The sequence below is a fragment of the Rhizobium sp. CFBP 8762 genome, assembly GCF_014841565.1.
Classification (GTDB): domain Bacteria; phylum Pseudomonadota; class Alphaproteobacteria; order Rhizobiales; family Rhizobiaceae; genus CFBP-8762.
Window position 1 is genome coordinate 172,000 of record NZ_JACYUD010000007.1, and the last position, 57,671, is coordinate 229,670.

49 protein-coding genes and 1 pseudogene (2 of these 50 only partly in view) are annotated in these 57,671 nt (G+C 57.6%); 29 read left to right on the top strand and 21 right to left on the bottom strand.

The genetic code is table 11. The features are described from left to right. From IFT84_RS16285 to IFT84_RS21635, 3 genes are all read left to right on the top strand, one after another. On the top strand, positions 1-77 hold the 3' end of the coding sequence (locus IFT84_RS16285; RefSeq protein WP_192121247.1) for an FAD binding domain-containing protein. Its footprint begins 874 nt before the window's first position; the window shows 77 of its 951 coding nt (coding positions 875-951); its start codon lies off the left edge, out of view; it ends in the stop codon at positions 75-77. Positions 78-81: 4 nt separating this feature from the next. After that, on the top strand, positions 82-2,280 hold the full coding sequence (gene paoC / locus IFT84_RS16290) for an aldehyde oxidoreductase molybdenum-binding subunit PaoC (RefSeq protein WP_192121249.1): 2,199 nt from the start codon (positions 82-84) through the stop codon (positions 2,278-2,280). A 204-nt stretch (positions 2,281-2,484) separates the two neighbouring features. Then, entirely contained in the window at positions 2,485-4,755 is a 2,271-nt protein-coding gene (locus tag IFT84_RS21635; protein WP_342212886.1) for a methyl-accepting chemotaxis protein, read from the top strand. A 127-nt stretch (positions 4,756-4,882) separates the two neighbouring features. On the opposite strand, the gene IFT84_RS16300 is transcribed toward IFT84_RS21635, so the two are convergent. Further along, positions 4,883-6,073, bottom strand: a complete 1,191-nt coding sequence (locus IFT84_RS16300) for an MFS transporter (protein ID WP_192121251.1) — start codon at positions 6,071-6,073, stop codon at positions 4,883-4,885. Positions 6,074-6,175: 102 nt separating this feature from the next. On the opposite strand from IFT84_RS16300, the pseudogene IFT84_RS16305 reads away from it, so the two are divergent. Continuing rightward, positions 6,176-7,081: pseudogene (locus IFT84_RS16305) on the top strand (LysR family transcriptional regulator). 255 nt (positions 7,082-7,336) lie between these two features. Continuing rightward, on the top strand, positions 7,337-9,526 hold the full coding sequence (locus IFT84_RS16310) for a TonB-dependent siderophore receptor (RefSeq protein ID WP_192121253.1): 2,190 nt from the start codon (positions 7,337-7,339) through the stop codon (positions 9,524-9,526). A 181-nt stretch (positions 9,527-9,707) separates the two neighbouring features. Here IFT84_RS16310 and IFT84_RS16315 read toward each other — a convergent pair whose 3' ends face one another. The 5 genes from IFT84_RS16315 to IFT84_RS16335 form a co-directional block, all read right to left on the bottom strand. After that, entirely contained in the window at positions 9,708-12,995 is a 3,288-nt protein-coding gene (locus IFT84_RS16315; RefSeq protein WP_244651246.1) for a molybdopterin-dependent oxidoreductase, read from the bottom strand. A gap of 104 nt (positions 12,996-13,099) precedes the next feature. Continuing rightward, positions 13,100-13,846, bottom strand: a complete 747-nt coding sequence (locus IFT84_RS16320) for an amino acid ABC transporter ATP-binding protein (protein ID WP_192121255.1) — start codon at positions 13,844-13,846, stop codon at positions 13,100-13,102. A gap of 11 nt (positions 13,847-13,857) precedes the next feature. Further along, entirely contained in the window at positions 13,858-14,940 is a 1,083-nt protein-coding gene (locus IFT84_RS16325; RefSeq protein ID WP_192121257.1) for an amino acid ABC transporter permease, read from the bottom strand. 2 nt (positions 14,941-14,942) lie between these two features. Next, positions 14,943-16,103: an ABC transporter permease subunit gene (locus IFT84_RS16330; RefSeq protein WP_192121259.1), complete on the bottom strand. Its 1,161-nt coding sequence runs from the start codon at positions 16,101-16,103 to the stop codon at positions 14,943-14,945. Positions 16,104-16,167: 64 nt separating this feature from the next. Then, entirely contained in the window at positions 16,168-17,211 is a 1,044-nt protein-coding gene (locus IFT84_RS16335; RefSeq protein ID WP_192121261.1) for a transporter substrate-binding domain-containing protein, read from the bottom strand. A gap of 135 nt (positions 17,212-17,346) precedes the next feature. On the opposite strand from IFT84_RS16335, the gene IFT84_RS16340 reads away from it, so the two are divergent. After that, the gene (locus tag IFT84_RS16340; protein ID WP_192121263.1) at positions 17,347-18,279 is read left to right on the top strand and encodes a LysR family transcriptional regulator; all 933 of its coding nucleotides are present in this window, start codon (positions 17,347-17,349) and stop codon (positions 18,277-18,279) included. An 8-nt stretch (positions 18,280-18,287) separates the two neighbouring features. On the opposite strand, the gene IFT84_RS16345 is transcribed toward IFT84_RS16340, so the two are convergent. Further along, positions 18,288-19,052: a GntR family transcriptional regulator gene (locus tag IFT84_RS16345; protein ID WP_192121265.1), complete on the bottom strand. Its 765-nt coding sequence runs from the start codon at positions 19,050-19,052 to the stop codon at positions 18,288-18,290. Between the two features lie 99 nt (positions 19,053-19,151). Here IFT84_RS16345 and IFT84_RS16350 point away from each other — a divergent pair, with 99 nt between their 5' ends. Then, positions 19,152-20,351 (top strand): mandelate racemase/muconate lactonizing enzyme family protein, encoded by a 1,200-nt coding sequence (locus IFT84_RS16350; protein WP_192121267.1) that lies wholly within the window; start codon positions 19,152-19,154, stop codon positions 20,349-20,351. Between the two features lie 12 nt (positions 20,352-20,363). On the opposite strand, the gene IFT84_RS16355 is transcribed toward IFT84_RS16350, so the two are convergent. Then, positions 20,364-21,140, bottom strand: a complete 777-nt coding sequence (locus IFT84_RS16355) for a FadR/GntR family transcriptional regulator (protein WP_192121269.1) — start codon at positions 21,138-21,140, stop codon at positions 20,364-20,366. Between the two features lie 245 nt (positions 21,141-21,385). On the opposite strand from IFT84_RS16355, the gene dgoD reads away from it, so the two are divergent. The 8 genes from dgoD (at position 21,386) to IFT84_RS16395 (ending at position 31,033) form a co-directional block, all read left to right on the top strand. Further along, positions 21,386-22,534, top strand: a complete 1,149-nt coding sequence (gene dgoD, locus IFT84_RS16360; RefSeq protein ID WP_192121271.1) for a galactonate dehydratase — start codon at positions 21,386-21,388, stop codon at positions 22,532-22,534. A 93-nt stretch (positions 22,535-22,627) separates the two neighbouring features. Next, positions 22,628-23,647 (top strand): TRAP transporter substrate-binding protein, encoded by a 1,020-nt coding sequence (locus tag IFT84_RS16365; RefSeq protein ID WP_192121273.1) that lies wholly within the window; start codon positions 22,628-22,630, stop codon positions 23,645-23,647. A gap of 72 nt (positions 23,648-23,719) precedes the next feature. Next, positions 23,720-24,226, top strand: coding sequence for a TRAP transporter small permease (locus IFT84_RS16370; protein WP_244651247.1), 507 nt, complete (start codon positions 23,720-23,722; stop codon positions 24,224-24,226). Between the two features lie 24 nt (positions 24,227-24,250). Next, on the top strand, positions 24,251-25,531 hold the full coding sequence (locus tag IFT84_RS16375) for a TRAP transporter large permease subunit (protein ID WP_192121275.1): 1,281 nt from the start codon (positions 24,251-24,253) through the stop codon (positions 25,529-25,531). Between the two features lie 53 nt (positions 25,532-25,584). After that, positions 25,585-26,358: an SDR family oxidoreductase gene (locus IFT84_RS16380; protein WP_197975583.1), complete on the top strand. Its 774-nt coding sequence runs from the start codon at positions 25,585-25,587 to the stop codon at positions 26,356-26,358. Between the two features lie 48 nt (positions 26,359-26,406). Then, positions 26,407-27,438 carry an L-idonate 5-dehydrogenase gene (locus tag IFT84_RS16385; RefSeq protein WP_192121279.1) on the top strand — a complete coding sequence of 344 codons (1,032 nt, stop codon included), beginning with the start codon at positions 26,407-26,409 and terminating at the stop codon, positions 27,436-27,438. A 340-nt stretch (positions 27,439-27,778) separates the two neighbouring features. Further along, entirely contained in the window at positions 27,779-28,813 is a 1,035-nt protein-coding gene (locus IFT84_RS16390) for a TRAP transporter substrate-binding protein (protein WP_192121281.1), read from the top strand. 3 nt (positions 28,814-28,816) lie between these two features. Continuing rightward, positions 28,817-31,033 carry a methyl-accepting chemotaxis protein gene (locus tag IFT84_RS16395; RefSeq protein WP_244651248.1) on the top strand — a complete coding sequence of 739 codons (2,217 nt, stop codon included), beginning with the start codon at positions 28,817-28,819 and terminating at the stop codon, positions 31,031-31,033. A gap of 49 nt (positions 31,034-31,082) precedes the next feature. On the opposite strand, the gene IFT84_RS16400 is transcribed toward IFT84_RS16395, so the two are convergent. Then, positions 31,083-32,078, bottom strand: coding sequence for a GlxA family transcriptional regulator (locus IFT84_RS16400; protein WP_446737612.1), 996 nt, complete (start codon positions 32,076-32,078; stop codon positions 31,083-31,085). A gap of 197 nt (positions 32,079-32,275) precedes the next feature. Between IFT84_RS16400 and IFT84_RS16405 the strand changes: the two genes are divergently transcribed. Continuing rightward, a complete protein-coding gene (locus IFT84_RS16405; protein ID WP_192121283.1) occupies positions 32,276-32,626 on the top strand; it encodes an MbcA/ParS/Xre antitoxin family protein in 351 nt (116 codons plus the stop codon). 3 nt (positions 32,627-32,629) lie between these two features. Then, complete coding sequence (locus IFT84_RS16410) at positions 32,630-33,139, top strand: RES family NAD+ phosphorylase (RefSeq protein WP_192121285.1); 510 nt, start codon at positions 32,630-32,632, stop codon at positions 33,137-33,139. 22 nt (positions 33,140-33,161) lie between these two features. Here the strand turns inward: IFT84_RS16410 and IFT84_RS16415 are convergent, their stop codons facing one another. Further along, entirely contained in the window at positions 33,162-33,575 is a 414-nt protein-coding gene (locus IFT84_RS16415) for an Lrp/AsnC family transcriptional regulator (protein WP_192121287.1), read from the bottom strand. Between the two features lie 255 nt (positions 33,576-33,830). Between IFT84_RS16415 and IFT84_RS16420 the strand changes: the two genes are divergently transcribed. From IFT84_RS16420 to IFT84_RS16445, 6 genes are all read left to right on the top strand, one after another. Then, entirely contained in the window at positions 33,831-34,598 is a 768-nt protein-coding gene (locus IFT84_RS16420) for a transporter substrate-binding domain-containing protein (RefSeq protein ID WP_192121491.1), read from the top strand. Between the two features lie 155 nt (positions 34,599-34,753). Continuing rightward, entirely contained in the window at positions 34,754-35,416 is a 663-nt protein-coding gene (locus IFT84_RS16425; protein WP_192121289.1) for an amino acid ABC transporter permease, read from the top strand. Beyond that, the gene (locus IFT84_RS16430; RefSeq protein WP_192121291.1) at positions 35,413-36,069 is read left to right on the top strand and encodes an amino acid ABC transporter permease; all 657 of its coding nucleotides are present in this window, start codon (positions 35,413-35,415) and stop codon (positions 36,067-36,069) included. The genes IFT84_RS16425 and IFT84_RS16430 overlap by 4 nt, the downstream gene beginning before the upstream one ends. Further along, positions 36,066-36,830, top strand: coding sequence for an amino acid ABC transporter ATP-binding protein (locus tag IFT84_RS16435; RefSeq protein WP_274603614.1), 765 nt, complete (start codon positions 36,066-36,068; stop codon positions 36,828-36,830). Before IFT84_RS16430 ends, IFT84_RS16435 begins: the two co-directional genes overlap by 4 nt. A gap of 17 nt (positions 36,831-36,847) precedes the next feature. Then, positions 36,848-38,551 (top strand): M20/M25/M40 family metallo-hydrolase, encoded by a 1,704-nt coding sequence (locus IFT84_RS16440; RefSeq protein WP_244651249.1) that lies wholly within the window; start codon positions 36,848-36,850, stop codon positions 38,549-38,551. Further along, the gene (locus IFT84_RS16445) at positions 38,548-39,609 is read left to right on the top strand and encodes an ornithine cyclodeaminase (protein ID WP_192121293.1); all 1,062 of its coding nucleotides are present in this window, start codon (positions 38,548-38,550) and stop codon (positions 39,607-39,609) included. Before IFT84_RS16440 ends, IFT84_RS16445 begins: the two co-directional genes overlap by 4 nt. 58 nt (positions 39,610-39,667) lie before the next feature. On the opposite strand, the gene IFT84_RS16450 is transcribed toward IFT84_RS16445, so the two are convergent. Both IFT84_RS16450 and IFT84_RS16455 read right to left on the bottom strand, forming a co-directional pair. Next, on the bottom strand, positions 39,668-39,982 hold the full coding sequence (locus IFT84_RS16450) for a plasmid stabilization protein (protein ID WP_192121295.1): 315 nt from the start codon (positions 39,980-39,982) through the stop codon (positions 39,668-39,670). A gap of 81 nt (positions 39,983-40,063) precedes the next feature. After that, on the bottom strand, positions 40,064-42,106 hold the full coding sequence (locus tag IFT84_RS16455; protein WP_192121297.1) for an NAD(+) synthase: 2,043 nt from the start codon (positions 42,104-42,106) through the stop codon (positions 40,064-40,066). Between the two features lie 184 nt (positions 42,107-42,290). Here IFT84_RS16455 and IFT84_RS16460 point away from each other — a divergent pair, with 184 nt between their 5' ends. Further along, a complete protein-coding gene (locus IFT84_RS16460; RefSeq protein ID WP_192121299.1) occupies positions 42,291-42,593 on the top strand; it encodes an alkylphosphonate utilization protein in 303 nt (100 codons plus the stop codon). Between the two features lie 21 nt (positions 42,594-42,614). Here IFT84_RS16460 and IFT84_RS16465 read toward each other — a convergent pair whose 3' ends face one another. From IFT84_RS16465 to IFT84_RS16505, 9 genes are all read right to left on the bottom strand, one after another. Then, positions 42,615-43,184: a L,D-transpeptidase family protein gene (locus IFT84_RS16465; protein WP_192121301.1), complete on the bottom strand. Its 570-nt coding sequence runs from the start codon at positions 43,182-43,184 to the stop codon at positions 42,615-42,617. A gap of 22 nt (positions 43,185-43,206) precedes the next feature. Continuing rightward, complete coding sequence (locus IFT84_RS16470; RefSeq protein ID WP_192121303.1) at positions 43,207-44,439, bottom strand: hypothetical protein; 1,233 nt, start codon at positions 44,437-44,439, stop codon at positions 43,207-43,209. A gap of 43 nt (positions 44,440-44,482) precedes the next feature. Beyond that, complete coding sequence (locus IFT84_RS16475) at positions 44,483-46,678, bottom strand: putative bifunctional diguanylate cyclase/phosphodiesterase (protein WP_192121305.1); 2,196 nt, start codon at positions 46,676-46,678, stop codon at positions 44,483-44,485. Between the two features lie 248 nt (positions 46,679-46,926). Beyond that, the gene (locus IFT84_RS16480; protein WP_192121307.1) at positions 46,927-47,676 is read right to left on the bottom strand and encodes an SDR family NAD(P)-dependent oxidoreductase; all 750 of its coding nucleotides are present in this window, start codon (positions 47,674-47,676) and stop codon (positions 46,927-46,929) included. A 61-nt stretch (positions 47,677-47,737) separates the two neighbouring features. Next, positions 47,738-48,511, bottom strand: a complete 774-nt coding sequence (locus IFT84_RS16485; protein ID WP_192121309.1) for an SDR family NAD(P)-dependent oxidoreductase — start codon at positions 48,509-48,511, stop codon at positions 47,738-47,740. A 42-nt stretch (positions 48,512-48,553) separates the two neighbouring features. After that, complete coding sequence (locus IFT84_RS16490; protein ID WP_192121311.1) at positions 48,554-50,059, bottom strand: xylulokinase; 1,506 nt, start codon at positions 50,057-50,059, stop codon at positions 48,554-48,556. A gap of 23 nt (positions 50,060-50,082) precedes the next feature. After that, complete coding sequence (locus tag IFT84_RS16495; RefSeq protein WP_192121313.1) at positions 50,083-51,072, bottom strand: ABC transporter permease; 990 nt, start codon at positions 51,070-51,072, stop codon at positions 50,083-50,085. Beyond that, positions 51,069-52,595 (bottom strand): sugar ABC transporter ATP-binding protein, encoded by a 1,527-nt coding sequence (locus IFT84_RS16500; RefSeq protein WP_192121315.1) that lies wholly within the window; start codon positions 52,593-52,595, stop codon positions 51,069-51,071. The genes IFT84_RS16495 and IFT84_RS16500 overlap by 4 nt, the downstream gene beginning before the upstream one ends. Before the next feature lie 111 nt (positions 52,596-52,706). Continuing rightward, complete coding sequence (locus IFT84_RS16505) at positions 52,707-53,687, bottom strand: sugar ABC transporter substrate-binding protein (protein ID WP_192121318.1); 981 nt, start codon at positions 53,685-53,687, stop codon at positions 52,707-52,709. A 214-nt stretch (positions 53,688-53,901) separates the two neighbouring features. Here IFT84_RS16505 and IFT84_RS16510 point away from each other — a divergent pair, with 214 nt between their 5' ends. From IFT84_RS16510 to IFT84_RS16530, 5 genes are all read left to right on the top strand, one after another. Next, a complete protein-coding gene (locus tag IFT84_RS16510) occupies positions 53,902-54,525 on the top strand; it encodes a glucose-6-phosphate isomerase (protein WP_192121320.1) in 624 nt (207 codons plus the stop codon). 18 nt (positions 54,526-54,543) lie between these two features. After that, positions 54,544-55,197: a bifunctional 4-hydroxy-2-oxoglutarate aldolase/2-dehydro-3-deoxy-phosphogluconate aldolase gene (gene eda, locus IFT84_RS16515; protein ID WP_192121322.1), complete on the top strand. Its 654-nt coding sequence runs from the start codon at positions 54,544-54,546 to the stop codon at positions 55,195-55,197. Continuing rightward, on the top strand, positions 55,194-56,147 hold the full coding sequence (locus IFT84_RS16520; RefSeq protein ID WP_192121324.1) for a shikimate dehydrogenase: 954 nt from the start codon (positions 55,194-55,196) through the stop codon (positions 56,145-56,147). The genes eda and IFT84_RS16520 overlap by 4 nt, the downstream gene beginning before the upstream one ends. After that, complete coding sequence (locus IFT84_RS16525; protein WP_192121326.1) at positions 56,144-57,112, top strand: phosphoglycerate dehydrogenase; 969 nt, start codon at positions 56,144-56,146, stop codon at positions 57,110-57,112. The genes IFT84_RS16520 and IFT84_RS16525 overlap by 4 nt, the downstream gene beginning before the upstream one ends. A gap of 74 nt (positions 57,113-57,186) precedes the next feature. Next, a protein-coding gene (locus IFT84_RS16530) for an MBL fold metallo-hydrolase (RefSeq protein ID WP_192121328.1) crosses the window boundary here: on the top strand, positions 57,187-57,671 show its 5' portion. 382 nt of this gene lie beyond the right edge of the window; the window shows 485 of its 867 coding nt (coding positions 1-485); it begins with the start codon at positions 57,187-57,189; its stop codon lies beyond the right edge, outside the window.

A 57,671-nucleotide genomic window follows, 5' to 3' on the forward strand; every position in this document is an offset into this window, starting at 1 on the left:
CCACCCATGAAAATGCATTCAAGGTTACGCTGGTGGAGCGCACGCTTGCCGCCGTCCTGAACGAAGCGAAGGGTTGAGATCATGCTGTTTGATCGTCCCGCAACGACAAATCCCATCGACCAGATGAAGGTCGTCGGAAAACCGCTCGACCGTATTGATGGTCCACGCAAAACCACCGGCACGGCAACCTATGCCTATGAGTGGCATGATGAGGCGCTCAATCTGGCCTATGGCTATGTCGTGGGTTCCAGCATTGCCAAGGGCCGCATTACCTCCATGGACCTGCGTGCAGCCAAGGCGGCGCCGGGTGTCCTTGCCATCGTTACGGCTGAAAACGCCGGAAAACTTGGCAAGGGCGAAATGAACACCGCAACCCTGCTGGGCGGACCGGAAATCGAGCATTATCATCAGGCCATTGCGGTGGTGGTGGCGGAAACCTTTGAACAGGCCCGCGCAGCCGCCAATCTGGTGAAGGTTGCCTACACGGAAACTCCCGGTGCATTTGACCTGTCAAAAGAGCGTGCCGCTGCCGTCAAACCCGAAGACAGCGAAGCCGATACGCAAGCGGGCAATTTCACCAAGGCTTTTGCCAGCGCTCCGGTGCAACTTGATGAAACCTATACCACGCCCGACCACTCCCACGCGATGATGGAGCCGCACGCATCGCTGGCCGTGTGGGAGGGCGATGAGCTTACCGTCTGGACCTCCAACCAGATGATTGCATGGACACGCGGCGACCTCGCCAAAACACTGGGCATGGAAAAGGACAAGGTCAACCTGATGTCGCCGTTCATCGGCGGCGGTTTTGGTGCCAAGCTTTTCCTGCGGGCCGATACGGTGCTGGCAGCCCTTGGGGCCAAGGCGGCGGGCCGCCCGGTCAAGCTGGCCTTGTCGCGTCCGTTTGTCTTCAACAACACCACGCATCGTCCTGCCACCATCCAGCGCATTCGCATCGGCGCCACGCCAGAGGGCAAGATTACCGCTATCGGCCATGAAAGCTGGTCTGGCGACTTGCCGGATGGCAAGCCCGATATGGCGGTGCAGCAGACCCGTCTGCTCTATGCCGGTGAAAATCGCATGACGACAACACGGCTTGCGGTGATCGATCTGCCGGAGGGCAACGCCATGCGTGCGCCCGGCGAAGCATCCGGCCTGATGGCGCTGGAAATCGCCATGGACGAGATGGCCGAAAAGCTGGGCCTTGATCCCGTGGAGTTCCGTATTCTGAACGACACACAGGTGGACCCGGAAAATCCTGAGAAGAAATTTTCCCACCGCCAGCTTGTCGAATGTTTTCGCACAGGTGCGGAGCGGTTCGGCTGGAACAAGCGCACTGCAAAACCGGGGCAGATACGCGATGGCCAGTGGATGCTGGGCTATGGCGTGGCGTCCGCGTTCCGCAACAATATGGTGATGAAATCGGGCGCACGCGTGCGTCTGGACCGTGATGGTTTGGTGACGGTGGAAACCGATATGACCGATATTGGCACCGGCAGCTACACCATCATTGCACAAACCGCTGCTGAGATGATGGGCATTGGCATGACGCAAGTGGCCGTAAATCTGGGCGACTCGCGCTTCCCCGTATCCGCCGGTTCCGGCGGGCAGTGGGGCGGCAACAGTTCAACCGCCGGTGTCTATGCAGCCTGCGTCAAGCTGCGTGAAGCCATTGGCCAGAAGCTCGGCTTCAACTCGGAAGAGATCACCTTTGCGGACGGACAGGTGAAGGCAGGTAACCGCAGCGTGCCGTTGGCGCAAGCGGCAACGGATGGTGATATTGTTGCCGAAGACACGATCGACTACGGTGAGATCAGCAAGAAATTCCAGCAATCCACCTTTGGCGCGCATTTCGTGGAAGTGGGCGTGGACAGCGCCACGGCGGAGGTGCGCGTGCGCCGAATGCTGGGCGTGTGTGCATCCGGCCGCATTCTCAACCCCAAGACGGCTCGCAGCCAGGTGATCGGCGGCATGACCATGGGCGTCGGGGCGGCATTGATGGAAGAACTGGCGGTTGACAAGACCAGGGGCTTCTTCGTCAACCACGATCTGGCCGGCTATGAGGTTCCGGTTCACGCCGACATTCCGCATCAAGAGGTTATCTTCCTCGATGAAACAGACCCGGTTTCCTCGCCCATGAAGGCCAAGGGCGTGGGTGAACTCGGCCTGTGCGGCGTTGCGGCGGCAGTTGCCAACGCCGTTTATAATGCGACCGGGGTGCGCATCCGCGATTATCCGATCACGCTCGACAAGATGCTGGACAAGCTGCCGCAGATCAGTTGATTGCGCGTCTCTTATCAGTCTTCAGTCTGACACCGGCCCGTTTTCGGGCCGGTATCTTATCAGCCAGGATCAACTGAACGCTACCTAGCCGACACTGCACAGATAAAGGGCAATCTCAACAAAGTCGCACTTTAAGTGTGCATATTACCTGTTTTAAACGTTTTTGTTTTAGATTCCCCCAATGGACAACTGTAGGGGGTTGAAGTGACGATACTGGGTAATCTTAAAATCCGCGCGCGTATTCTGATCGTTGCGATCATTCCGGCGCTGGCGTTTTTAGGTGTGACGATCAACGACAACCTGGAGCGATACCGGGCAGCAGCCCAAGCCAACGCTGTCGCGCATATGGCGACCATGGCGCCGGTCATCAGCGGGCTCATCCATGAGGTTCAGCGCGAGCGGGCAACATCCGTCGGTTTTGTCGGCTCAGCGGGCAAAGGCGAGTTTGGTGGTCTTGTGGACAAGCAACGGCTGGTGACGGACGCAGCTATGGCCCGCTACACAGCACTGGCTCTGGATAAAGCCGAAGGCGCGGAGCGCTCTGAATTGAACGATCTTGCCGCAAAAGCCTCTGAAATCCTTCAGCGGCTGGCAGCGGTTCGGCAGGACGTGACCAAGCTCACCATAAATGTACCCCCTTTGCTCGACTATTTTGCCGAGACCATTGCCAGCCTTCTTGCAGTCGTCGATTCCATGAGTTCGCTCACCGAGGACAGCCAGCTCTCTAACAGGATCGTCGCTTACTCCGCCCTACTTCAAGGCAAGGAGCGGGCTGGGCAAGAACGCGCTGTGGGCACCGCCGCCTTTTCGGCAGGCCGGTTCTTTGCTGCCAACTATCAAAAGTTTGTCAGTCTCGGCGCTTTGCAGTCCGCCGATTTTGCCCTGTTCAACGCCTACGCCGACCCCGAAGGACAGCGGGCCTTACAAGCCGTGCTGACCAGCGAAGACAGCAAGCTGGTTGACGTGCAACGCAGCGTCGCACTGCACGGTCCCTTCGGCAGCAAAATGTCATCCGTGAGCGGACAGGACTGGTACACGTCAACGACGAACCGGATCAATGCGCTGAAGACGGTGGACGATCAGGTCGGCGCGGAAATTCAGACCTTCGCGGCAACCAAGGCCGCCGCCTACGAAAAAGCGCTTGTCCTGTCGCTTTGCGTGTCGGTGGTGCTGATTATCCTCGTCACAGTGCTGGTTGCAGCGATTATCCGCTCGATCACCCGGCCCATGAACCGGCTGGTGACCACCATGAATGCGCTGGCCGCAGGCCATTCGGATGTGGGCCTCGATATGTCGGTAGATCGCAGTGAAATCGGCGATATGGTGCGCTCCGTTGCTGTCTTCCGGGATAATGCCATAGAGCGCAGACGTCTGGAGGCCGAAGCGGAAGCCAACCGTTTACAAACCGAGACGGAACGGGCCGAGCGCGAGCAACAGCAGGCACAAGAGGCTGCCGATATCCAGACAGCTGTCGATACGCTCGGCATCGGGCTGGAGGCACTGGCAACAGGCAAACTCAATTACCGGCTTGATACGGCGTTACCAGCGCGGCTGGATAAGACCCGGGTGGACTTCAACCACGCCATGGAGCGGCTGGAAGACGCCATCATGCTGGTCAGCAGCAATGCGGAGGCAATAGCTGCCGGTTCCAGCGAAATCCGCACGGCGGCTAACGATCTCGCCCAGCGAACGGAACAACAAGCTGCGTCGGTTGAGGAAACAGCCGCAGCACTGGAGCAGATTACGACCACCGTGAGCGATACAAGCCGACGCGCGGAAGATGCCGGTCGTTTGGTGGGCAACACGCGTGAGAATGCCGAGCACTCCGGCCGGGTGGTGGCACACGCGATCGGCGCCATGCAGGAAATCGAAAAATCGTCCTCCGAGATTTCCAGCATCATCGGCGTGATTGACGAAATCGCGTTCCAGACCAATCTGCTGGCGCTGAACGCCGGTGTGGAGGCCGCGCGGGCAGGCGAAGCTGGCAAGGGTTTTGCAGTAGTGGCACAGGAAGTGCGCGAACTTGCGCAGCGCTCCGCCAGTGCCGCCAAGGATATCAAGGCCTTGATTGCGAAATCGGGTGAACAGGTCAAGAAAGGTGTGAGCCTCGTGGGTGAAACCGGCAAGGCGCTGGGTCAGATTGTTGAGCAGGTGAAGGAGATCAATACCAACGTGTCCTTCATCGTGGAAGCCTCTCGCGAGCAATCCACCGGCATCAAAGAAATCAACCACGCGGTTTCTCAAATGGATCAGGGCACGCAGCAAAACGCCGCGATGGTGGAAGAGACTACCGCCGCCAGCGATGCGCTGGCCAAGGAAGCCAGTGCTCTGTTTGCGCTCGTCGGCAAGTTTGAAACCGGCCATCGGGGACCTCCGGCGGCAGCTCAGTCGTCTGGCCAGCGTCGGGCACCATCGTCAGCCCGGGCAGGCCGGCAAGCGGCCCATGCTCAGCCAAGCAACTGGGAAGAATTTTAAAGCATTTCCAGCAAAAGTGGAGAAAGTTGTGCGTCCGGACAACGCGTTAGAACAAACGATCGGAGCAATTTAAGCGAACAGGCGCGTGGGGTGTTTGCCCTCCCGCGCGCGCCGCACATCATGGCCCTCACGCCTTTGGTTTAAGCCGGGCCACCACAACCGACATGATCGTTGCCAGCACGGCGATGCCCGCTGCCACATATCCGATATTGGCCAGCCCCAAATGCTGGATAACAGCGCCGCCGATGATTGCGCCAAGACCAATGCCTGCATTGGCCATGGATACATTCAGTGTTCCAGCCAGCGCGCGGGCATGGGTGGCTGCGTTCATCACTCGAACCTGACAAATCGGGTACAAAGCGGTGTTGGCAATGCCCCACGCCGCCAGCGCGACAATGAGCAGAGGGTGCGAACCGGCAAGCGGCGTCGTTGCCGCCATGCCTAGCGTCAGCACCAGTGTTGCTACACCGGTTGCCAGAAGCGGACCACGGCCCACGAAATGCCCACCAAGCCAGTTTCCACCCAGACCCAGCACACCGAAGCCCATCAGCCACCAGCCTACCTGACCCGCCGGAATGTTACCGATCGTTTCCAGCGTATCGGCCAGATAGGTGTAAGCGGTGAACATGGCTGTAAACACCAGCACGGAGAGCGCAATGTTTCCCAGAAAATACGGATCTTTTAAAATCTGCGCCTGATCGGCAGCGCTGACTTTTTCCGGGCGCGCAATCGATGGCATGACCAGCGCCAGCGCAACGGCCATGATCAAGGATGCGCCTGCCAGAATCCAGAACGTGCCGCGCCAGTCCAGCGCTCCCGCTGCAAGCGTGCCCAGCGGAATGCCGAACACCATGGCAGCGGCAATACCCATATAGACCTGCGAAATGGCCTTGCTGGAGCGCTCCGGACCCACCAGTTCCCCTGCCGTCTCACTGGCCGTGCCCCAGAAAACCGGCAGCGCCAATGCTGGCAGAAACCGCGCCAAGCCAAGTATCCAAACATTGGGTGCCAGAGCCGCAAGCGCGTTGGAGGCAGCAAACAACAACAATATTCCAACAAACAGGCGCTTGCGCTCAAAATGTGACAGCATGGCCGTGAGAAACGGCCCGGCCAGCATAACCGTGAAGGCAAACAAGGTAACGAGTTGGCCCGCCGCAGAAATGGAAATGCCGAGATCACGCGAAAGGCTCGGCAAAAGACCGACAATGATGAACTCGGTGGTAACGATGATAAAGGCTGACACAGCCAACAGCACGACGGCAAGACTGTGACTATCGGTGCGCGCGACGGCGTCGCGTGGGGTGATGATATCTGACATAGGAACTCCAAGATTTCCACCATCTTACTCGTGATCAAATCATTCGTCCTGCGGTCAAATTTCCGGTAATAGATGACTGAAATTCCAGAATAGGACGTTGCTATGCTGTCATCCGAGCGTTTGAAAGGCATCGATACCTTTGTGCAAGCTGCCGAAACCGGCAGCTTCACCGCTGCTGCGGAGCGGCTCAACCTGACGAATTCGGCTGTTAGCAAAAGCGTGGCGCGGCTGGAGCAACGGCTCGGCCAAAGGCTGTTTGCGCGCACCACACGACGCTTGGCGCTAACAGAAGCCGGTGCGGCTTTTTACGCCATTTGCGTGCGCGTTATGGCGGAACTGAGCGAGGCCGAAGCGGTGCTGGCTGCGCAGGAAACCGAGCCCGTGGGCCGGTTGAAGGTGAATGTGCCGGTGGCCTTCGGTCATATGCAGGTCATGCCGATCATTCTGTCTTTAACGGAGCGCTATCCCGGCCTGCGCCCGGATGTGAGTTTTACCGACCGCTTTGTGGACGTGATCGACGAAGGTGTCGACGTCGCCATCCGCATTAGCGCGGGTAATGTCTGGCCCGATACACTCGGTCGCAGTTATCTGGGGTCCGAGCGGCTGATTTTCTGCGCGGCGCCGGGATTTATCGAGAAAAATGGCTTGCCGACATCAGCACAGGACTTGGCCCGGTTTGACAGCGTTCTCTACGGCAAAGCCGATGGCAGCACCATTCCCTAGCGGCTTACCCACGATGCTGGTTCAGTGGAACGCAAATTCATGGAGGGCCGCATAATCCTTGGCAGCGCGGAGGCGCAGGTCGGCGCGGTCAAGGCCGGATTTGGCATTGCGCAACTGGCAACATGGCTGATTCGGGATGAGCTTGCCTGTGGGCATTTGGTAGAAATTTTGCCGCATATGGCAACGGACGGACTCCCCCTTCACCTCGTATGGCCCCGCAGCCGACAACTGATCCCGAAAGTGGACGCGCTGATCACCATGCTTTCGGAAGGTCTGAGCATTTAGACCTGCGGACGTTGGCATCCGCGTCCGGTCAGAGCTACCGGCGGCTCCGTAGCAACAATGAATTGCAAATAGAGCCATCATTCCATGTTGCTAATTTGCGACATTTGGATGGAACTTTCCGGTTATCTTTAAAAGTCGGTCCGGAAACTAAAGATTACATACTCGCCGAGGTTGTCATATTATTTATCGCGAATATACATTTGACTTTCGATCCGGCATCCGAGAGGTGCTGATTCCTCGGGAGATTTGATAAAAATGAATTTAGCTATAACCAAAGCCACCCTGTTTAGCGCAAGAAGCCGATTGCTTGCCGGAACAGCGCTGACACTGGCAACGTTTGCAAGTCCAGCCGTTTCCCAGGAAACGGAGCCTGCGGACCTCACCAAAATTGATGTGCAGGGCAAGCTGGACAATCAACAGGTGCCCCAAAGCGAGGGTTATATCACCTATAAAACCCGCTCCGGCTCGAAGACATCGACCTATATTCTCGATATTCCCCAGTCTATTTCTACAGTTACAGCTAAGGAGCTGACCGTCCGAAACCCACAGGGGATACTCGAAGCGCTTCAGTATTCTCCAGCCGTGCGCCCTGACACATTCGGTTTCGACCCACGAATGGATACATTCAATATCCGTGGCTTCGATTCGTACAATAACGGTATCTTCCGCGATGGAATGCGGCAAATGAGCGCCAGTCTCGCCTACTTCAAGAATGAACCTTACGGGATAGAGGAACTGACCATTCTGAAGGGGTCAACCTCGTCGCTGTATGGGGGCAGCAGCGCCGGCGGTATCGTCGACATTACCACAAAGCGCCCAACACTGGACCCTTTACGGGAGGTAGAGGTGCAGCTTGGATCCTACGGCAGACGGGATGTTCGTTTTGATACATCTGGTCCGCTCACGAAAGACAACTCCGTTCTTTACAGGCTGACGGGTCTTGCACGCAAAGCCGATACCGAGCGGGCGGGTGTAAAGGATGACAGGCTGTTCATTGCCCCCGCCATCACCTTCCAGCGGGATGAAGAAACCTCTCTGACAGTCCTTGGCGAATACACGAATTTTCAAACTGGTGGCACTGCAACGTTCTGGAACTTTCCAACGAACAGGCTGACAAATTACCAGTTTGGTGACCCTCGGTTCAATCAAAACAAGCAGATCCAGAAACGGATAGGCTACGAATTTGAGCATCGCATTAACGATGTATTCCAGATACGCCAGAACCTGCGATACTTTGAAATTGATCAGGATTTCGAAAATGCTGGGAATCAAAGTTTCGACAGCCGTGATTGGGCGTACACAGATTTCACCTTCCGTACGCCAATACAGCGATACACTTATTTTGGCATGCTCGCCACGCAGCAGTTGACTGTCGACAACCAAATCCAGGCAGATTTCGCCACCGGTAAGCTAGACCATACGATACTTGTGGGCGCTGATGCGAGTTGGTTCAAGTATGACAACAAAGACGGTTCCGGCACCGCGCCCGAACTCAATCTTCTTAGTCCAGACTATAATCAATACATTCCACGTCCTGATCTACAGCAATTCGTCAATCAGAAACACCGTTCGCGGGGTGTGTATATCCAGGATCAGATCCGCTACAACTCATGGATGCTGACTTTGGCCGCGCGTCAGGATTGGGTTAATATCAGTTCCGCAGAAGGAAACTATGTCACTGGCGCGCAAACCAGTTCATATACTCAAAAATCCGATAAAGCGACAGTGCGCGTAGGGTTGTCCTATGAAACAGATTTCGGTCTGACACCATATGTGAATTACGCGACGTCGTATTACGTCTCTCCCGGACTCAACCCGGAGAGAAAGGGCTTCAAGCCAACCGAGGCGACCAGCTACGAACTCGGGCTGAAATATCTGCTGCCTGACACAAACATTCTTTTGATGGCCTCCGTATTTGACATCAATCAAAAAAATGGTGTGTTTTACGAGATTATCAATCAAGACTCGGTTCAAGTTCAACGCAGTGAGCTGAATTCCCGTGGTTTTGAGTTCGAAGCGAAAGCCAATCTAAACAACGGAATTGGTCTTCGCGCGGGTTACCAGTTCCTCGATTTCGAAATCAGGGAAGGCGAAGTTGGTACGATTGGTAAACAGCAATCCGGCGTACCGCAGCACACCTTCTCTGTTTGGGGTGATTATGAAATCCAGGACGGTGCAGCCGCAGGCTTAGGCTTTGGAGCGGGTCTGCGATATGTCGGTACAAGCCCCGGTGACGATCTGGGAACGTTCGACAATTCCTCCCGGGCCTTTGTGGATGCAGCAGTCACCTACGACTTCGGCAAAAAAAGCAAAGATCTTCAGGGGCTAAGTCTTCAGGTCAATGCCAGCAACATTTTCAACACCCAAAAGGCCACATGCGCGAACAATTTCTGCAATCTTGATGGCGGTAAATTCTTTACCGGCAGCCTGAAATATCGCTTCTAAGGTCAGATCAACCTCTGGCGGCCTCCGGGCCGCCAGTTTGTGGAGCAGACGAACAGCACCCATGTTTCCTGTCGATTTGATACGAGATCACAGGAAAAATGTATGCAGCCAGTATGGTTGTCTTAACTTGGTGCAAATCCTGAAGCGGGCCACATAGCCCAGAACCATCTGCCCTGTAGAATCAAGCGTCCAGAACCAAATCGCTCAGAGGAAGGGCTTGGCAGGTTAGGCAGCATCCAGGTTCCAGGTCCGGATTGTCGACAAGGTGCTGTACGCTTCCCGATCTTAAGGGAATCACGCAGCTCTCGCATTGACCAACCCGGCAGCCGCTGGGCAGCGTCACACCGGCGCGCTCGGAGACGGTTAGAATACTGTCTATGGTCTTACCAGGTTTCCACTCGATCGTTATGTCAGAACGCGCGAAGTGAATGGTTCGTGCGACGAGACCTTCCACGGGGGCCGGCGCCGGGGCGCCGAAACGTTCCTTGAATATCTCGAACGGTGGTACTCCGCGTTTCCTAAGACCTTCTGTCACCCCATTCATCATTGCCTCAGCAGCGCACATGTAAAATCGCGCTCGAGAATCGATCAGACGCCTGTCAATGTCGGCGGCTGTGAAACGACCCAACCGGTCGCAGATGTCGTCGGGACCCGGCTGTGTCAGATGCGAGATCATCCTGACGTTGGGCAAGGCGGCTTCGAGACTGCGAAGCCGATTATAGAAAGGCCTGTGCCGACCATCGCGGCAAACATAATGCAATACCACGCTTGGCTCTTCGGGCGCTCCGGTCAAGGTTTCCAGGTAGGAAAGAAACGGTGTGATGCCGATACCGCCAGCAATCAGCACGACCGGAAAATCCTGCGAAACAGGAATGAGAAAATCCCCAGCCGGGGCGCGCAGGTCAACGATGCTCCCCGGTTGCAACTCATTCCATATTTTCCCCGACATCTCGCCCTGCCGCCGCACGGCGATACTATAGCTTTCAGGCAAACCATTCCCCTTTCCGGTCAGGGAGTAAGACCGGGAGAGACCGTCCATCCGGATGCCAATATATTGACCTGACCAAAAGCCCGGCAGAGGAAAGGGGGAAACAGGCTGGAATGTCAGGCCGACAACGTCGGCTGCATGTTCGAGCCGCTCGGTTACCATAAACGGTTTCCACCCCTCCCAGCCTGTCGTCTCATATTTCTGGATATCGCATGTGAACGACCGAAGAGCCAAACCTCCGCTGACAGGGTCTCGATCCCGTTCGGCAATCAGCGCATTAAAGTTGAAGTCCGGGCTTGATATCAACCCAAGGTCCGGTGCCGACTGCCACCATCCATAGTCGCTGGCAACAACGTCGCCAGCGAGCGTATCATTCCACTTGGCGCGCGCGCGCATGACCCCGAAACGGGTGTGGATGCTGATCCAGTCGCCATCCGCAATCCCCTTCCCAGCGGCTGTTTCCGGATGAATTTCGGCAACCGGTTCGCGTCTGCGCCGTCGCAACGTGTTGATTCCACGGTCCTGACTGTGGCGGAAATAGCCGTTATTGACCGAAAACAGGGTTAGCGGAAATGCATCACCTCTGGGCTCCGCCGGTTCTACGAACCGGGGTACGGGAGAATGTCCGTGCCGATGCAGCAGCTCGCAATACAGTTCCGCCTTGCCGGTTTGTGTCGCAAACCCTTGCTCGCGGTACTTCTCGTAACGTTGTGACAAATCGATCCGTACACCACCGGGGCTCGCTCTCAGGTCTTTTGGTGTCAAACCCAATGGCGCAAGCTGGAATGCAAAGCCCTCCTCTGTATCTCCGCCAAAAAACAGGTCATCCATTCCAAGACGTTGGGCAAGCTGGAAAACGATCCACATGTCCGACCTGGCCTCGCCTTGCGGCGCAATCATGGCCGGGCGAAGCTGAACGTGACCTTGTGCCTCCAGCGATATTTCAAAACCGATCCGCAGCGCGTCGAATTCCCACGGGCTTGCAACGGGGAGGATGATATCTGCGCTTTCGGCCGTTGGATTCATGAACAAATCGCAGTGGACCTGAAAATCAAGCGCATGAAGCGCTTTCTTGCCTCTCTGAGGCGCCGGGTGGGAAACCAGCAGATTGGCGCCGAAGCTGAACAGCGCCCGGACCCGATACGGTTTTTCGTCCAGTATGGCATCGTAAAGATCGGTAGAGTTAACCCAGCCGCTCGCCGGCGGGCCGATGGGCAACGCATCAAGCCCTAAGGTCAGCGCGCGCACATGGTTGGGCAGCATGTCCATACTGTGCAGCACCGGGACCGGCAGAGCGGGTAGACGCACATTGCCCCCGCAACGGTCGAAGCTCCCTGTGAGCGCGTACAATGTTGCGATGGCGCGCTCTGTCTGTGTGGCGTTGGTATGCTGCCCCACACCGGTCCAGCCATGATAAGAGATTGCGCGGGCAGAACCGATCATGTCGGCCAAAGCCTCAACCGTGCCCGCTGGTATGCCCGTAATCCGCTCTACCATCGTAGGATCGTAGGGCTCAACCGCGTTGCAGTAATGCTCAAACGCGGTCCTGCAGACAATGCTGTTACCATTGTGCGTAATGGTAAAACATCCCCGCAAGACCGGCTCTCCACCTGGGTCGGTTGACGCTTTGGCTGTCGCAGTTGCTGCGTCCCAGATGACGAAGCCGTCTTTTGCCAAGCCGATATCATCCGCGCGAAGGAACAAACCAGTATCATCACGAACGAGATAGACGGCGTTTGTCCAGTTCGCCACGAACTCCTTGTCGAAGGCTTCATTCGTCACCAGCCAGCGGGCAAGTCCAAGCGCGAGCGCACCATCTGTTCCCGGGCGTACACGCAGCCATAGATCCGCCTCGCGCGCCGAAGCGGTCTGGCGCGGATCAATCACCGCCAGTTTGGCCCCGTGCGCCTTGGCGGCACCGATGGCTTCGGCCTGCGCAAGCCAGACATTCGTCGGGTTATGGCCCCAGAGGATTATCAGGTCCGAGTGGCGGTAGTCGGCAGCGGGAATGGCGCAGCCAAAGGTAAAAGCATGCGCATTGTCTTTGTGCCAGTTGCACACTTCCGTGGATGAACACAGATTTGGGCTGCCATACCCGCGAATGAAGCGCTGAACCCAATCAGCACTATCCGAGATCGATGATGACGAGCCCGATGTCATGGCAAAGGCCACAGACTGCGGACCGCTTTCCCGGCGATACTGCTCAAGCTTCCCGGCGATTTCACCCAGCGCTTCGTCCCAACTGATCGGCACAAAGCCTGCATCCGCTGACCCTTTGGGGGTTGTCCTGCGAAGTGGTGTTTTCAAACGTCTGGCTGAATGCGCAATCTCCGGCGCAGCGCGTCCTTTTGGACACATGGCCTTGCCATTGGGATGGCGCGGGTCCGGACGCACGGACACAAGCCGCCCGTCCTCAATCGTGTTCACCGTGCCGCACCGGGAACGGCAAAGTGTGCAGTATCCGGGTATTTCCTGCTTCAAGACAATAGTCCTTGCACATGGCAGATCATGGTCGAATCGGCCATCGTCGGTGAAAGCAAAATGTGAAAACGACTCCGTTTTCGCTAAAAATTCTCCGGAGAGCGTTAGTGCTTGAGAACTTGCGACAAAAACTTGGCAGTTCGCTCGTTGCGGGGATTATCGAAAAAGGATTCGGGCGATCCGTCCTCGACAATTTCACCCCGGTCCATGAAAACTACGCGATCCGCCACCCGCCGGGCAAAACCCATTTCGTGCGTGACGCAGACCATGGTCATGCCTTCAGCCGCCAGCGACACCATAACTTCCAAAACCTCAGAAACCATTTCTGGATCCAGCGCCGATGTCGGCTCGTCAAACAACATGATCCGCGGCTGCATAGAGAGAGACCGCGCAATAGCGGCTCTCTGTTGCTGACCACCGGAGAGCTGACCGGGATACTTCGATGCCTGATCGCCGATATGCACCTTTTCAAGATATTGCATGGCCGTTGCTTCCGCATCGGAGCGCGAGACCTTGCGTACCAGCATGGGCGCGAGAATGCAGTTTTCCAGAATGGTCATGTGTGGAAACAGGTTGAAGTGCTGGAACACCATACCAACGTCTTGCCGCACACGGTTGATGTCGTCCGTATCTGCGTCTATGGCCGTGCCGAGGACGCGGATGGTTCCGCCATCATGCTGTTCCAACTGGTTGATACAGCGGATCAAGGTCGATTTACCTGATCCCGATGGGCCGCATATGACCACCTTCTGGCCGTGCGCAACGGCGAGGTCGACATTGATTAAAGCATGGTAGGTGCCGTAATGCTTGTTGAGGGCTGAGATAAGGATCGCACTGTCGGGACTGCTCATGTGTAGACTCCTCAACGTTTTCCGAGACCCATCCGGCGCTCCAGATAGGCGCCATACTGGGAAAGTCCGAATGAAAAAATGAAATAGATTGCGGCGATAAACGCGTAGACCTCGACGAAGGCGAACGTCCATTCCGCAGTGCGGTAGGCCGCATTCCCGGATGCCAGAAGATCAAAGAAACCGACGACAACCACAAGCGATGTTTCCATGAAAGCGACGACAAACTGATTGATCGTGGCAGGAAGAGAGGTGCGAAACGCCTGTGGCAACAGCACATAGGCCATACGGTGGCGGTAGGACATGCCCATGGCTTTGGCCGCTTCGTCCTGCCCCTTCGGTACGCCTTGCAGACCGCCACGGATGATCTCGGCCTGATAGGCGGCAAAGTACAGCGCATAGGCGACGATCACGCGATAGAGTTTTTCGCCGACCATCATATCGGGAAGCATGAAGGGCAGCACAACGGCAAAGGCAAACAGGATAGAAAGAAGCGGCAGCGAACGAATGGTATCGATGATGAGACCGGTCGACTTGGAAATCCACGGCAGCTTCGTATCGCGCAGCAAAGCCAATACAATCGCCAGGGGCATGCCAATCAGTACGGATGCTGAGAAGATGAACAATGTCAGCGATAAGCCGCCCCACTGTTCTTCCCGGATCAGCGATAATCCGAACAGACCTCCGCGCATTAGAATGTAAAATCCGGTGAAGCCGACGAGCCAGAGAATGCCGAGCCGGGTCGCCGTCCATAGAGCAGGCACGCAGCTGAGTATCACGGTGACAACGATGATGCTGCAGGCAGCCACCGAACGCCAATGTTCCTCAAAGGGATAAAGGCCAAAAAAGATCAAGCGCCAGCGGTTGACGATTACAGACCAGCATGCGCCGCCGCCTGCTACGCATTCCGCCTGACGGGCATCCGACGAAACGGTCGCGTTCACAAAGGCCCATTCAAAGCATAGCCAGGCGACCCATATCAGCATGCTGAGACATGCTGCACTCAGCAGCACGGACAGCAGACGTTTGATGACGCGACGACTGGCCACTCTGGCAACGGTGGGCGCAAGCGGAAGGGATAAATTGAGTTCTGACATGGCTACCCCCTGGCCTGATGGCCCTTGAGGGCTATTGCAGAGTTGATGCGGTTTGAGACGGTTGCAATCGTGATGTTGATCAGCAGAAATGCTCCCATCAGAATGCCCAGCATTTCCAAGGTCTGCCCCGACTGCGTGATGGCGGTTGCAATCACCATGAAGAGATCGGCGAAACCCACGACGATACCGAGCGTCGTTGCCTTGATGAGCCAGATATATTGGTTGGTCAGCATTGGCAGCATTGCCCGCATCGCAAGAGGAAACTGGATGCGGCTGAAGACATGCCAGGTTTTCAGCCCAAGTGAGCGTGCCGCTTCGATCTGGCCGGGCGACACAGCCAGAAAGCCTCCTCGAACAATCTCTCCGACATAGGCACCGCCGAATATCGCGATAGCGAGAACGATCGTGAAGAATTCGGGCTGGATGTGGCTACCGCCCCGGAAGTTCAGTCCGCGGAACACCGGCTCGTCGACAAATGGCGTCCCGGTCTGATGCCCCATGACAAAAAGCATCGTCATGATGGCCAGACCTGATGCAACCGATCCCGCCATAAGCGGCTGACGCTTGGCGTGAAGCCACCCCGCCCGCGCGAAAACCGATAGCCAGAGACAGACCAGCAGCATGGCAGCAAAAATCGCAGCAGAGGCCAGCGTGGCCCAAGCCTCCACATTCAGCCGGGGCACGTAAAGCCCTCGATTGCTGAGAAAAACGCCACCAATATTGATGGCATTCTTCGGCGATGGTAGTCGGGTTATGAGCGCGTACCAGAAGAACACCTGTACCAGCAGAGGCACATTTCTGACGAGTTGCACATACACTGTGCCGATTATGCGCAGCGCGGTATTGGATGAAATGCGCGCTGTGCCGATGACAATTCCCAGCGCCGTTGCCAGCGTCAGACCCAACACGCCCACAAGCAACGTATTCAGGAAGCCCATGAGCAAAACCCACCAGTAGGGATCGGATGGACTGGTGGGGACCAGTGCAAACGTCATTTCCCATCCGGTTGATTTCCAGAGGAAATCAAACCCGGAATTGATCCCCTGTTGTGCAAGCTTGATCCGCGCCAGCAGGATAAATGTTAAAATGATGGTTGCAAGGCTGGCAACGTACAGCGCTTGCAGCAAGGCATATCTCGCCCTGCGGCTGCTCCAAGACTTCATGGGCTTTTTCCTTGAAAGGCAGTTTTGTGTGTCGACACTGGTTCGGCAAGGGGACCGAAAACCGTCAGTCTATGACGTAGGGATACAGAACGCCGCCATTCTGCCAGAGTGCGTTGATCTCGCGTGGCATTTTGTAGGGGGAGCCCATACCGATGTTGCGCTCGTACAGCTCGCTGTAGTTGCCGACATGCTTGACGACATTGTAAGCCCAGTCATCGTCCAGCCCCAGCGGCTTGCCCAAACCCGGCTTTGCGCCGAGAAACTTGGCAATTTCCGGGCTTGAGGGCGCGGCCTTTATGTCGTCGACATTTTGAGAGGTTATGCCTTCCTGCTCTGCAAACAGAAGGGCGGATATGACCCAGTTGGCAATATCGAGCCAGGCATCGTCGTTCTGTCGGACCAGCATGACTTCCGGAGACAGGGCAAGCGTGTCTTTCAGGAGAATGTGATCATCAGGATTGGCCGCTTTGGTACGAGTAATCGCCAGCGTAGGGCCGAATTCAATATAAAGATCGCAACGCGACGAGAAATAGGCTTCCTGAAGCTCCTCTGATTTGTCGAGCGCTACAGTTTGCAGCTTGATGTCGAGCTTTTGAGCATAATTGGCAATCAGCTTTTCCTGTACCGAGCCCGCCAGAACGCACACGGTTCCACCGTCTGCTTCTTTCAATTCTGAAATCTCGAGCTTTTTGTGGGCCAGAATACGGGTGGCGCCGAGATAATAGGGATTGGAAAACTGAAAGCCCAGTTCCGTATCACGCGAAAGGGTGCCTGCTGAAATCTTGATGAGAATATCGATGTCTCCCCCTTGAAGCGCAGGCCATCTCTGAACCCAGGAGAGCGGAATGATCTTCGATTTGTCCGGCGTCCCGAAGACTGCCGTTGCCATAGCGCGGCAAAGGTCGATATCGAGACCCTTCCAGTTTCCTTTGTCGTCGATTTCGGCAAAGCCCAGATATGAGCCGTTGTGGCCGGGGCAGTTCAGTGCGCCGCGTGACAGAACGGTTTTCAACGTTTCGCTCTTGATGGACTCCGTTGGCTGTGCTGCAAAAACTTGCGAAGCGAACATTCCAAATGCCATGGCAATGGCACCCAATCCCTTTTTCATGTCGGTTCCCTTAATTTTTTTGTTGTCATGAGGAAGCGACTCTTCTGTTCGCCATCCTCACCACGAACAAGCATGCCCTTGCGACCGCCGGGAAACCAGTTTAAATATTACATTAGAAATATTAGAAAAATTTATATGCTGCCATCCATCCGTCATCTTCAGTATTTCGTGGCGGCGGCTTCCACCGGCCAGATTTCGCGCGCGGCAGCGGTTTTGAACGTAACCCAGTCCTCCATCACCATCGCAATCAAGGGGCTGGAGGAAGAGCTCGGATACAAGCTGCTGTTTCGCCACTCCAAGGGCGTCTTTCTGACGTCGCGGGGCGAGGTTTTCCTGCATCATGCGCAGGCCCTGTTATCGGCCGCCGAAGAACTGATGGACCTGCCGCCTTTTGACGAAAGTGACATTGCAGGCGCTGTTACGGTTGGCATCAGCTACACGGTTTCGGGCTACTTTCTTCCGCGCCTGCTCACGGTTATCAAGCGCGAACTACCGCGCCTGAAGCTTTCCCTGGTCGAACTGCCGCGCCATGATATCGAGGAAGGCGTACGTCAGGGAACGATTGATCTCGGCATTATCCTCATTTCGGATGTAGCGGACGCGACAGGTCTCGAAATGGCTCCCCTTCTCGTGTCCAAGCGTCAGCTTTGGATCGGTCTCGATCACCGGTTTGCCGCGCGGGAGACGATTTCGTTGCAGGAGTTGACCGATGAGCCCTACGTGGTCGTTCAGGTGGATGATCACGAGCACACCATGCAGCGAAACTGGGACAAATACGGGTTTGTCCCCAACATTGTTTTCCGGACCCAGTCCATGGAAGCTGTGCGCAGCTTTGTAGCCGCCGGTTACGGTATTTCCATCCTCTCGGACATGGTGCACCGGTCCTGGTCGCTGAATGCTCAACGAATTCTTCAAAAGCCGATTGAGGAAGAGATCAGCCCGCTCATTACCGGCTGCATATGGTCAAGCAGCTTACAGCCCTCGCCAGCCACAGTGCGATTACTGGAAATTATCCGCAGCTCAAGCCGCTCCGGTGTTTTGGCAAACAGTCAGGATATCAAGCGTTGAAGTGCTGATCAGTCTGGATGTTGAAACCCGATCAGCGGCTCGATACTGGTATCCAGCAGGCTTGGATCGATGTGGGCTTCGAGATCGTCGAACATTGTACCCACAAATGCGATAAGTGCATCGCTTTCCTGGAGCGCAGCCGCAACACGGCCATGGGCGACGGCGTCGAGAACCGCCAGATGAAGATCGATCGTAACTTTCAAGTCCGCACTTTCGGGCATATGGCGATGATAGAGCCAGCCCGTGCGGCGAAACATCGTGTGCAACGGACGAAGCGTATGTTCGACAAACGGCTCTCCTGCGGCTGTTAAAAACAACTGGTCGATACGCCGGTCAATCTCGTTGAATTCATCAATGCCCATCTCGTCGCGGCGCAACCGTAAGGTACGGCTGAGATGCAACATGCGATTGCGATGGGACGCGCTGGAACGCTGTGTAGCCAGTTCGATGACAAAGCGCTCAAGGTTCCGGCGCAGGTCCAACAGCAAGCGTTCGCGCGACAGATCGATCGGGGCAATGCGAAGCCCGTGGCGCGGGCGGATGATGATCAACGTATCATGCGAAAGTCGATTAACGGCATGATGAACAGGCGTTCGGCCATACCCCGTCAGCGTTTGCAGGTCTTGAAGGGAAAGCTCACGCCCGGGTGCCAGCTCGCATGTCACGATCAGCTGTTCGATACGCTCATAGGCAAGGTCCAGATGATTGATACGGTTTTGGCGTGCTTTTTTGTGGCCCGAGGGTGGTTCTAAAACGGTGGACGCATCGTTCATATGAAAATCCTTCTGGTTAAAGCATAAACATGTTGTGACATTTTACAATCCGGATTATGCCTTGACCGCTGCCTTGGTTTGGCTTGTCTGGGAGGAACAATGAAAATCACCGCAATCAGAACGTACCGGCTTGAAGAGTTTGCAAACGTGCTGTGGGTTCACGTCGAGACCGATGCCGGAGTGACGGGGCTGGGCGAAACATTTTACGGCGCAGCATCGGTAGAGGCGCATATCCACGATGTGCTGGCCGGGCGATTGCTGGGCAGGGATCCCCTGCGCATTGAAGCCCACTCGCGTGAAATGGTCAATCTGCCCATGGCTCAGGCGTCTACGGGTGCGGAGTACCGGGCAGCGTCGGCGATTGATCTGGCGTTGTGGGATATTTTCGGCAAGGTGTGTAGCCAGCCGGTGCACCAGATGCTGGGCGGCCTTTGCCACGACAGTGTGCCCGTCTACAACACCTGCGCCGGCTATGGTTATGTGCGCTCCAACAAGATCAAGCCCGTCGATACCTGGAATTTCGGGGCTGCGGATGGCCCCTATGAGGACCTGAACGGCTTTATGACCAATGCCGGCGCCATTGCGGAAAGCCTTCTGGAACAGGGAATCACCGGCATGAAAATCTGGCCGTTTGATCCGGCTGCCATCGAGAACGACGGCCGGTTCATCACCGCCGAGCAAATGCGCCGCGCCGTTGAGCCGTTCGAAAAAATTCGCAAGGCGGTCGGCGACAGAATGCAGATCATGGTGGAATTCCATTGCCTCTGGAACCTGCCCACGGCCAAACGCATCGCCCGGGTGCTCGAGGCCTATGACCCCACGTGGTATGAAGACCCGATCCGCATGAATTCCGTATCCGCCCTGAAAGAGCTTGCCGCCTCGACAACGGTGCCGATTTGCGCCTCTGAAACACTGGGATCACGCTTCCCCTACAAGGACATGCTGGAAGCCGGAGCCATAGGTGTGGTCATGACCGATCTGGTCTGGACCGGCGGGCTGACGGAAGGGCGCAAGATTGCCGCTCTTGCCGACACCTACCATAGACCTTACGCGCCCCATGATTGCACCGGCCCGGTCGCCTATGTGGCAGCCGTCCACTCATCGTTGTCGCAACCCAATACGTTGATTCAGGAATCGGTGCGGGCCTTCTACACCGGTTGGTACAAGGAACTCGTCACCGAACTGCCACGGATAGTGAACGGTCGGGTCCTGCCGATGGAAGGGCCGGGATTGGGCACAGAACTTTTACCGAGCGTCTACGAGCGCGCAGATCTGACGACACGCACCTCGTCTCTGTAGCATTTGAACACATCAGGAGCCGATCGGCATGATGGGGACACTTCCCTTCCCCAGCCGCAAGGCCTCCTGCAGTTCAAATCGCGCACCTTCCACCAGCACATTCATGGCATCTCGTGCCGCTTCCGGTTTGCGCATACGGATAGCTTCCAGCACCGCATTGTGCCTGTCCAGCGCACGCTCGTGCGACTGACTGGCACGGTTCGTAATGCGAAAACTGGCCAACAAAGCCGCGCCAATGGCGACCGCAAACTGACGGAAGACCCAGTTTCCGGAGGCGTTGATAATGGCCGTGTGGAAGTCAAGGTCCGCCTCGCTCCATGCATCGGTGTACAGGGAGTGGGCAGCCACCATGGCATCGAACGCATTTGCGATCACCATCATCTGTGCGGTCGTGGCTTGTTCGGCGGCGGCGGCAGCTGCTGCCGGTTCCAGCACCATGCGAGCGTCGATCAAGGACGTATAGAACTGTTCGTCCTTGGGATGCCGCATGGCCGCGTCCAGCACGATGGGATCCAGATAATTCCACTGTTGACGTGGCAATACCACTGTTCCCGCACGGGTGCGGGAGCGCACCATGCCCTGCGCCACAAGATGCTGCATGGATTCCCGCAACGTGGTGCGGCTGACACCAAACTGCTCCTGCAGTTCCGCCTCATTGGGCAGTATAGACCCTTCGGCCATGTCGCCGGATACGATCCTGTCCACCAGATTGTGAAGGAGACCATCCTTGACTGGTCGCCTGCCACTTCTGGTGTCTTTTTGGTGTGTGGTCCGCTTCTGGTCCTGCATGACTGTTCCTCCGCTCCGCGCAGGCATACCAAATTCAAACGCAAAAATAAATCGCATGAATATTGACAATAAATAGGATTTATTTTAGCTCGATTATGCGTGGCTGGGGAGGAGACCCATACACCGACAGAATGCACGGTCGTGAAACGATCGACACATCGCGGTTGCCAAAGGCATCCACGAGTTCGAGAAACGTGCGCTTTGTGGTGTTTTGCCAGCAGGATTTGAGGGAGCGACCGACGTTCATGAAGATCATACGGCTCACAACCTATATCGTGCCGCCCCGTTGGCTGTTTCTCAAAATAGAAACCGATGACGGTATTGTCGGCTGGGGAGAACCCGTTGTGGAAGGCCGTGCGCTCACCGTTCAGGCCGCCGTTCATGAACTCGAAGACTACCTGATCGGCAAGGATCCCTTCCTGATTGAAGACCACTGGACCGTCATGTATCGCGGCGGCTTCTACCGGGGCGGTGCCGTGCATATGAGTGCGATTGCCGGCATTGATCAGGCCCTGTGGGACATCAAGGGCAAGGCACTCAATCAGCCCGTTCATTCGTTGCTGGGCGGTCAGGTGCGTGACCGTATCAAGGTCTATTCCTGGATCGGCGGAGATCGCCCTGCCGATGTGGCGCGCAATGCGCGCGATGTCGTCGCCCGCGGTTTCAAGGCAATCAAGCTGAATGGCTGCGAGGAAATGCAGATCGTCGATACCAATGACAAGGTCGAGAAGGCGATTGAAACCATCGCTATTATCCGTGACGCCGTCGGGCCGCATATCGGCATCGGCGTGGACTTCCACGGTCGCGTTCATAAGCCCATGGCCAAGGTTCTGGCAAAAGAGCTGGAACCCTTCAAGTTGATGTTTATCGAAGAGCCGGTTCTGTCGGAAAACCGCGAAACACTGAAAGAAATTGCCAATCATTGCTCCACGCCGATCGCACTGGGCGAACGGCTCTATTCCCGCTGGGATTTCAAGCAGGTATTGTCCGAGGGCTACGTGGATATCATTCAGCCGGACCTGTCCCATGCAGGCGGCATTACCGAGTGCCGGAAAATTGCCGCCATGGCGGAAGCCTACGATGTGGCGCTGGCCCCCCATTGCCCGCTCGGCCCCATTGCGCTGGCTGCCTGCCTGCAGATCGATGCGGTCAGCCACAACGCGTTTATTCAGGAGCAGAGCCTCGGCATTCACTACAACGAGACCAACGATATTCTCGATTACATCGCCAACAAGGACGTGTTCGCCTATGCCGATGGTTTCGTGGCGATACCGCAAGGGCCCGGCCTTGGGATCGAGATTGACGAGGACTATGTAATCGAGCGCGCGAAGGAAGGTCACCGCTGGCGCAATCCCGTCTGGCGTCATGCCGATGGCAGCGTGGCAGAATGGTGATAGACTTTGATCCTGTTGCGCGTGTTGCGTGGGCACAGGGTCGAGAGGCGGAGAGGAGTCCGCCGTTTTGACAGAACCAAAGGGAGAGAGACCATGAAAAGCAGAATGATGAAGCTTGCGGGCGTGCTCGCAGTTGCCATGCTTGCCTCGGTGGCAACCGGCGGCATAGCCAGTGCCCAGCAGATCAAGGCCAAACTCGGCCATGCCATGCCGCAAGAACACCCGCAAGCGGTGGCCCTGACGCGGTTTGCCGAGCTTGCCAACACCTATACCGAAGGCCGCGTCAAAATGAACGTGTACCACGGCGGCATGCTGGGTGGCGACGACAAGATGCTGCAATCCACCCAGAGCGGCACGCAGGAAATGTTCTACGGCTCGCTGGCCCCGATCGCCGGTAAGATCAAGGAAGTTCAGGTCTTCGACTTTCCATTCCTGTTCAACAACATGAAGGAAGTCGATGCGGTGTTTCTTGGGCCCATCGGCACAACGTTGATGCAAAAGCTGGAGCCGCACAATTTGCATGGTGTCGCCTGGGGTGAAACGGGTTTTCGCCAGTTGTCCAACAACAAGCACGAGGTCAAAACGGCCGACGACATCAAGGGCCTGAAGGTTCGCGTCATGCAGAACCAGGTGGCACTGGATAGCTGGAAGGCCATTGGGGCCAACGCCCTGCCGATGTCCTATGCGGAGGTATTTACCGCGCTGGAGACCGGCGCGCTGGATGGACAGGAAAATCCCTACATCCACATGTACGCCAACAAGATCTACGAGGTGCAGAAATACGGCACCACCACCAACCACGTTTACACGCCCTGCATTCTCGTGACCTCCAAAAAGTTCTGGGAGGCGCTGACGCCGGCTGATCAGGACGCCATCGTCAAGGCGGGCAAGGAGTCCATGGTGTATCTGCGCCAGTTGATGGATGAGGGCAACGCCAAGGTCGTGGCCGAACTGGAGGAACAGGGCATGACCGTTACCACCCTGCCCGATGCGGAACTGGCAAAACTGCGCACTGCCACACTGCCCGTGATTGAAAAGTACAAGCCCGTTGTCGGAGCTCAACTGGTCGATGACATCATGGGGACAATCCAGAAGGTTCGCGACCAGAAGTAAGCCACTCCGGTTCAACCCTCCGGGCGAACTGCCCGGAGGCACCTTCAATACGGATCTTTGGAAGGGGCAATCATGATATCCCGCATTCTCTTTGGCACGCTTGAAAAGCTGTTGATGGTCATCCTTGCGCTGATGGTTGTCCTGATTTTCGGAAACGTGGTTCTGCGTTACGGCTTCAATTCCGGCATCACCCTGTCAGAAGAACTGTCGCGCTTTCTGTTTGTCTGGCTTATCTTCATCGGGGCATTTCTCACTTTGCGGGACCGGGCGCATCTGGGCGTCAACGGGCTGGTTCGCGCCATGCCGTTCAAGGCGCAGCGTGTGGTGCGGGTCGTTGGCGATCTCGCCACGCTGGTCTGTTGCTATCTGCTGGGTGTTGGTGCGTGGCATCAGGTGGTCGACAATCTTGAAAACTATTCCCCCGTTGCCGGTATACCGCTCGGCTGGGTCTATCTGTCCTGTGTGCTGTGCTGCATCGGCATGGGCCTTCTGACCATCCGCACGATCTTCGATGTTGCCACGGGTCGCATTCCGAATGACCAGATTTTTGCCAGCAATGCCGATGAACTGATCGAATAACGGCAATCTAAGGGGGATACAGCTATGACTATTGTCGTTTTCGTCGCGTCCTTGTGCGGGGCCATGCTGCTCGGCATTCCCGTCGCCTTTTCGCTACTGATCTGCGGCGTGTTCCTGATGATCCATCTGGACATTTTCGATGTGCAGATTCTCGCCGAAAATGTTCTGGACGGTGCCAACAACTATCCGCTGATGGCGCTGCCCTTTTTCGTTTTCGCTGGTGAGTTGATGAATGCGGGCGGTGTTTCCAAGCGCATTGTCAACGTCGCCATTGCCGCCGTTGGCCATTTCCGGGGCGGGCTTGGCTATGTTGCTGTGTTTGCTGCTCTTGTGTTGGCGTCCATTTCCGGCTCCGCCATTGCCGATTGTGCTGCCCTTGCCGCAGTTGTCATCCCGCTGATGCGCCGCTCGGGCTATCCTGTGCCTCTATCGGCGGGTTTGATTTCCTCAGCCGGCATCGTGGCACCGCTGCTGCCACCCTCTATCGCCTTCGTTGTTTTCGGTGTTGCGGCTGAATTGTCCATCACACGCCTGTTTATGACGGGTATTGCTCCCGGCCTGATGATGGCGGCTACGCTGATGGTGACATGGTACTTTTATGCGCGCAAAGACGAGCGCATGGCGTCCACCACAGCGTTTGATTTCAGAACCTTGCTACGCGCCCTGCGCGAAGGTGTCTGGGCGCTCATTCTGCCGGTCATCGTCGTCGGCGGCATGAAAAGCGGCATGTTTACGCCAACGGAAGCTGGCGTTGTGGCGGTGGTCTACTCGTTCTTCATCGGTCTGTTCGTCTACCGCGAACTCAAATTGCCGGTGGTCCCCGGACTGCTGTTGCAGGCGGCAAAGACAGCCAGCACCATCATGTTTCTGGTGGCGGCGGCCTATGTATCGGCATGGCTGATTACGGTTGCCAACATTCCGCAGGAAATTGGCGAAACCATCGCGCCGTTCATGGAGAACAAGATCCTCTTCATGTTCATTCTCATGGTGGTGGTGTTCCTCGTCGGCACCGCGCTCGATCTGACGCCAACCATCCTGATCCTGACGCCCGTCATGATGCCGCTGGTGAAGCAGGCTGGTATCGACCCCTACTACTTCGGCGTGATGTTCATGATGAACAACGCGATCGGCCTGATTACACCGCCCGTCGGAACCGTTCTCAACGTTGTGTCCGGTGTTGCGCGGGTAGAGCTTGATCAGGTTATCAAGGGCATGCTGCCCTTCCTGCTGGCCTATACCGCCCTGCTGTTCCTGTTTGTGCTGTTCCCGCAACTGATCATGGTGCCCGCAGGCTGGCTGCGCTAATCCGGTGGGCGGGGGCACCGCCCATTCCCTTTCATTCCATCAATGGTTTCGAAATGTCGTTGAAAAAGCTTTTTGATCTCACCGGTCACACGGCGCTCATCACCGGTTCAACCCGTGGCCTCGGCTTGAGCTACGCCGAAGGCCTGGCAGAGGCCGGTGCAACGATCATTGTCAACGGCACTCGGGACGATGGTGTTGCACATGCTGTCGAGGCACTGTCTGCCAAGGGGCATCGTGCCTTCGGCAAAGCGTTTGACGTGGGCAATGAGGCGTCGATTGTCGCGGCGTTTGAAGCCTTCGACCGTGAGGGTCATGAGATCGACATTCTCATCAACAATGCCGGCGTCCAGTTTCGCAAGCCTATGGTTGAACTTGCCGTTGAGGACTGGAGCCGGGTTCTGGATGTCAATCTTACCGGCTCCTTCCTCGTCGCCCGCGAGGCCGCCAAACGCATGATTGCGCGCAAGCGCGGCGGCAAAATCGTCAATATCGCTTCGCTGACCAGCGCGGCAGGCCGCGCCACGGTTGCGCCCTACACCGCCGCCAAGGGTGCCATAACGGCCATTACCCGCACCATGGCCGTGGAGTGGGCACCCCACGGTATTCAGTCCAACGCCATTGGCCCCGGCTACATCCTGACGGAGATGAACGAAGCGCTGAGCGAGAACAAGGAATTTGATGCGTGGGTCCGGGCCTCCAACCCCAGCGGTCGCTGGGGCAAGCCGGAGGAGCTGGTCGGCGCTGCAATCTTCCTGTCCAGCCCGGCCTCCGACTATATCAACGGCCAGACACTGTATGTGGACGGCGGCTGGCTCGCTCAACTCTAGGCACATCAGCGCACCCCAGACAGAAGTCAATGCATGAAGGATTTTCCCATGAAAGCGGTCGTCATTCACAAGGAACATGATCTGCGCATCGAAGATGTAGCCGTGGGCGACCCCGGACCGGGCGAGGTGCGCATTCGTGTCAAGGCTGGGGGCATTTGCGGCTCTGATCTTCATTACTACCACCATGCGGGTTTTGGCACGGTGCGGGTTCGTGAGCCGATGATTCTCGGCCATGAGGCGGCGGGTGAAATTCTTGCTTTGGGCGATGGCGTGTCCAACCTCACCATTGGCCAGCGCGTCGCCATCAACCCGAGCCGACCGTCCGGCGACTGCGAGTTTATGCGCGACGGGATGCGTCAACATGCCATGGAGATGCGCTTCAACGGGTCTGCCATGCGCTTTCCCCATGTGCAGGGGTTGTTTCGCCAGCAGATCGTCGTTGAGGCCGAGCAGGCCGTCCCGGTCGGCGTTGATACGCCGTTCGAAGAGGCCGCCTGTTGCGAACCTTTGGCTGTGTGCCTCCACGCCATCGAACAGGCGGGCTCGCTCGTGGGCAAACGGGTTCTGGTAACCGGCACCGGCACCATTGGCTGCCTGACGATTCTTGCCGCCCGTTTTGCCGGTGCCAGCGAAATTGTCGCCACCGATATCTCATCGCCCGCGCTTGAAATCGCCAAAGCGGTGGGGGCGGATGTGGTGCTCAACACCGCCGAACAACCGGACGCGCTCGCGCCGTATGCAGGCGGCAAGGGTACATTTCACGCCGCCTTCGAATGCTCCGGCAATGGCGCGGTCATGGCTGGTTTGCTGAATGTCGTGCGCCCACGGGGAACGATTGTCGCAGTTGGTCTTGGCAAGGAGGTCAGCCTGCCTATCAGCGCCATTGTCACCAAGGAGATTGTGCTGCGCGGGACCTTCCGCTTCGATCACGAATTCGCGTGGGCCGCGCGGCTGATCGCAAATCGTCGTATAGACGTGCGTCCGCTGTTAACCGCCCAACTGCCTATAGACCAAGCTGTGAAAGCCTTTGAACTTGCAAGCGACCGTGTGAAATCAATGAAGGTGCATCTGCTCTTTTAAAACCATGATGTGAAACCGGTTGCGATGGCCCAAGGTAGCTGCGAGACAGGCAACCGGGAGTACCTGACCCAGTTCGAAATCGACCAAAAGTTTACGAACTTTTTATAGTAGTGATGCACAATAGATGCATTGTGGACAGTGGTGTCAGGTCCGCCGCTTGTTCCCTCCGGCAGCCGCATGATGCGGCGGTGATTTCCAATGTGAAACCGTAACACCCGTCCGAAGCGTTGGCGGCTTGCGCATCACGGCTCGTTTGTCCGCAGCCTTGCGGCTCATCCGCGCAGATCGCCAACCGCATGACTTGCAAGAAGAACGTCGGCGATAAAGGGGACGCGTACTTATGCCTCATCCGTATACATTGGCAAAGGAACACAGGGCGACCCGGCGTTCGTTCCTGTCATTGGCAGCAGCGGCCATCACCGTGCCGTTTGTCAGCCAAGCACACGCCAGCCCCGCCCTGACGAAAGTTCTCAAGCTGGGCCTTTCCAACGGTAAGGGTGCACAGACTGACCAGATGGCGCAGGAATTTGGCCGCGAACTCTCCAGACTTTGCGGCGGAAGCATCCGGGTCGAGATTTACTTTGGCGGAGCCCTGGGTGGCGAGAAAGAAATGTCGGAGGACCTTGCGGCCGGTACGCTCGATCTGGCGATTGCCAGCAGCGCCGGTTACGCCGCAAAAACCATCGCTCCCAAACTTGGCGTTTTCGACACTCCTTTCCTCTTTCGCGATCTTCAGCACGCGCGCGCCGTGCTCGACGGGCCCATTGGAGAGCAAGCTCTGCGAGATCTCTACCCCGCTGGGATTGTCGGATTGTGCTGGGGCGAAAACGGTTTGCGTCAGGTCACGACCCGCGACAGGCCGGTGCGCACGCCGGCGGATCTTGCGGGGCTGAAAATCCGGGTTCCGCAATCCGAGGTTATGGTGACGGCCTTCAAGGCATTCGGCGCGGATGCGCAGCCAATGCCCTTTCCCGATCTGTATGCGGCCTTGGCGGATGGAAGTTTTCAGGCGCAGGAAAACCCGGTCGGAAACATCAAGAATGCGAACTTTGATCGGGTGCAAACATATCTGAGCATAACCAACCATGTCTATTCACCGGTTGCACTGATGGTCGCAAAACGTACGTTCGATGCGCTGACCGCCGAGGAACAGGAGGCAATGATGCTTGCTGCAAAGTCAGCCGCACCCGTTTCCCGACAGGTTAACGACAAAACTGAAAAGGCGGATATTAAGGAACTGGAGCGTCGGGGAATGACTGTCATCACCGATGTTGACCGGCCCGCCTTTGTTGCAGCGATTCAAAAATCGCGTTCGCAATTCGAGAGCATGTTCGGCAAGACCACGCTCGACGCGATCCAGACGTTCGGGAGCTGATCCATGACACGATTCTTTGCAACACTGTCTTCCACCAGCATTCGGGCCCGCATTGTTGCGGGGTTCGGCATGTTTGTGGCCCTTCTGGCGCTGATCGCATTCCTGTACGACATGCAGTTGCGCTCGGTACGCATCGAGATGGAAAATGTCGTAAAGGCAACCGAAGCGTCTGAAGCGATTGCAAAGTTCGACCGGGACGTTTTGGATACCCGCCGTCTGATCACCCGGTATTTCGGCTCGCCAACGGCGGGCGAACAGGTGGCAGCCCGCCAGGCACAGACCCAGCTCATCACGAAACTGGAGGATATCAAACGCTCGGTGAACCTGCCCACCGACGAAATATCTGCCATTCTGAACCGCTATACGCAGTCTTTTGACCAGCTTGTTTCCGAGATCAAGGCGCGCCAATCAGCCTATTCGACAATCGTTTCAGCAGGTGCAAACCTTGTCAATACGGTCAATTCCATAACAAAGAATCTAGTGCGTATCGGCGCTTCGGAGGCAAGCGTTTCGGCAAGACTTCAGGAAAACGTGCAGGCCTATGTTACCTATGCGACGCGCTACACCATGCGGGGCAACAGCGCGGACGCGGACAATGCCGGGTCCGAACTTGAACGGGTCGCGCGTGAATTTGCTTCGCTCCAGGGATTGCAAACCGACGATGTCTGGCTGAAGGCGACCATTGCCAGACTAGAGACACCGATTGCCAAACTGACCGCCAGCCACACGAAATTGCTCGAAACGACAAAGGGCGTCACCGCAACCAGCACCAGCCTCAATAACATTGGTGTGGAGATTGGCGACAGTGCGGAGGCCTTGAAAGCTGCGTTGACTGCATCGCGCAACATGAGCGTGGATAGCGCCCGCACGACAGTCAAAAGCGTTCTGTGGACCGGCATTGTCGCCTCCGCCGGGGCCATCGTCTTAGGTATCGCCATCGCCTTTCTCATCAGCAAAAGCATCTCGGTTCTTGTGCGGCGCATCACTGCAACAATGGAGCGACTGGCGGGTGGCCATCTCGACACCGGCGTTACCGACACGGCCCGGACCGACGATATCGGTGCGATGGCACGGGCAGTCGAAGTGTTCAAGCAAAACGGCCTGAAGGCAAAACAGATAGAGGAAGAGGCCATACGCCAGCGCAATCTGGCCGACGAGGAACGGCACCGCAATGCCATGATCGAACGCAACCGGACGGAGGCCATGACACAGGCGACACGGGGCCTTGCGGACGGGCTGGACAATCTGGCGAGAGGAAACCTCACTTTCGAACTGCGAGAGCCATTTGCCGCCGATTTTGAAAGCTTGCGCCAGAATTTCAACGTGGCTGCGGCGCAACTGGCAGAAACGCTGGCCACCGTTGCGCTGGCTAGCCGATCCATCCGCGACGGCTCGCACGAGATCAGTCAGGGGGCGGAAGATCTGTCTAAGCGCACAGAACATCAGGCCGCTTCACTGGAGGAGACTGCCGCCGCACTCGACCAGATCACAGCCAATGTCACGAATGCATCCAAGCGCGTGAACGACGCGAAAGATATCGCCGATGCAGCCAACAACAGCGCTCGCCAAGCGGGCGTGGTCGTTTCCAGCGCAGTTGATGCCATGCAGAAAATCTCGGCCTCATCGACGGAGATTTCCAATATTATCGGCGTTATCGATGATATCGCCTTCCAGACCAATTTGCTGGCCTTGAATGCCGGCGTGGAGGCTGCACGCGCCGGTGAGGCGGGCAAGGGTTTCGCAGTGGTGGCTCAGGAGGTGCGGGAACTGGCCCAACGATCCGCCAGGGCCGCCAAGGAGATCAAACAGCTCATCATGAATTCGACCGCACAGGTGGAGGGTGGCGTGAAGCTTGTCAGCGACACGGGCGCAGCACTTAAATCCATCGAGGCGTATATCGTCGACATCAACGATCATATGAGTTCCATCGCGACTTCCGCGCGGGAACAATCCCTTGGTCTTTCCGAAGTGAACGTTGCCATCAACCAGATGGACCAGGTGACGCAACAGAATGCCGCAATGGTTGAACAGACCAGTGCTGCGGGCATTAAGCTTGCAACGGAAGCCGAACACCTGCGGGATATGATCGCCCGTTTCCAGATCGGCAATCGGGGGCAAGAAGTGGTTCAACACCATCAACCGCCGTCACCCAGAGACCAGCACGGTTGGACCTCATCCAGGACGAAGCTGTCAGGACGGCCCCCCTCAAGGCTTAACTGACGATCATGTTCGCCCTTCCGATTTTGTTGGAAATGTTACGATAGCGGGCTCATTCGACCGGCTGACTGCGCAGTCTGGTGGGAGATTGCCCAAACGTCTTGGAGAAAGCGCGGGAAAAATGCGAGGCATTTTCAAACCCCACTTCCAACGCAATCTCGATTAGCGGTGCTTTCGTCGTCAGAATGAGTTGCCGCGCACGCTCTAAACGCACCCGGCGGTAAATGGCAGCAGGCGAGGCATTGGTCTCGCTCATGAACAACCGCTCAAGCTGCCGCCGGGACAGACCGACGGAGCTGGCAAGCTCGGCTATCTCCACCGTACCTTCCACATGACTCTCCATCATGATCAGCACGGCGCGCAAGCGCGGGTCTCTCACCTCGATAGACAGGGGCTGACGCGTCTGGATGGCAAGGCCGGTGCGGGCTTTTTCGATATGCAGCACCTCAAGCGCATTGCGCTCGGCTTTCTTGCTGATATGCCGCCGGACAATGGTGGCTGCCATATCTGCCGCACTGCTTCCCCCTGCGCAGGAGCCTCTGGTGCGGTCAAGGTTGAAAATTCTGTCGGATCGCACGGGAAGATCGGGAAAACGCTGCCGGAATGCGTTGTAGTGCAGCCAGCTGACGCAGGTGCGGTGGCCGTTCATCAGCCCCAACTCCGCCAGAATAAACGTACCGGTACAGATGCCCAACAGCCGAACCTTTTTTGCCGCCGCTGTCTTCAGGTAGTCTTCGGTGTCGCGATCAATGACCGTATCGTTGTTCAGCAGGCCACCGACCACGGCGATGTAATGGAACCGGCCGGGATCGACAAAATCAGAGGTGGCTGCAACCTTGACCCCGCAGCTGGACGTGATGAGATGACGCGTGCTTCCCAGCACCTCCCAATCGGCAAGCACGCGGCCAGACCGGTCGAACTCGTCGCTGGCAAGTCGCAGCGTGTCGACAAACAAGGCAAAAGCCGAAAGCGTGAAGGATCGCGCCAGCACGAAGCCGATCCTGAGTCGATCCGAAGGCACGCCGGGTTCCGCGTTTGCCATGGGCATGGCGTCAAACGCCAATCGCGGTGCAGAACCACCCGGCACCACCCATGAACCCAAGCTCGACCATCGCCACCCCCTTGATGTAAACACCTTCTATATATCATCCGACCCTCAGACAAAGTCAAAACACTGCCCTCTTGTTTGCCGGTCATTTTGACGCTATATACCGTCATGTAAACAGGCATCTGGAGAGCAGCATCATGGGCCTTGCGCAATATGCAGATGGCGGGCTTTTTGCACCGCGTAAGATTGCTGAAGCGTTTCGCACGACCAGCGATGAGATTGCCCGCACCGTTGGCCTCGGCATTGACGCCATTCAGCGCAAGGACCGTGTGCGCTCCGACAAAACGCAGAAGCGCCTGCGTGAAATGGTGGAGATCGTCAATAAGGTCGAGCCCCGCTTCGGCTCCAACCTGATGGCCTATGCGTGGTATCGCTCCGAACCCTTACCGGGATTTTCCGGCCAGACCGCCATGCAGCTTGTGCGTGATGGGCGAGCCGACGATGTGCTGGATTACATCGATGCGGTTGATGCAGGCGTCTACGCCTGAGCCATGCGCTATCAGGGCAAACTCTACCGTGCGCTGAACCCGCGCTACGCTTTCGAACCATTATCGGGCAAAGGCGCAGAGCTCTACGGCGGGCGCTTCAACCCAAAGGGTATGGCAGCACTTTACACCTCCCTGTCAATCATGGCGGCGGTGCGGGAAGCCAATCAGGTGGGAAATCTGCAACCGACCACGCTGGTGTCCTATGACGCAGACATTGATCGGGTGTTCGACAGCCGGGACATGGATGCTTTGACCGCGCACGACATGACAGAAGAACGCCTTGCCACGCCCAGCTGGCGCGACCAGATGAAGGCAAACGGTATCGCAGACACGCAGGATTTTGCCCGTCGGTTGACGGCACAGGGCTTTAACGCTCTGCTGGTGCGAAGCTATGCACCGGGCTCCAGCGCGGACGATCTGAACCTGATCGTCTGGCACTGGGGCGACGCTGTGCCTCGCCGTTTACACGTGATCGATGATGAAGCCCGGCTGGTGCGTTTGCCCGCCAGTTGACAGGGCGACATGGCGTGAGCCGTTAAGCTGGTCCCAGCATTAAAAAAGTTTCGCTTTTTGCCACACCATCAACGGCGCGCACGGTAGAGATCAAGTCGTTCAGCTCGGGCATGGAGGCGACATCCACTTCGGCTATCATATCCCAGACGCCATTTGTATTGGACAGCGATACGATGCCGGGAATCCGCTTGATGGCGGCAGTGGTTGCGCGCGGGGAGCCCGCCATCTCAATGAGAATGAATGCGCGGATCGAGTCCTTACCCACGTCGTCTTTCAAACGCACGGTAAACCCTTTGATGCTCCCGTCGGCAATCAGCCGATCCAGCCGCTTCTGAACGGTTGCCCGTGCCACGCCCAACAGTTGTGCCAGTTGCGGAAGCGAGGCCCTTCCGTTGATGCGCAACTCTGCAATCAATCGCTTATCGAGATCATCCAAGCAGCAGTTCCTTTTCTGTCAATCCACTGCTTATTTCGTCAATAATTGCGAAAATCAATCACTTTGCTTTCTTTTCTTTACACAGATTCATGCATACTAATTGAGCGTGATAAGGGAGAGTGGTTCTGGCTATAAAGCGGGATCATCCAAGAAAACCAGCAATCGCTTCACCTTACCGATCTATGCCGCCTCAACGTCACGACAGATCACGCAGCCACTCCTCACGGCTGTCAATGGGAGATGAAATTCATGAGAATGCCAAAACTGTTTTCTGCTGTACTGATTGCAGGCGCGTTGTGCGTGGCTGCGAGCCCTGCCATGACCGAGGATTTGCAAAAAATTGAAAAGGCGGGCAAGTTATCCATCGCCCTCTCCGGCGTGTTCCCACCTTTCAGTTTTGTCGATGACGCCAATAAGGTCGTCGGTTTCGATGTGGATGTCGGCTCCGAAATCGCGCGTCGCCTGAAGGTTGAGCCGGAAATCGTCACGACGGCGTGGGATGGCATCATCGCCGGCCTCGTCACCGGTCGTTACGACACGATCATTGGCTCCATGGGCATCACGGACCAGCGCAAGAAGGCCGTGGATTTTGTCGGTCCCTACTACCGCTCCGGCCTCGGCCTGTTTGTTCGCGCTGGCGAGCCAACCAAGGCTCTTGCCGAACTCGAGGGCAAATCGATCGGTGTGACGCTGGGCGAAACCTCGGAAAAATGGGTTCGTGAGCAGAACAAGTACGATGTGCGGACGTACAAGGGCCTTCCCGAAATGATGATCGATCTCAGCGCTGGTCGAATTGACGCGATGATCGCCGATGACGTACCGGTTCTGGTGGCCATGAAAACGAGCAATGCGCAGATCAAGCAGATCAAGGATGAAACCCTGCCGCGCTTTGACATTGGCATTGCCATCCGCAAGAACAACCCGGAGCTGGCAGCCGCCATGCAAAAGGCTCTCGATGACATGATGGCGGACGGCACGTACAAGGCCATATCGGAAAAATGGATCGGCTCGGATATCCGCTAACGCTTTGCCGCTACGAGCGGAATTGCGTTTCTATGGGCATTTTTCGCTGACGCAACAGGCGAGCACCCCCTTGTGAACGGGGTGTGCGGGCGAACATCCTTGGACGGCTTGGCAGACCCTTGACCGGTTGTGCCAGCCTGTCCCGAAAGGCTGGAATGGATATCGAACTCATACGGCAAATTCTGCCCTTTCTGGCGCAAGCCTCGGTTTTGACCATTGGTCTCACCGTGTGTTCGCTGGCCATCGGGCTGGTTGTGGCAGTCACCATCACTATCGCCAGTTTCTCGCGTATGCGCGCAGCGCGGTGGGCGGCCGCCGCCTATGTCAGTATCATGCGCGGGACTCCGCTTCTGGTGCAATTGTTTCTCGTCTATTTTGGCGGGCCACAGATGGGCCTTGAACTGACGCCCTTTCTGGCGGGCGTCGTCACCATGGGTTTTAACATCGGTGCCTACATGTCGGAAGGCATGAAGGGAGCTGTTCTGGCCGTCGACCGGGGGCAGAACGAGGCATCGCGGTCGCTTGGCTTTGGTCGTTTTGACACCATGCGGCTGTTCATTCTGCCACAAGCGGCACCCCTGATGATCCGCTCGCTGGGCGTCAACACCGTCATCCTGTGCAAGAGCACCGCACTGGTGTCGACAATTGGTGTGGTTGAACTGACCTATTCGGCGCAGCGTTTTGTCACCTCCACCTTCAAACCGTTCGAAGTGTTTGCCTGTGCGGGCGCGGCCTATCTCATCATCGTTGCAGCAATATCGCTGATCGTGCACGCCCTTGAACGTGCCGTGGATCACGGCAGGAAGGCAGCCCTATGAGCCTCGATTTCAGTGTTGTTCCCGACTATTTCGGCATCCTGTGGACGGGCATTCTCTGGACGGTTCTGATTACCGTTCTGGCCGGGGGCATCAGCATCCTTGTCGGCATCGCCATTGCGGTCGCGACGCTCTATGGACCAAGGCTTCTTGCTTTTCCGCTGCGCGGCGTCGTGTTCCTGTTCATGGGCACACCCTTGCTCCTGCAACTCTATCTCTTCTACTACGGCCTGTCACAGATCGGCATCATGCTGCCTGCCTTCTGGACCGGGGTGGTTGGCTTGGGCCTGCATTATGCCGCCTACAACGCCGATATTTTTCGGGCGTCCCTACAAGCGGTCGATCCCGGGCAGGCAGAGGCCTCAAGGTCGCTCGGCTTCAGCCGGTCTGCAACGCTTCGGTTCTTCGTCCTGCCGCAGGCGATGCTCACCGCCTTGCCGCAGGTTGGCAACAACAGCATCATCCTCTTGAAGGATACCGCCGTTCTCTCTGTGCTGGGCATTGCCGAGTTGGTGCTGAATGCGCAGCGCGCCATCAGCGAGACCTATCGCCCATTTGAATTCTATTTCACCGCAGCCATTCTCTATTACATCGTCAATCTGGCGATGGAATTCCTGCTGAGGAAAGCTGCCAGAAAAGCGGAAGCCATCCGATGAACACCCAGACCCCCATGATCGACGTGCGGCAGATCCGCAAAGCCTATGGCGTGCATGAGGTGCTGAAAGGCATCGACCTCAGCGTCAACAAGGGCAAGATCGTATCCATCATCGGGCCCAGTGGCTCGGGCAAGAGCACGTTGCTACGCTCCATCAATATGCTGGAGGACGTATCCAGCGGTGAAATCTGGCTGGATGGAAAACAGGTTAATCGCCCCCTGAAAGGCCGGCAGTTCGAAAACCACATCAACCATATCCGCCAGGAGATGGGCATGGTTTTTCAGCAGTTCAATCTGTTTCCCCATCTCACGGTTCTCCAGAACATCATGATTGGGCCGATCCGGCTGCGCAAGCTGAACAGGGCGGAGGCCCTGGACCGTGCGCAAACGCTTCTGTCCAAGGTGGGCTTGAGCGACAAGGGCAACGCCTACCCCGCCCGTCTGTCCGGTGGGCAGAAACAGCGCGTTGCCATAGCCCGTGCGTTGGCCATGCAGCCCAAGGTCATGCTGTTTGACGAGGCAACATCGGCGCTCGATCCAGAACTGGTGGAAGAGGTCAATCAGGTGATGAAACAGCTGGCTGCCGAGCATATGACCATGCTGATCGTCACTCATGAGATGCGCTTCGCAGCCGAGGTCTCCGATCAGGTCATTTTCATGGATGGCGGTGTCGTCATCGAGCAAGGCGCACCGAAGGACGTGCTGTCCAATCCCGTTGAGGAACGCACGCGGGCGTTTCTGCGCAAACACCTTTCGCACTGATTGCAGGAAGCATAACCATGACCACATTGCCGACAGACGACCAACGGGCACCCGGCCCGCTCGACCCCGCACGTGTTCGCGACCTCGCTTTGCAAATGGTGTCGTGGCGCAGTGAAACCGGCACGCCGGGCGAAGCAACGTTTTCCACGCAACTGGAAACATTGCTGCGCAACATTCCTTATTTTCAGGCTCACCCGGATCACATCCGCAGCATTGCCAGCCACGGAACGCCGCTTACCCATAGTATTGTGGCACTCGTGCGCGGTCAGGGCCGTCACGCCATTGCGCTCACCGGTCACTTCGATACGGTTTCGACGGACAACTATCACGATCTCCAGCCGCTGGCCTGCGACAGTTCCGCGCTTGCAGAAGCGCTGGTGGCGGACCTGTCCAGCCGCGCGCGGTCCGAGCAGGAAGAGAGGGCGCTGAGCGATCTGCAAAGCGGCGACTTCCTGGCTGGGCGTGGTATGCTGGATATGAAGAGCGGTCTTGCCGCAGGCATTGCCTGTCTGGAAGACTTTGCCAGCCGTCCGGAGCGGGACGGCAATCTTCTGCTGATTTTCACCCCGGATGAGGAACGCGAAAGTCGTGGCATACGGTCCCTGCGCGACGCGCTGCCGCAAATTGCGCAGGATTTCGATATCGACGTTTGCGCTGCAATCAACATGGACGTCACCTCGGATCAGGGCGATGGCCGGGAGGGGCGGGCTATCTATGCAGGCACCATCGGCAAGCTGCTGCCGTTCGCACTGGTCATCGGGTGCAGTTCGCACGCCAGCTACCCCTTCGAAGGCGTCAGCGCGCAGGCCATGGCCGCCGGTATCCTCGCGAATTTCGAAGGCAATGCGCGCCTGGCCGATGAGGACGAGACCGACATTTCCCCGCCGCCGATTTGCCTTGAAGCCAAGGATCTGCGCAACGGCTATGAAGTAACGACGCCCGAACGCTTCTGGCTGGCGTTCAACTGGCTGTACCATGCCATGACTGCGGATGCGTTGTTTGCGCGCTTCCAGCAGGAGGTTCTGGAGGGCGCATCCGCCGCCGTTGCGCGTTTCGCCGCGCAGGCTGACGACTACAGTGCACGGATCGGCAAGCGCGCAGGGGCCACGCCCGCCGCGCCGCGGCTCATCACCTTCGACCAGTTACGCGACCTCGCGGCGCAGGCCCTCGGACAGGGCTTTGAAGCAGCCTACCAGACCGAGGAAAATCGCCTCTCCCACATCGACAACCCGCTGGAACTCACGCGTTTGCTCACCAACTGGCTGGTGGATGCCGCCCGTGTATCCGGCCCGGCGATCATCGTCGGTTTTTCCGGGCTGCATTACCCGCCAAGCCGTTTGCACATGAACCAAACGCATGACCGCGCCTTGCATCAGGCTATCGAAAGCGCCCGCACCGCGCTTGGAAACACGCCGGAACGCAGCCTGAGCTGGAAGCCGCACTTTCAGGGCATTTCCGATATGAGCTTTCTCGGGCAGGCCGCGACCGGCAGTGACGTGGTTTCCGGCAATACGCCCATCTCTCGTTTGGTCGACCATCCGTCACCTCAGGCGCTCCGGTTCCCGGCAGTCAATATCGGGCCGTGGGGACGCGAGTTTCACCAGAAGCTGGAACGCGTTCACGCCCCCTATGCCTTTGAGGTTCTTCCGCCGCTTCTGGCCCACATCGTCCACGCGTTTTTGACAGCAGCCCGCCCACAATCCTCAAGGATATCGCTTTGACCATCCATTCCAACCTGAACATCGTCCCCTTTGTCAGCGTCGATCACATGCTGAAACTAGTGCTGGCGGTGGGAACCGAACGGTTTCTGACCGAACTGGCAGAGGTGATCGAAGAGGATTTTCGCCGCTGGGAGCAGTTCGACAAGACACCGCGCGTGGCATCCCATTCGGAGCAAGGCGTCATCGAACTCATGCCCACCAGCGATGGTGCCCTGTACGGTTTCAAATACGTCAATGGTCACCCGAAAAACACACGGGAAGGTCTCCAGACCGTAACCGCCTTCGGCGTTCTGTCCGATGTCGATAGCGGTTATCCGGTTCTGCTGTCGGAAATGACCATTCTGACCGCCCTGCGCACCGCCGCCATGTCCGCCGTTGCTGGCAAATATCTTGCCCGACCCGGCTCCAGAACCATGGCAATTATTGGCAATGGTGCACAAAGCGAGTTTCAGGCTTTGGCATTCAAGGCCATCATGGGCATCTCCACGCTTCGCCTGTATGACATCGACCCTACTGCCAGCGCACGCTGCGCAAAAAACCTTGAGGGTCAAGGATTCACCATTACCATTTGCCGATCCTCACAGGAGGCCGTTGAAGGGGCTGACATCATCACGACTGTGACGGCGGACAAGCAGAACGCCACGATCCTGTCCGACAACATGGTCGGCCCCGGTGTCCACATCAACGGTGTTGGCGGCGATTGCCCTGGGAAAACCGAACTGCATCGGGATATCCTGATGCGCTCCGAAATCTTTGTGGAATACCCGCCGCAAACGCGTATCGAAGGAGAAATTCAGCAATTGCCCGCCGACCACCCCGTGCAGGAACTGTGGGCCGTTATGACGGGTCGCCTGCCGGGCCGCTCGAGTGAACGGGCCATTACGCTGTTTGACAGTGTGGGTTTCGCCATCGAGGATTTTTCCGCGCTGCGCTATGTGCGCAGCAAGCTTGCCGAAACGGGCCTGTTCCTCGATCTCGATCTGATTGCCGATCCCGACGAGCCTCGCGATCTTTTCGGCATGCTGTTGCGCTGCGAACAGAAGCTGAAAAACACGTAACGAGATCGGAAAACTAAAGGTAAGGGCATTCTGGCGGACAGGTGTTCGCCAGAATGCTTTACCCCTCTGCCTGTTCCTTGTTGCGCTTGCGCGTGGCGGCAGCCTTTTTGGCAGAGGCGGAGCGCTCTTCCTTGGTGCGGGCTGCAGAGGCCGCGCCACCCTTGCGGCCGCCCTTTTCGGAGGATGCATGGGTGTCGGGATGGCCACGACCGGAGCCGGACTTGTTGCCGCCCCCGCTTTCCTTGTTCACCGTTGCCCAAGCCCGTCGTTCGGCTTCTTCAGCAGGAACGCCCCGGTCTTCATACCCGTCTTCAATATGCTCGGCCTTGCGCTTTTGCTTGTCCGTATAGGCAGATTTGTCGCCTTGGGGCATCTGATCTCTCCTCAAATATGGGTCTGTTATAACCACAAATTCCAGGAGAGGTTCCCGGTGGTGCGCCTGTCATGGTTAGCCTTAGTTAGGCACGTTGCGCTTCAGCTCCGCCAGCCAGACGCGTCCATTGCCATCGGACGGTGCGCGCCAGTCTCCCCGTGGCGACAGTGAGCCGCCGGACGTCACCTTCGGTCCGTTGGGTGAAGCCGAGCGTTTGAACTGGCTGATCGTGAAGAAGCGGAACAGGAATGTTTCCAGCCAGCGCTTGATAACCGGCAGATCGTAACTCCGGCGATTGTCCTCCGGCATTCCGGCTGGCCAGTGTCCGGCTTCCAGATCGTGCCATGCGTGATAAGCCATGAAGGCCACACGCGATGGTTTCAGGCCGAAGCGGGTGATGTAATACAGGAAGAAATCGTGCAGATCGTAGGGGCCGATCTTGTCTTCCGTGCTCTGGATTTCGCCCTGCTCATTGGCGGGCACCAGTTCGGGCGAAATGGTCGTGCCGAGAATGGCAAGCAGCGTTTCGTTGGTATCATCGTGAAACTCGCCCTTGGACACCAGCCAGCGGATCAGATGCTGAATAAGTGTTTTCGGCACCGAGGCGTTGACGTTGTAGTGGCTCATATGGTCGCCCACGCCATAGGTGGACCAGCCAAGCGCGATTTCGGAGAGATCGCCCGTGCCCAGCACCAGCGCGCCGCGCTGGTTGGCTGCACGAAACAGAAAGTCCGTGCGCAAGCCTGCCTGCACATTTTCAAAGGTGACATCATAGACCGGCTCGCCGCCCGCAAACGGATGCTTCAGGTCCTGCAGCAGTTGCAGCGCCAGCGGCTTGATGTCGATCTCCTCGGCGGTAATGCCGAGATTGCGCATCAGCGACCACGCATTTCCCTTGGTGGCATCGCCCGTGGCAAAGCCGGGCATGGTGAAACCGAGAATATCCGTGCGCGGCCAGCCGAGCTTATCAAAGGCGCGCGCCGCCACCAGCAGCGCATGGGTAGAATCCAAACCGCCGGATACGCCGATGCAAAGACGCGAAATACCGGTGGATGCCAGCCGCTTCATCAGCCCCTGCACCTGAATGTTGAAGGTCTCGTAGCAATCCTGATCCAGACGCAAGGGATCGGCGGGCACGAAGGGGAAGCGGGCAATCGCGCGCTCAAAGCCGACATCGTCCTGCGGCTTCCGGAAATCGAAGGTCAAGCGCCGGAACGTGTGGTTTTCGCCGAGCGTCAGCGTTGCCGCATCGTTGAATGTGCCGGTGCGCATCCGCTCCAGCCGCAGGCGGTCGAGGTCGATATCGCTCACGCACATTTGCGAGCCGGACGGAAAACGATCCGTTTCCGCCAACAGCGTGCCCATTTCATAAATGCACGCCTGCCCGTCCCACGCCAGATCCGTGGTGGATTCACCCGGACCAGCGGCCGAATAGATATAGGCCGACCAGGTGCGCGCCGATTGGCTAGCGCACAGAAGCTTACGCATATCGGCCTTGCCGACCGTGATGTTACTGGCTGAAAGATTGGTAAGAATATAAGCGCCCGCCAACGCCCCGTAATCACTGGGGGGTGCCGGTGCCCACAGGTCTTCGCAGACTTCGACGTGGAAGACAAAATCGGCATCCTGTGCATCGGCAAACAGCAGATCAACACCAAATGGGGCGGTCTGACCGGCAATGTCGATCATCGCATTGCGAATGTTGCGGCCGGAAGCAAACCAGCGCTTCTCATAGAATTCGCGGTAATTCGGCAAATGGACTTTTGGCACCACACCCAGCACGCGGCCCGCATGAATAACCACGGCGCAGTTGTAAATGCGCCCCTGATGACGAAGCGGGGCACCCACCAGCGCCACCGGCAGCAGGTCAGCACTCGCGGCGACCAGATCCCGCACTGCATCTTCAACCGCATCCAAAAGGGCATCTTGCCCCAGAAGGTCGTCAATGGCATAGCCGGACAGGCCAAGCTCGGGAAAGACCATCAGGGCGACATGCTGCGCATGGCCCCGGCGCCAGAGATCAAGCGTTGCGGTGGCGTTGAACGTCGGGTCCGCCACCTCACATTCCGATGTGCATGCCGCGACGCGAACAAAGCCCTGATCATAAATTCCGTGAAAATTCATCGTTGTCCCTTCGCTCCAACCGCCGCAACCCTACCCCGTCTATGGCAGGTGTTCCATATCGTTTGACGTAATTTTCCCAATTGAGAGATTAAGCCCGCGATTTGCTATCGCCCGTTGCATGTTATAGATGGCGACTGCCTGACCCCGGTTACCATGGGTCGGGCTACCTTGAACGGGGGCAGGCATGAGCGAAGACAACGACGATTATATCTATGACGATGTTACCGGCGAATGGCGTCCGGCATCTGAGGTGAAGGCCGCCGGTGCGGCCGCGCTGGACGTGCGCGATGCCTCCGGCACGGTGCTAGCCGATGGCGATTCCGTCACGCTGATCAAGGACCTGAAGGTTAAGGGTGCGGGGCAGACCCTGAAACAGGGCACGGTGATCAAATCGATCCGTCTCACCGATAATCCGGAGGAAATCGACTGCCGCCATGATGCTATCAAGGGTCTGGTGCTGCGGACGGAGTTTGTGCGCAAGCGATAGAAGACGTTGACGGCTGGCGGCTCAGATCTTCCGGGAACCTGCCAGAATCTCTATGGGTGTACCGGTCGGAACAAGAGACCAGATTTCCTGCATGTGCGCATTCGTTACGCCGATACAGCCGTCAGTCCAGTCCATAAGCAAATGAAACGGTGCTAGCATGCCCCAGCCATTGGGCAGCCCGTGGATCATGATGTTGCCGCCCGGGTCGCGGTTTTCGCTTGCGGCAGCCTCGCTATCGGCATTGTTGGGATAGGATATGTGCAGGCTGAGATGCGCAGCGGATTTCGGGTTGCGCCAGTCAATGACATAGCGGCCTTCTGGCGTGCGCTCGTCGCCCTCCTCCCGTTTGTGCCCCTGATTCCAGTGTGAGCCCATGGCTATGGGGTAGCTCTTCAGCACCTTGCCGTCACGCAACAACTGCATCTGCTTGTCGGCCTTGTACACGACAATCCCATCCGCCTGCTGATCGGCTGCCTGTTCCACGGGCGGTGTTCCAGAGCCGATGCGCGCCATCAGTTTGGTGTAGCCAAAGCCAGCCACACCCAGAAAGGCAACGCAAAAGAGCGTGAAGCCGAGTGGGTTCATCCGCATGGTTACAGTCTCCCGGCCTGCGTCAGTTCAGGATAATTGCGTACATGAGCGCGTTGCCCATCACCAGTTCCTCGAACGCCTGCCATGAGGCCAGCGTGATAACCGGCCCTTTCTGCGCATAGGGCAAAGCGTCCTGCCCCTGAATCCAGTCGAGCAGATCGATTGGACGGGGATCGAGAAACATCTGCTTCATGTTGATGCCTGCTCCTTCGCCCAACTGCCAGTAGGGTGCCAGCAGCCGCCCTTCCAGCAGACCTTCCGCATCGGCCAGCACACCTTGCCAGACGGAACTGGTCTGCGGTGGAAATTCCAGTCCCAGCGCCGATGTCTGGCGTGCATTGGGTATCCACTCGGCCTCGTTATCCGTTTCCAGATCCACCAAACGCCAGAATGTCCGGTTTTCCTTCACCATGGCAAGAAAGTGGCCGTGCGCCCGTTGCAGCGCTGCCTTATCCGGCTGCTGGTCAAGAGCGTTTTTCACAATGGCAAACATGTCAGCAACGCCAACGTAATCGAACATGCCCTGCGGCCGAACCGATCCAAGCGCATCCAGTTTCTCATGCGTTTGCATGACGGTTTGTGTTGCTTCTGTCGGATCATAGGCAAGAACGACATGACCAATGCCTGCAATCAGGTTTGTATAGGCTTTCAACCAGTAGACGTCGGCGACGTCAAACCGAATGGCGATAGAAGGTGCTGATGGCGCATCCCCGGTATCTGTTGGTAGCGCCAGCGCCATAACCTCCATAAACCCCTCGCCCCGGTCGCGCGTTGCATTCGCATTGATATCAAACCAGAGATCGGAGGGATCAATTTGCAGACTGAAATCGCTGGATTCGAATACGTCCTCGAGGATTTTCTCAGCCGCCTCCGCCCGGGCTGCGGCCTGCCGAAACACAGTTGCAACGATGGCGGGATCGGAAGGGTCCGGGTTCGGGTTTTCCGGCACCGGCAAACGCAGGAATGGCAGAAACTCCAACTCGTTGGACATGTTGATCCGCCAGCGGGCCTGCAAGGCTTCTTCCGCCGCTCTCAGAATTTCCAGCCCGGCCAGCGCGAAACGTTGATCTGCCGTCAGCGATGTTTCAGCGTGAAGCCGCGCACGCGTGGCCTCGATACCGTTGCGTCCAACCTCCTTGGACAGCCCACTATCGGCAGCAGCCACACTGGAAAACGTGGCGATAATCATCGCGGCGGCAGCCACACACCTGCCAATCGCCGCAAATACCCTCCGCGTCAACCAGTTTGACGTCATGTCGCATCACTCCTGTATGTCTTGCCCGGCGACAAACCCATCATCAACCGTCAGCCGCGCGGCTGACCTGTTGGGTTCCCTGCTCCAGAAAATCAGTAAAGTCGGCAGCGGACATGGGTTTGCCAAACAGGTAGCCCTGTGCCTCGCGACAGCCGTTGTCAGCCAGAAACGCGCGCTGGTCTTCCTGCTCAACACCTTCGGCGATCACTTCCATGCCAAAGCTTTTGGCGAGATAGATGACGACCTTCACCACGGCCGCGTCTTCTTCATCCGTCATCACGTTGCGGATAAACGACCGGTCAATTTTCAGGCGCGTCACCGGAAAGCGCTTCAGCAGGCTCAGAGACGCATATCCCGTTCCATAATCGTCAAATGCGAGATGCACGTTCATCGCGCGGAGATCCTGCAACAGCTTCAACGTGGAACGGTCATTGTGCAACAGAATGTTCTCGACGATTTCCAGCTCCAGATTGTCGGCGGGCAGATGGGTTTGCGCCAGCGCTTCCTCAACAACCGTCGCCAGTTTTCCAGACCGGAACTGGGCTTCGAACAGGTTGACGCCCACCCGGAAATTTGGGTTCATCTCGCGCCAGCGCGCTGCCTGCAAGCAGGCGGTTTTTAATATCCACTCGCCAATCGCCGGAGCGGACGGTTTATGGCTGAGCACATCGATGAATGAGACGGGCGATAAAAGCCCACGCGTCGGGTGGTTCCATCGTATCAGCGCTTCCGCACCGGTTATGGAGCCGGTTTCGAGCAGCACCTGTGGCTGGTAGTACAGCTCGAACTGGCCGGTATCGAAGGCCTGCTTGAGTTCCTTCTCGAAGGCGCGCCGCGCAACAACCACCTCGCGAAACGCCGGAGTAAATACCTCAAAACGGCGTCTGCCACCCGCCTTTGCCTTGTACAGCGCGATATCCGCCGCCCCTAGAAGCTCCTCCGGCTTGAAACCATGCACCGGTGCCAGGGCTATGCCGATGCTTACACCGATATCAACCATTTCCCCGGCAAAGTCATAGGGTTGTGAGATAGCGTCAACCAGCTGAGCCGCAATCGCACTGACAGCATCCACCGTATTGCCAGGCAGCAGAGCCACAAATTCGTCACCACCCAGCCGGGCCACCATAAGCGCGTCGCTACAAATATCGCGCAGTCTTAAAGCCACCTCCTTGAGCACGGCATCGCCAGCCGAATGCCCCAGCGTATCGTTAACCTCCTTGAAGCCATCCAGATCCAGCAGAAGCAGGCTCGCCGGCCTGTTGCTTTCCAGGGTTTTTGCAAGAGTTTCCCGCCATGCCGCCCGGTTTGGCAAATCTGTCAGCGTATCAAGCGACGCCAGACGGAACAGACGCTCTTCATTGGCCTTGCGCTCGGTCATGTCGCGAACAATGGCACCGACACCAGCCGTATTGCCTTCGGGCCAGGTGGACAGAGAAAATTCGGCCGGAAACTCGGTTCCATCCTTGCGCAGGCCAGACAGTTCGATTGTCCGGTTTGCCAGTTCCAGCCCCTTGCCCTGACGCAGACGCGAAATTTCGAGATCGTAGAGCTGTCGCCAGCTGGCGGGAATGATAATATCGGAAGGATATCGCGACATCTCCTCCGCCGAATAGCCGAACAACCGCTCAGCGGCGTGGTTCCAGAACGTGATCTCTTCCCGCGCATTGGAACAGATAATCGCATCGGGCGACGTCGCCGCAATATTCTCAAACCGGGCCTGACTGATTGTGCGTGCGAAATCCAGCCGCCGCATTTCCATACGGTCGATCACCAGCGCAGCCACCTCTTTCAGGTGCTGCCTGTCGTCCTCGCTAAAGAAAAAGCGCGGTTCGCTGTCGATCAGACAGACCGTGCCGATGTTCGCTCCCCCCGGCATCGTCAAGGGCTGCCCGGCGTAAAACCGGATATAGGGGGGCCCGAGCACGAGCGGATTGGACTGGAAGCGCGGGTCTGCCATCGCGTCGGGAACGATCATGACATCATCCTGCATGATGGCGTGTGCGCAGAATGAAATGTCGCGGCTGGTGCCGCAAGGCTCAAAACCCACATGACTTTTGAAGAACTGCCTGTCGCGCTCAATCAAAGAGATCAGGACAATCGGCACCTTGAAAAGACGGCTTGCAAGTTCCGCTAGCCTTTCAAACTCAATTTCCGGCGGCGTATCCATCAAGGCCAAATCTGCCAGGGCACGCAGGCGTTCCGCTTCATTTTCCGGAACGGGATAGCTCTTCACGCTCATCGATTATCGAACTGCCTGCTTGGCTTTCAACGTGTTGAGAGCCTGTTGAACGGTATTACCGAGGTTTTGACGTAAGTTTCCACCCACTTTAATCATTCAAGTGTCATGGAAACAACGAAAACTTATCGTTACCGTTCAAAATATAGAACCAAACAAGTCTTTGAAACATCTTCCTTATACAGTAATTTATACGTATTGACATTCGTCAAAACTGGCGGCGTCGAGATCTGACGCACCCCTGACTATAGTCAGCCGACGTGGTAGCCGCCATCGACCGGCAACGTAACCCCGGTGACAAATTCTGCGGCAGAGGATGACAGGAACAGTGCGGGTCCGACCAGATCCGCTGTCGTGCCCCATCGCTTCAGTGCGGAACGTTTGGCAATATTCGCCTCAGAATCCGGGACCGACCACAAGGCTCTGGTCATCTCGGTACGATGATAGCCCGGTGCGATGGCATTCACGCGCACCCCGTCTTGTCCGTATTTATGCGCAAGCGCCCGCGTCAGGCCCATGATTCCGGTCTTGCTGGCGGTGTAGGCAGGCACCGTTTCGTCGGCGAGATAACTCAGCATGGACGCTATATTGATGATTGATCCTTGTGATGCCTTGAGCAGGGGATAGGCTGCACGCGACAGGCGCATGGCACTCGTCAGGTTGATGTCGATCACATCCAGAAACGTATCCTCGTTCCATTCGGCATCCGGTCGGGCAACGCCCTGACAATTGACCAGCACATCCAACCGGTCCATATCGCGGAAGAAAGCGGTGACAGCATCGTTGTCGCGGACATCGAGCAAGCCGAACGTCAGTTGGTCCGACGTGTGCTTCTCGGCCAGACCCAACCGTTCCCGTGAACTGCCGGTCGCGATGACACTGGCGCCCGCCTGCGCAAAACCTTGCGCAAGAGCAAGCCCTATGCCGCCAGTGCCGCCCGACACAACAACCCTGCGCCCCTCCAGAAATCCGGCTCGAAATGCCTCAACGTCTGTCATCATGTCGTATCCCCGGCAGGTTCATGCGTTGCGGAAATCCAGCGATACTGAAAGCACACCGATGCTACCAGCATACGTAGCCCCCATCGGCCAGGACGATCGAGCCGGTCATCAGGCTGGCGGCGTCGCTGGCGAGAAACAGGATGACGGAAGCCACCTCGTCCGTCTTGCCAAGCCGGTTCATCGGTGTTCCACCCACCCAGTGGCGGTACATCTCTGCGTCTTCATAGACGTATTTGTTCATTTCAGTGTCGATATAGGTCGGCGCTACCGAGTTTACGCGCACGTTGCGTCCGCCCCATTCCGCCGCCAGCGATTTGGTGAGGTGATGCACCGCTGCCTTTGAGGCATTGTAGTTTGCCTGTTCCTGTGGACGGTTGACGACAAAACCGGACATCGAGCCGACATTGACGATAGAGCCGCCGCCCTGCTTGAGCATGGTATGGCCGAACGCGCGGCAGCACCAGAAAACTCCGTTCAGATTGACATCGATGACCTTGTTCCAGACGTCATCGGCCATGGTTTCCGCCGGATGGTTGGAAATCGCTATGCCAGCGTTGTTGACCAAGACATCGACTTTGCCGTGACGGGCCAGAATCGCATCATGAACCTTCTGAACCGAGGCAACATCCGTCACATCCAGCACTTCGCCATCCACGTCATAGCCCTTGTCTTTCATGGCAGCGGTGGCCGATGACAGCAGATCCGGATTCATATCTGTCAGCACCACGCGGGCCCCGGCCTCCGCCAGCGCTTCCACCGTGGCAAGGCCAATGCCTCGGGCTGCGCCGGTGATAACGGCGACTTTGCCGGTCAACTTGAACTTGTCGAGATACATGATGCTATCCTTGAAATGAAATGCGGGCCAACGGCGACATGCTCATCCGGGGAGCCGGTCGAGGTCGTCGTACAGCGATTGACTGTGGACATAGAGCTTCTCGAAGAAGGCCTGCATGGGCCGATAGATCTCTGACCACTCCGGGTCCGGCTCCACCTGCTCGCTGTAGCGGACATAGGATTCGGCTGCGGCCTCAACGGACGCATACAGGCCGGTTGCGGCGGCAGCCATGATCGCACAGCCGACAATTCCGCATTCTGCTTCCTCCGGCACCAGAATGGGAAGTCCGTAGACACTCGCCTTGATTTTCAGCCAAAGCGCGGTTTTTGCGCCACCCCCGGACGCAACTACTTGGCTGATCGGGTCACCGGAAATGCCGTCGAGAATGTTGATATGGCGTTTGACCGCAAAGGCCACCCCTTCCAGCACGGCGCGGTGCAAATGCGCCAGACCATGGCCCGCACCAATGCCGAAAAACTGCGCGCGTGCATTGCGGTGGTCGCCGAGGCGCTCCCCGGCAAGGTATGGCATGAAGAACAGACGCCCGGAACCCGCCGGTGCTTCGGCTGCCTTGGCAACGATATCTTCGTAAGATGCCTGCTTGTCATGAAAGGCGCGCCGCGCCCAACGCATGGCATCGCCCCCCGATTCCAGCAGCATGAACGCAGCCCAATTACCATCGACGGTGCCACAGTTGGAAACAGCAGCATTGAGCAGCGGGCGTCTGGCGATGGCCGTGATGATTGCGGACGTGCCCATGACTTCCGCGCCAATACCCGGGCGGCAAACGCCTGAGCCGAGCAAGGCCACGGGGTAGTCCGCGCCGCCGACGATCACAGGCGTGCCCGCGCGCAAGCCGGTTTCAAGCGCGGCCTCAGCGGTGACGGAACCGAGAATGTCCGTGGGGTTGCGCAATGGTGGCAGTTTGGCGCGGTCCAGTCCAAGCAGACCGATCATGCGGTCCGACCATTCGCCCGTTTCCGGGTTCATCAAAAAGCTCGCCCCGCCATCGTTGCGGTCCATCGCGATTTCGCCGGTGAGTTTCAGGTTGACGAAGTCCTTTGGCATCAACACGGCAGCGGTTCTGGCCCAGGCTTGGCGGTCGTTGTCGCGCAGCCATTGCAACTTGAACCCCGGCCAGGCAGGGGTCGCGGGATTGGCGCTGTCAGCAAGATAGGTTTCAGGCCGATGCATCTTTTCGAAGGCCTCGACATAGGCCACGGTGCGCTTGTCATTCCAAAGGGGGGCGGTGTCACGCGCCAGTTTTGCCTGATCGTCAACCAGCACGGTGCCGTGCATCTGGCCGCAGGCCGAAACGATGGAGATGCGCGAGCGCGCATCAGGCACCGTATCCAGTACCTGCCGAATGGTGCCAACAACACCGTTCCACCAGTCGGCCGGACGCTGCTCGGCCCAACCGAATTGCGGCACGATCTGTTCGTGCTCGCGGGTGGCAATGGTCAGCACCTTGCCGTTGGTATCCACCAGCGCAGCACGAACACTGCCGGTGCCAACGTCAATGGTCAGAAAAAGCTCGTCACGCGTCATTCTTGCACCTGTCGCTGTCGTGTTTATTTCCGCAGCCAGTTGGACGCATATTGCAGAAGCATGGCACCGATGATGATGCAGCCCATGAACACCTGCTGGTGATAGCCGGGAACGCGGGCCAGATTCATCATATTGGCGATGATACCGAGTACAATGACGCCGATGAAGGTGTTGAATGCACCGCCGCGGCCCCCCATCAGGCTGGCACCGCCAATAACAACGGCGGCAATCGCGTCGAGTTCGGCACCGACGCCAATATTGGCGGAGCCGACACCGGTCCGGCTCGATGAAATCATCCCGGCGGCGGCCGCCAGTACGCCGGATATCACATAGACGGACATGATGTAGCCCGCGACCGGAATGCCCGACAAACGAACCGCTTCAGAGTTCGACCCGATGGCCTTGACCAACCGGCCATACCGCGTGAACATCAGCACGGTGCCCGCAATCAGGAACACCACGGCCATCAAAAGGACCGGATAGGGAATGCCAGCGAGCGACCCCGAGCCGAAAGCGGTCATGGCGGCACCACTCTCACCCATCACAATCGGCTGTCCCCCGGAAAAGATCATTGAAGCGCCACGGGCGATAGTCATCACGGCCAGTGTTGTCACAAAGGGCGGAAGTTTCAAATAGGCAACGAGAATACCGGCACCCGCACCACAGGCAGCCCCGGCCAACAGCGCGGCTGCGACCGAAAGCCCCGTGCCGTATTGCGGTATCAGGATCGCCGACACCACGCTGCCAAGCGCTGCAACCGAGCCCACCGACAGGTCGATGCCACGCGTCAGGATCACGAACAACATGCCGACGGCCATCAGGCTGGAGCCTGAGATCTGGCGCAGCACGTTCAAAATGTTGCGTTCCGTCAGAAAAACATTGGACATGGACGCAGCAACGATGACCAGCACAACCAGAATGGCGATCGTGCCGTATCGTTGCAGAATCCGGCTGACATTGACGGGCGGACGGGACGGCTTGGCAGTTTGAGCAGTGTCTGAAGCGTTTGTCATGGCGATACCAATTCGTTTGCAGTTGCCGCGACAGGCGGGCGGGCAGTGCTTGCCATGGCAAGCTTGAGAAGTTTTTCCTCGGTGTAGTCGTCGGGTTGCAACTCGCCTGCCAGTTCCCCCTCTCGCATGACCAGAATGCGGTCACAGAGGCCGAAGAGTTCCAGATGCTCCGATGAAATGACCAGAACGGCACAACCTCTGGCAGCAAGGGCGCGGATCAACGAATAGATTTCCGTTTTGGCCCCGACATCGACACCGCGTGTGGGCTCGTCGAAGATCAGGATATTGCCGCCGGCATGAAACCACTTGGCCAGCACGACCTTCTGTTGATTGCCGCCAGACAGGCTCGATGCCGGATCGGCAAGACTGCCCGCCTTGATACGCAACTGTTTGGCCAGACTGTCGACCACGTCGACCTCCTTGCCACGGCGCATGAAGCCGAACGCGTTGACCAGAGGCGAAAGCCGGGCCATCGTCGCATTGATACGAATGGGGAAATCGAGAATAAGACCCTGTTCCTTCCGGTTCTCCGGCACGAGGCCGATGCCCGCACGGACCGCATCGCCGGGTGAACGGATGATCTTTTCCTGACCGCTCACGAATATCCGGCCCGAATGGGCGCGCTCCGCGCCGAACAGCAGCCGGACGAACTCCGTGCGACCCGCCCCGACCAGTCCACCGAGGCCGACGATTTCGCCCGCATGGAGGGTCAACGACACATTCCGGATACGGGAGGCATCGGACAGGTTCTCCACCCGCAGCATTTCCACGCCGGGGCTGCGCGCCACGTCGTCGCCGAACAATGCCTCCAGCGAGCGGCCCACCATCATGTGGATTACGGTGTCGATCCCGACATCGCGGCGGTCGACGGTCGCAACAGACGCCCCATCCTTCATGACCGTGATGCGGTCGGCAATGCGAAACACCTCGTCCAGCCGATGGGAAATATAGATGACACCCACGCCGCGATCGCGCAGCGTGCGAATAATACCGAGGAGGCGTTCGGCATCCTGCACCGACAGCACGGCGGTTGGCTCGTCAAACACCATGACGCGCGCGTTGCGCGACAGAGCCTTGGCAATTTCAACCACCTGCTGGTGCGCGATGGACAAATCTCCGACCGTTGCGCCGGGATGAATGGAAAATCCCAGACTATCGATCAGGTCACGCGCCCGGCGGCGTAAATCCCGCCAGGAGATGACACCGGGGATTTCAGCCAGAAAAATATTTTCCGCGACGGTAAGATCGGTCGCCAGCGCCATTTCCTGATGGATAATGGCAATGCCTTTGTTCATGGCATCCGATGGCGAGCGAAAATCCTGCACCTCACCGCCAATGGTGAGCGTACCGGCATCAGGCGTATATTCGCCACCCAGAATACGCATCAGGGTGGACTTGCCAGCACCGTTTTCACCCAGCAAAGCATGCACTTCACCCGCACGCAGCCCGAAATCAACGCCCTGCAGGGCGCGCACGCCACCAAAGGACTTTCGGATGCCATTCAGTTCTACAGCATTATCCATGACGACATGGCCTTGAGACGAGCGGAAATGGACCGCAATCGCGGTCTGTGCAAACCCGGCAGGCGTTTTCGCCTGCCGGTGAGAGGGGCCTGATCGGACCTTGGATGTGCTCTAGAATACGGCGTCGGCTTTCAGATACGTGTCGACGTTATCCTTCGTAATTGCCATCGGTGTCGTATAGGTGATCTTGGGGGTATCGGATGGCAGCGTTCCTTCAAGCGCCTTCTTGGCCATATCGACAGCGGTGGCCGCCACGATAGCGGGGTCGTTCAGCCCCGTAACCGCGTAGGAGCCCTGCTTGATCATTTCCAGCGCTTCCTTCTGGCCATCGGCAGCAGCAACCAGCGTGACACCATCAAGTCGGTTTGCCTGCTCCAGCGCCTTCTTGGCGCCCAGCACCATGGAGTCGTTTTCTCCCAGCACGACGTTGATGTCAGGGTTTGCGACCAGCAGGTCTTCCATCGCCTTCAGCCCGCCCTCATGGCCCCAGGCACCCCAGCCTTGGCCAACAACTTCAAAACGGGCACGGCCTTCGTTGACAAGCTGACCTTCCAGCAGGCCAGCCAGCACGCCGAGGCGACGCTCCTGTCCGACTTCGTTGCCCTTGTCACCCGAAATGAGTGCGATTTTTAGATCCTTGCCCTTGGACTGGCTTGCAAGCCACTGGCCGACGAGCTGGCCGTTCTGGGTGTTGGATGACTGAACCAGTGTTACGAAATTCGCCGCAGGATCCAGTGTCGAGTCGATGACGAAAACCTTGACACCGGCGGCTGTGGCGGCGTTGACTGCCGGAACCATGCCCTTGGAATCGCGGGGGTTGATAATCAGCGCGCCAATGCCCTGCGCAACCATATCTTCAACGTCGGCGATCTGTTTGGACAAATCATTCTGAGCATCCGTGGTAATCACTTCACAGCCAATCTCCTCCGCGTGTTTCTTGGCCGAAACCTCCTGCGCGGCAAAATAGGGTGCGTCGAGCGTCTTCATCGAAACGCCGATCTTGCAATCCGCAGCTTGTGCCGAACCGATTGCCAGAAGCGACACTGCGGCCGCAAGCGCCAGATGATAAGCAGTCTTCTTCGTGCGTGTCATGGTTTTCTCCTCCGAGGGTAACGCACCGGGTCAATCGTTCGAGCCAGATGGTCTGCCTGTAGCGTAATTACATAATTTTTTATCGTCAATGATAATTTGGATAAATTATCACGATATATCGCAGAATAATTCGTCCTAAGCCCACTAATTAGTCGCTTGCGCGTATCTCTTCTCTCATTTATGTATTTTAATTACACAAATTGGAGCCTTTAGAATGTTGAGAGAACCAGTTGCCAGCGTAATCGACGTGACCACGGGCGCAATGAGCGGCAACACCGGGCGCTATGAAAAGAAATTGAAAGATCTCGCCGGCATGTATGAGGACCAGGCCGCGTACGAAACGCTGGCTGGCCGCACAGGCGAACAGGTCGTTTACGCCGTTGAGGATTTCCAGCCCGGCAGCCATACCGGCGATCTGATCTACGGAATCACGCGCATGATTCCCGGGCGGGTGGGCCGCGAGTTTTTCCTCACGCGTGGCCATATCCACGCAAAGGCCGACCGTCCGGAGATTTACTACGGCCAGCAGGGCCGTGGCCTCATGCAGCTGGAATCCCCTGCGGGCGAGACCAGAATTGTGGAAATCGGCCCGCAAACGATCTGTTACGTTCCACCATACTGGATTCATCGCTCCATCAACGTTGGCGATGACGTGCTTGTCATGGTGTTTGCCTATCCATCCGACAGCGGACAGGATTATGGCATTATCGAAGCCTCGAAGGGCATGCGCCACCGGGTCATGGCCACGGAGAATGGTGGCTGGGAATTGACCGAAAATGCCGCCTATCTGCCGCGTGACGCCGCAACCGCCGCCGGTGTCATGAAAACCTACGCGTAAATATCAGGGAGTTTATCCATGCAGAATCCGATCGATCTGATCGCCAGCCTTGGCGTCGTGCCCGTGATCGCCATAGAACGCGTATCGGACGCGGTGGCGCTTGCCGATGCGCTTCTGGAAGGTGGCCTGCCCGTTGCCGAGATCACCTTCCGGACGCAAGCCGCCGCTGATGTGCTGTCAACCATGCGCGAGGCACGTCCCGAGCTTTGCATCGGTGCAGGCACCATTCTGGACAAAGCCAATCTCGACCGTGCCATGGACAGCGGAGCCCGCTTCGGCCTTGCTCCCGGTTATGATCCGGCCATCGTGGACGCGGCAAAAGCGGCGGGCCTGCCCTTCTGCCCCGGCATTTTGACGCCGTCAGATCTGACGCTTGCGGCTGCCCGTGGTGTTCGACTGGCAAAATTTTTCCCCGCGGGCATTGCCGGAGGACCGAAGGCTTTGGCCGGAATTTCTGCGCCATTTGCCCATCTCGGTATGCGCTTCATCCCCACAGGCGGGGTGACGGAGGCAACAATCGGCGACTGGCTGGCCCTTCCCCAGGTGGTGGCCATTGGCGGAACGTGGATAGCCAAAACAGAGGACATTCGCGAAGGCCGGTTCAAGGACATTGCCCGCAACGCAGCCGATGCCGTTCGTGTGGCCAGACAGGCACTGGAGAAGCGCGCGTGAGCACCTATCAACCCGCTACCCAACCGACGCTCTATTTTATTGGTGTCACCACCGCCAAAAGCTCGATCATGACGGTCTTTCCGGCCTGGGCCGAGTTCCTCGGCCTGAAGGATGCCGTGATCAAAGGGATCGACTTCAAGCTGCACGACGACCCCGCTGCCTATCGGGAGGCTGTCAAATTCATTCGCGACGATCCGCTGTCCTATGGCGCGCTGGTAACGACGCACAAGATCGACCTGTTTCGCGCCTGCAAGGATCTGTTTGACGAAATCGACCCCCATGCGACGCTGATGGATGAAACAAGCTGCATTTCCAAGCGCAACGGCAAGCTGATCTGCCACGCCAAGGACCCCATCTCGTCCGGCCTGTCGATCGACGGTTTTCTGGGTGACACCTATTTCGAGCGCACAGGGGCGGACCTGTTTTCAATGGGGGCCGGCGGCTCGACTATCGCCATCACGTGGCATCTGATGCGCCGCAGCCGTGGGCAGGATGTGCCGGGGCGTATCGTCGTCAGCAATCGCAGCCAGCATCGGCTGGATGAGATCCGGCGTATTCATGCAGACGTTGCGAGCGATGTACCGGTGGACTATATTCTGGCGCCGGAGCAACGCGATAATGATGCGGTTCTTGCCACGCTGAAACCCGGCTCGCTTGTCATCAACGCGACAGGGCTTGGCAAGGATGCACCCGGCTCTCCTTTGTCCAGCGCCTGCACCTTCCCGGAAAAAGCGGTCGTGTGGGATCTGAACTATCGCGGAGACCTGATTTTTCTCGATCAGGCCCGCCGTCAACAAGCGGCTCGTTCCCTGCAGATCGTGGATGGCTGGACATACTTCATTCATGGCTGGACTCAGGTGATCGCCGAGGTCTTCAACGTTGACATCCCGCCATCTGGCCCGGTTTTCGATAGTATTTCGGACATTGCACGCAAGGCGGCTGGACGATGAGTGTCAACGCAAGGATTCTGGTCACGCCTCGCTCACTCACCGCCGAGCCTCATCCCGAAGTTGAACGGTTGAAAGACATTGGCTACGATATCGTCTATTCCCCGGCTGGCGCCATGCCCACCGAGGAAGATTTGTTGTCGCTGGTGCCGGGCTGCGTGGGTTGGCTGGCGGGCGTGGAGCCCGTAACGTCCCGCATCATCGAGGCGGCACGTGACCTGAAAGTCATCAGCCGCAACGGTGTGGGGATCGACAATCTTCCCGTCGATATCCTGTCGAAGAAGGGCGTCAAGATCATGACCGCCGACGGTGCCAACTCCCTTGGCGTCGCGGAACTGACCATCGGCCTGATCTTCAGCGCCCTGCGCTCCATTCCCCATGCGGATGCCGGCATCAAGGCGGGCCAGTGGCCGCGGCTTCGCGGCTTGGAAATTCGCGGCCGCACCGTGGGCATCATCGGCTGCGGAGCAATTGGCCGTGAGGTCGCGCGCATCATCGTGGCGCTGGGCGCGAGAGTTCTGGCTTATGACCCCGTCCGTCCCAATCTGGATCTTCCCGGAGACTGCTTCTCCTATGCCGAGGTTGACGAGATTGTCAGCACTGCTGATATTCTCTCCCTGCACTGCCCGCTGCCCAAGGATGGCACGGCCTTGCTGGGGCGTGAGCGTCTGTTTGCCGCCAAACCCGGCCAGATCCTGATCAACACGGCCCGCGCCAGACTGATTGACGAGGATGCGCTGATCGAGGCGCTGGATTGCGGACAGATCGGGTATTATGCCACGGACGTCTTCGAGCCGGAACCGCCGGAATCGCTCAGGCTTGCCGGTCATGCCCGAGTTGTTGCAACGAGCCACATCGGCGGCTTTACCGCCGAAAGCGTTGATCGCGCCACGCGCATTGCCGCAGACAATCTACTGAGCGCTCTGCGCCATGAGAGCGCTGATCGATCATCAGATCGGGCGCTTTAACGCGATATATTCAGAGCATCATCTCGTCGATCCTTGCTTCGCTCCGGTAATATCAGGCTTCAAAGGACGAACAAATGCCCCCTATTTTGACCGAAACGGCATTCGAAGGGACGCTGTTGAACGCCCTGCTTTCGCGACCTTCGGCAGTTCCTGCTATCTACTGGCTGGGGCAAGCTGGTTTCATCATAGATATCGCTGGCTGCCGTCTGGTCATCGACCCCTATCTGTCCGACTCACTGGCTGACAAATACAGGGGCACCCCAAGGCCGCATATCCGCATGTCGCCAGCGCCGATCACGCCGGAAGACCTTCAAAACGTCGATTACGTGCTCTGCACCCATGCCCATACCGACCATATGGACCCCGGCACTTTGCCACTGCTTCTGGCTGCCAACCCGAACGCGCGCCTTATCGCGCCCAGAGCTGTAAAGGCGCAGGCTCTGGAGCGTTCCGGGATTGAGCACAATCGCCTGATGCTGCTCGATGCTGGTGAGAAACTTGCCCTTGCGGAAGGGCTTGCGGTAACGGCGACGCGCGCGGCCCATGAAACGTTGGACCG

Excerpts from the sequence above, each read along its gene's own strand:
- paoC (WP_192121249.1), top strand. The coding sequence starts at position 82 with ATGCTGTTTGATCGTCCCGCAACGACAAATCCCATCGACCAGATGAAG.
- IFT84_RS16300 (WP_192121251.1), bottom strand. The coding sequence starts at position 6,073 with ATGTCAGATATCATCACCCCACGCGACGCCGTCGCGCGCACCGATAGT.
- IFT84_RS16310 (WP_192121253.1), top strand. The coding sequence starts at position 7,337 with ATGAATTTAGCTATAACCAAAGCCACCCTGTTTAGCGCAAGAAGCCGA.
- IFT84_RS16320 (WP_192121255.1), bottom strand. The coding sequence starts at position 13,846 with ATGAGCAGTCCCGACAGTGCGATCCTTATCTCAGCCCTCAACAAGCAT.
- IFT84_RS16325 (WP_192121257.1), bottom strand. The coding sequence starts at position 14,940 with ATGTCAGAACTCAATTTATCCCTTCCGCTTGCGCCCACCGTTGCCAGA.
- IFT84_RS16330 (WP_192121259.1), bottom strand. The coding sequence starts at position 16,103 with ATGAAGTCTTGGAGCAGCCGCAGGGCGAGATATGCCTTGCTGCAAGCG.
- IFT84_RS16335 (WP_192121261.1), bottom strand. The coding sequence starts at position 17,211 with ATGAAAAAGGGATTGGGTGCCATTGCCATGGCATTTGGAATGTTCGCT.
- IFT84_RS16340 (WP_192121263.1), top strand. The coding sequence starts at position 17,347 with ATGCTGCCATCCATCCGTCATCTTCAGTATTTCGTGGCGGCGGCTTCC.
- IFT84_RS16345 (WP_192121265.1), bottom strand. The coding sequence starts at position 19,052 with ATGAACGATGCGTCCACCGTTTTAGAACCACCCTCGGGCCACAAAAAA.
- IFT84_RS16350 (WP_192121267.1), top strand. The coding sequence starts at position 19,152 with ATGAAAATCACCGCAATCAGAACGTACCGGCTTGAAGAGTTTGCAAAC.
- IFT84_RS16355 (WP_192121269.1), bottom strand. The coding sequence starts at position 21,140 with ATGCAGGACCAGAAGCGGACCACACACCAAAAAGACACCAGAAGTGGC.
- dgoD (WP_192121271.1), top strand. The coding sequence starts at position 21,386 with ATGAAGATCATACGGCTCACAACCTATATCGTGCCGCCCCGTTGGCTG.
- IFT84_RS16365 (WP_192121273.1), top strand. The coding sequence starts at position 22,628 with ATGAAAAGCAGAATGATGAAGCTTGCGGGCGTGCTCGCAGTTGCCATG.
- IFT84_RS16370 (WP_244651247.1), top strand. The coding sequence starts at position 23,720 with ATGATATCCCGCATTCTCTTTGGCACGCTTGAAAAGCTGTTGATGGTC.
- IFT84_RS16375 (WP_192121275.1), top strand. The coding sequence starts at position 24,251 with ATGACTATTGTCGTTTTCGTCGCGTCCTTGTGCGGGGCCATGCTGCTC.
- IFT84_RS16380 (WP_197975583.1), top strand. The coding sequence starts at position 25,585 with ATGTCGTTGAAAAAGCTTTTTGATCTCACCGGTCACACGGCGCTCATC.
- IFT84_RS16385 (WP_192121279.1), top strand. The coding sequence starts at position 26,407 with ATGAAAGCGGTCGTCATTCACAAGGAACATGATCTGCGCATCGAAGAT.
- IFT84_RS16390 (WP_192121281.1), top strand. The coding sequence starts at position 27,779 with ATGCCTCATCCGTATACATTGGCAAAGGAACACAGGGCGACCCGGCGT.
- IFT84_RS16395 (WP_244651248.1), top strand. The coding sequence starts at position 28,817 with ATGACACGATTCTTTGCAACACTGTCTTCCACCAGCATTCGGGCCCGC.
- IFT84_RS16400 (WP_446737612.1), bottom strand. The coding sequence starts at position 32,078 with ATGCCCATGGCAAACGCGGAACCCGGCGTGCCTTCGGATCGACTCAGG.
- IFT84_RS16405 (WP_192121283.1), top strand. The coding sequence starts at position 32,276 with ATGGGCCTTGCGCAATATGCAGATGGCGGGCTTTTTGCACCGCGTAAG.
- IFT84_RS16410 (WP_192121285.1), top strand. The coding sequence starts at position 32,630 with ATGCGCTATCAGGGCAAACTCTACCGTGCGCTGAACCCGCGCTACGCT.
- IFT84_RS16420 (WP_192121491.1), top strand. The coding sequence starts at position 33,831 with ATGCCAAAACTGTTTTCTGCTGTACTGATTGCAGGCGCGTTGTGCGTG.
- IFT84_RS16425 (WP_192121289.1), top strand. The coding sequence starts at position 34,754 with ATGGATATCGAACTCATACGGCAAATTCTGCCCTTTCTGGCGCAAGCC.
- IFT84_RS16430 (WP_192121291.1), top strand. The coding sequence starts at position 35,413 with ATGAGCCTCGATTTCAGTGTTGTTCCCGACTATTTCGGCATCCTGTGG.
- IFT84_RS16435 (WP_274603614.1), top strand. The coding sequence starts at position 36,066 with ATGAACACCCAGACCCCCATGATCGACGTGCGGCAGATCCGCAAAGCC.
- IFT84_RS16440 (WP_244651249.1), top strand. The coding sequence starts at position 36,848 with ATGACCACATTGCCGACAGACGACCAACGGGCACCCGGCCCGCTCGAC.
- IFT84_RS16450 (WP_192121295.1), bottom strand. The coding sequence starts at position 39,982 with ATGCCCCAAGGCGACAAATCTGCCTATACGGACAAGCAAAAGCGCAAG.
- IFT84_RS16455 (WP_192121297.1), bottom strand. The coding sequence starts at position 42,106 with ATGAATTTTCACGGAATTTATGATCAGGGCTTTGTTCGCGTCGCGGCA.
- IFT84_RS16460 (WP_192121299.1), top strand. The coding sequence starts at position 42,291 with ATGAGCGAAGACAACGACGATTATATCTATGACGATGTTACCGGCGAA.
- IFT84_RS16465 (WP_192121301.1), bottom strand. The coding sequence starts at position 43,184 with ATGCGGATGAACCCACTCGGCTTCACGCTCTTTTGCGTTGCCTTTCTG.
- IFT84_RS16470 (WP_192121303.1), bottom strand. The coding sequence starts at position 44,439 with ATGACGTCAAACTGGTTGACGCGGAGGGTATTTGCGGCGATTGGCAGG.
- IFT84_RS16475 (WP_192121305.1), bottom strand. The coding sequence starts at position 46,678 with ATGAGCGTGAAGAGCTATCCCGTTCCGGAAAATGAAGCGGAACGCCTG.
- IFT84_RS16480 (WP_192121307.1), bottom strand. The coding sequence starts at position 47,676 with ATGATGACAGACGTTGAGGCATTTCGAGCCGGATTTCTGGAGGGGCGC.
- IFT84_RS16485 (WP_192121309.1), bottom strand. The coding sequence starts at position 48,511 with ATGTATCTCGACAAGTTCAAGTTGACCGGCAAAGTCGCCGTTATCACC.
- IFT84_RS16490 (WP_192121311.1), bottom strand. The coding sequence starts at position 50,059 with ATGACGCGTGACGAGCTTTTTCTGACCATTGACGTTGGCACCGGCAGT.
- IFT84_RS16495 (WP_192121313.1), bottom strand. The coding sequence starts at position 51,072 with ATGACAAACGCTTCAGACACTGCTCAAACTGCCAAGCCGTCCCGTCCG.
- IFT84_RS16500 (WP_192121315.1), bottom strand. The coding sequence starts at position 52,595 with ATGGATAATGCTGTAGAACTGAATGGCATCCGAAAGTCCTTTGGTGGC.
- IFT84_RS16505 (WP_192121318.1), bottom strand. The coding sequence starts at position 53,687 with ATGACACGCACGAAGAAGACTGCTTATCATCTGGCGCTTGCGGCCGCA.
- IFT84_RS16510 (WP_192121320.1), top strand. The coding sequence starts at position 53,902 with ATGTTGAGAGAACCAGTTGCCAGCGTAATCGACGTGACCACGGGCGCA.
- eda (WP_192121322.1), top strand. The coding sequence starts at position 54,544 with ATGCAGAATCCGATCGATCTGATCGCCAGCCTTGGCGTCGTGCCCGTG.
- IFT84_RS16525 (WP_192121326.1), top strand. The coding sequence starts at position 56,144 with ATGAGTGTCAACGCAAGGATTCTGGTCACGCCTCGCTCACTCACCGCC.